58 protein-coding genes and 1 other RNA gene are annotated in these 54,432 nt (G+C 64.9%); 39 read left to right on the top strand and 20 right to left on the bottom strand.

Features of this window, described 5'->3' with window-relative positions:
- Nucleotides 1-401: SspB family protein (locus AC1VNY_RS32230; RefSeq protein ID WP_482408189.1), on the bottom strand; the 401-nt coding region annotated here is incomplete at its 3' end.
- A gap of 148 nt (nucleotides 402-549) precedes the next feature.
- Nucleotides 550-905, bottom strand: a transfer-messenger RNA (tmRNA) gene (gene ssrA, locus AC1VNY_RS32225).
- Between the two features lie 78 nt (nucleotides 906-983).
- Between ssrA and AC1VNY_RS32220 the strand changes: the two genes are divergently transcribed.
- The 12 genes from AC1VNY_RS32220 (at nucleotide 984) to AC1VNY_RS32165 (ending at nucleotide 11,628) form a co-directional block, all read left to right on the top strand.
- Nucleotides 984-1,595 (top strand): chromate transporter, encoded by a 612-nt coding sequence (locus AC1VNY_RS32220; RefSeq protein WP_482408188.1) that lies wholly within the window; start codon nucleotides 984-986, stop codon nucleotides 1,593-1,595.
- Nucleotides 1,592-2,125 (top strand): chromate transporter, encoded by a 534-nt coding sequence (locus AC1VNY_RS32215; protein ID WP_028342336.1) that lies wholly within the window; start codon nucleotides 1,592-1,594, stop codon nucleotides 2,123-2,125. The genes AC1VNY_RS32220 and AC1VNY_RS32215 overlap by 4 nt, the downstream gene beginning before the upstream one ends.
- A gap of 92 nt (nucleotides 2,126-2,217) precedes the next feature.
- Nucleotides 2,218-2,718, top strand: coding sequence for a tripartite tricarboxylate transporter TctB family protein (locus AC1VNY_RS32210; protein WP_482408187.1), 501 nt, complete (start codon nucleotides 2,218-2,220; stop codon nucleotides 2,716-2,718).
- Nucleotides 2,719-2,725: 7 nt separating this feature from the next.
- A complete protein-coding gene (locus AC1VNY_RS32205; protein ID WP_028342337.1) occupies nucleotides 2,726-4,240 on the top strand; it encodes a tripartite tricarboxylate transporter permease in 1,515 nt (504 codons plus the stop codon).
- A gap of 183 nt (nucleotides 4,241-4,423) precedes the next feature.
- Complete coding sequence (locus AC1VNY_RS32200; protein WP_304496392.1) at nucleotides 4,424-5,404, top strand: tripartite tricarboxylate transporter substrate binding protein BugD; 981 nt, start codon at nucleotides 4,424-4,426, stop codon at nucleotides 5,402-5,404.
- 174 nt (nucleotides 5,405-5,578) lie between these two features.
- The gene (locus AC1VNY_RS32195) at nucleotides 5,579-6,373 is read left to right on the top strand and encodes a thymidylate synthase (protein ID WP_482408186.1); all 795 of its coding nucleotides are present in this window, start codon (nucleotides 5,579-5,581) and stop codon (nucleotides 6,371-6,373) included.
- A 20-nt stretch (nucleotides 6,374-6,393) separates the two neighbouring features.
- On the top strand, nucleotides 6,394-6,879 hold the full coding sequence (locus tag AC1VNY_RS32190; protein ID WP_482408185.1) for a GNAT family N-acetyltransferase: 486 nt from the start codon (nucleotides 6,394-6,396) through the stop codon (nucleotides 6,877-6,879).
- A complete protein-coding gene (locus tag AC1VNY_RS32185) occupies nucleotides 6,879-7,391 on the top strand; it encodes a dihydrofolate reductase (RefSeq protein ID WP_304496390.1) in 513 nt (170 codons plus the stop codon). Before AC1VNY_RS32190 ends, AC1VNY_RS32185 begins: the two co-directional genes overlap by 1 nt.
- A gap of 144 nt (nucleotides 7,392-7,535) precedes the next feature.
- Nucleotides 7,536-8,675 carry an FtsH protease activity modulator HflK gene (gene hflK, locus AC1VNY_RS32180; RefSeq protein ID WP_028342342.1) on the top strand — a complete coding sequence of 380 codons (1,140 nt, stop codon included), beginning with the start codon at nucleotides 7,536-7,538 and terminating at the stop codon, nucleotides 8,673-8,675.
- A complete protein-coding gene (hflC, locus tag AC1VNY_RS32175; protein WP_028342343.1) occupies nucleotides 8,672-9,571 on the top strand; it encodes a protease modulator HflC in 900 nt (299 codons plus the stop codon). Before hflK ends, hflC begins: the two co-directional genes overlap by 4 nt.
- 94 nt (nucleotides 9,572-9,665) lie before the next feature.
- Complete coding sequence (locus AC1VNY_RS32170) at nucleotides 9,666-9,866, top strand: DUF2065 domain-containing protein (RefSeq protein WP_028332483.1); 201 nt, start codon at nucleotides 9,666-9,668, stop codon at nucleotides 9,864-9,866.
- A gap of 265 nt (nucleotides 9,867-10,131) precedes the next feature.
- Complete coding sequence (locus tag AC1VNY_RS32165) at nucleotides 10,132-11,628, top strand: Do family serine endopeptidase (protein WP_225162562.1); 1,497 nt, start codon at nucleotides 10,132-10,134, stop codon at nucleotides 11,626-11,628.
- Nucleotides 11,629-11,768: 140 nt separating this feature from the next.
- Here the strand turns inward: AC1VNY_RS32165 and serB are convergent, their stop codons facing one another.
- On the bottom strand, nucleotides 11,769-12,674 hold the full coding sequence (gene serB / locus AC1VNY_RS32160; RefSeq protein WP_482408184.1) for a phosphoserine phosphatase SerB: 906 nt from the start codon (nucleotides 12,672-12,674) through the stop codon (nucleotides 11,769-11,771).
- Here serB and miaA point away from each other — a divergent pair.
- From miaA to ilvC, 8 genes are all read left to right on the top strand, one after another.
- On the top strand, nucleotides 12,673-13,602 hold the full coding sequence (gene miaA, locus AC1VNY_RS32155) for a tRNA (adenosine(37)-N6)-dimethylallyltransferase MiaA (RefSeq protein ID WP_482408190.1): 930 nt from the start codon (nucleotides 12,673-12,675) through the stop codon (nucleotides 13,600-13,602). The two genes, serB and miaA, sit on opposite strands and share 2 nt — an antisense overlap.
- Before the next feature lie 359 nt (nucleotides 13,603-13,961).
- Entirely contained in the window at nucleotides 13,962-15,737 is a 1,776-nt protein-coding gene (locus tag AC1VNY_RS32150; protein WP_482408183.1) for an acetolactate synthase 3 large subunit, read from the top strand.
- A 9-nt stretch (nucleotides 15,738-15,746) separates the two neighbouring features.
- Nucleotides 15,747-16,733 (top strand): threonine dehydratase, encoded by a 987-nt coding sequence (locus AC1VNY_RS32145; protein ID WP_482408182.1) that lies wholly within the window; start codon nucleotides 15,747-15,749, stop codon nucleotides 16,731-16,733.
- 21 nt (nucleotides 16,734-16,754) lie between these two features.
- Nucleotides 16,755-17,297 carry an acetolactate synthase small subunit gene (ilvN, locus tag AC1VNY_RS32140; RefSeq protein WP_016841057.1) on the top strand — a complete coding sequence of 181 codons (543 nt, stop codon included), beginning with the start codon at nucleotides 16,755-16,757 and terminating at the stop codon, nucleotides 17,295-17,297.
- Nucleotides 17,298-17,300: 3 nt separating this feature from the next.
- On the top strand, nucleotides 17,301-17,996 hold the full coding sequence (locus tag AC1VNY_RS32135; protein ID WP_038383365.1) for a class I SAM-dependent methyltransferase: 696 nt from the start codon (nucleotides 17,301-17,303) through the stop codon (nucleotides 17,994-17,996).
- A 35-nt stretch (nucleotides 17,997-18,031) separates the two neighbouring features.
- A complete protein-coding gene (locus tag AC1VNY_RS32130) occupies nucleotides 18,032-18,907 on the top strand; it encodes an EamA family transporter (RefSeq protein WP_482408181.1) in 876 nt (291 codons plus the stop codon).
- 7 nt (nucleotides 18,908-18,914) lie between these two features.
- The gene (locus AC1VNY_RS32125) at nucleotides 18,915-19,523 is read left to right on the top strand and encodes a LysE family translocator (protein ID WP_482408180.1); all 609 of its coding nucleotides are present in this window, start codon (nucleotides 18,915-18,917) and stop codon (nucleotides 19,521-19,523) included.
- A gap of 150 nt (nucleotides 19,524-19,673) precedes the next feature.
- Nucleotides 19,674-20,693, top strand: a complete 1,020-nt coding sequence (ilvC, locus tag AC1VNY_RS32120) for a ketol-acid reductoisomerase (protein WP_018272993.1) — start codon at nucleotides 19,674-19,676, stop codon at nucleotides 20,691-20,693.
- Nucleotides 20,694-20,899: 206 nt separating this feature from the next.
- On the opposite strand, the gene AC1VNY_RS32115 is transcribed toward ilvC, so the two are convergent.
- Nucleotides 20,900-22,006, bottom strand: a complete 1,107-nt coding sequence (locus AC1VNY_RS32115) for a DUF2336 domain-containing protein (RefSeq protein WP_482408179.1) — start codon at nucleotides 22,004-22,006, stop codon at nucleotides 20,900-20,902.
- Nucleotides 22,007-22,199: 193 nt separating this feature from the next.
- Nucleotides 22,200-23,219, bottom strand: a complete 1,020-nt coding sequence (locus tag AC1VNY_RS32110; protein WP_482408178.1) for an adenylate/guanylate cyclase domain-containing protein — start codon at nucleotides 23,217-23,219, stop codon at nucleotides 22,200-22,202.
- 134 nt (nucleotides 23,220-23,353) lie between these two features.
- Here AC1VNY_RS32110 and AC1VNY_RS32105 point away from each other — a divergent pair, with 134 nt between their 5' ends.
- Complete coding sequence (locus tag AC1VNY_RS32105; RefSeq protein WP_482408177.1) at nucleotides 23,354-23,755, top strand: lysozyme inhibitor LprI family protein; 402 nt, start codon at nucleotides 23,354-23,356, stop codon at nucleotides 23,753-23,755.
- Between the two features lie 28 nt (nucleotides 23,756-23,783).
- Nucleotides 23,784-24,017 (top strand): hypothetical protein, encoded by a 234-nt coding sequence (locus AC1VNY_RS32100; RefSeq protein WP_028342354.1) that lies wholly within the window; start codon nucleotides 23,784-23,786, stop codon nucleotides 24,015-24,017.
- A gap of 12 nt (nucleotides 24,018-24,029) precedes the next feature.
- On the opposite strand, the gene AC1VNY_RS32095 is transcribed toward AC1VNY_RS32100, so the two are convergent.
- Nucleotides 24,030-24,650, bottom strand: a complete 621-nt coding sequence (locus AC1VNY_RS32095; protein WP_482408176.1) for a hypothetical protein — start codon at nucleotides 24,648-24,650, stop codon at nucleotides 24,030-24,032.
- 107 nt (nucleotides 24,651-24,757) lie between these two features.
- Here AC1VNY_RS32095 and AC1VNY_RS32090 point away from each other — a divergent pair, with 107 nt between their 5' ends.
- The 5 genes from AC1VNY_RS32090 to AC1VNY_RS32070 all read left to right on the top strand — a co-directional run bounded on the left by AC1VNY_RS32090 (nucleotide 24,758) and on the right by AC1VNY_RS32070 (nucleotide 30,762).
- Nucleotides 24,758-25,465 (top strand): TetR/AcrR family transcriptional regulator, encoded by a 708-nt coding sequence (locus tag AC1VNY_RS32090; RefSeq protein WP_482408175.1) that lies wholly within the window; start codon nucleotides 24,758-24,760, stop codon nucleotides 25,463-25,465.
- Between the two features lie 171 nt (nucleotides 25,466-25,636).
- Nucleotides 25,637-27,349, top strand: a complete 1,713-nt coding sequence (locus AC1VNY_RS32085) for a sulfatase-like hydrolase/transferase (protein ID WP_482408174.1) — start codon at nucleotides 25,637-25,639, stop codon at nucleotides 27,347-27,349.
- 299 nt (nucleotides 27,350-27,648) lie between these two features.
- On the top strand, nucleotides 27,649-28,827 hold the full coding sequence (locus AC1VNY_RS32080; RefSeq protein ID WP_482408173.1) for a COG1470 family protein: 1,179 nt from the start codon (nucleotides 27,649-27,651) through the stop codon (nucleotides 28,825-28,827).
- Nucleotides 28,824-29,810 (top strand): ABC transporter ATP-binding protein, encoded by a 987-nt coding sequence (locus AC1VNY_RS32075; RefSeq protein WP_482408172.1) that lies wholly within the window; start codon nucleotides 28,824-28,826, stop codon nucleotides 29,808-29,810. The genes AC1VNY_RS32080 and AC1VNY_RS32075 overlap by 4 nt, the downstream gene beginning before the upstream one ends.
- Entirely contained in the window at nucleotides 29,800-30,762 is a 963-nt protein-coding gene (locus AC1VNY_RS32070) for an ABC transporter permease (RefSeq protein WP_482408171.1), read from the top strand. Before AC1VNY_RS32075 ends, AC1VNY_RS32070 begins: the two co-directional genes overlap by 11 nt.
- Before the next feature lie 18 nt (nucleotides 30,763-30,780).
- Here AC1VNY_RS32070 and AC1VNY_RS32065 read toward each other — a convergent pair whose 3' ends face one another.
- The 3 genes from AC1VNY_RS32065 to AC1VNY_RS32055 all read right to left on the bottom strand — a co-directional run bounded on the left by AC1VNY_RS32065 (nucleotide 30,781) and on the right by AC1VNY_RS32055 (nucleotide 33,488).
- On the bottom strand, nucleotides 30,781-32,340 hold the full coding sequence (locus tag AC1VNY_RS32065; RefSeq protein WP_482408170.1) for a glycine betaine ABC transporter substrate-binding protein: 1,560 nt from the start codon (nucleotides 32,338-32,340) through the stop codon (nucleotides 30,781-30,783).
- Complete coding sequence (locus tag AC1VNY_RS32060) at nucleotides 32,337-33,125, bottom strand: ATP-binding cassette domain-containing protein (protein ID WP_411781639.1); 789 nt, start codon at nucleotides 33,123-33,125, stop codon at nucleotides 32,337-32,339. The genes AC1VNY_RS32065 and AC1VNY_RS32060 overlap by 4 nt, the downstream gene beginning before the upstream one ends.
- 147 nt (nucleotides 33,126-33,272) lie before the next feature.
- Complete coding sequence (locus AC1VNY_RS32055) at nucleotides 33,273-33,488, bottom strand: hypothetical protein (protein ID WP_016844293.1); 216 nt, start codon at nucleotides 33,486-33,488, stop codon at nucleotides 33,273-33,275.
- A 230-nt stretch (nucleotides 33,489-33,718) separates the two neighbouring features.
- Between AC1VNY_RS32055 and AC1VNY_RS32050 the strand changes: the two genes are divergently transcribed.
- The 4 genes from AC1VNY_RS32050 (at nucleotide 33,719) to AC1VNY_RS32035 (ending at nucleotide 36,071) form a co-directional block, all read left to right on the top strand.
- Nucleotides 33,719-34,555 (top strand): hypothetical protein, encoded by an 837-nt coding sequence (locus AC1VNY_RS32050; protein ID WP_028342360.1) that lies wholly within the window; start codon nucleotides 33,719-33,721, stop codon nucleotides 34,553-34,555.
- Nucleotides 34,556-34,706: 151 nt separating this feature from the next.
- A complete protein-coding gene (locus AC1VNY_RS32045; protein ID WP_482408169.1) occupies nucleotides 34,707-35,378 on the top strand; it encodes a hypothetical protein in 672 nt (223 codons plus the stop codon).
- A gap of 41 nt (nucleotides 35,379-35,419) precedes the next feature.
- Nucleotides 35,420-35,695 (top strand): DUF3551 domain-containing protein, encoded by a 276-nt coding sequence (locus AC1VNY_RS32040; RefSeq protein ID WP_482408168.1) that lies wholly within the window; start codon nucleotides 35,420-35,422, stop codon nucleotides 35,693-35,695.
- Nucleotides 35,696-35,801: 106 nt separating this feature from the next.
- Nucleotides 35,802-36,071, top strand: a complete 270-nt coding sequence (locus tag AC1VNY_RS32035; RefSeq protein ID WP_482408167.1) for a DUF3551 domain-containing protein — start codon at nucleotides 35,802-35,804, stop codon at nucleotides 36,069-36,071.
- Between the two features lie 33 nt (nucleotides 36,072-36,104).
- Here AC1VNY_RS32035 and AC1VNY_RS32030 read toward each other — a convergent pair whose 3' ends face one another.
- The 7 genes from AC1VNY_RS32030 to AC1VNY_RS32000 are packed head-to-tail and all read right to left on the bottom strand — an operon-like array spanning nucleotide 36,105 to nucleotide 42,040.
- On the bottom strand, nucleotides 36,105-37,304 hold the full coding sequence (locus tag AC1VNY_RS32030; protein WP_482408166.1) for an FAD-dependent monooxygenase: 1,200 nt from the start codon (nucleotides 37,302-37,304) through the stop codon (nucleotides 36,105-36,107).
- Between the two features lie 10 nt (nucleotides 37,305-37,314).
- The gene (locus tag AC1VNY_RS32025; protein WP_482408165.1) at nucleotides 37,315-37,710 is read right to left on the bottom strand and encodes a hypothetical protein; all 396 of its coding nucleotides are present in this window, start codon (nucleotides 37,708-37,710) and stop codon (nucleotides 37,315-37,317) included.
- Nucleotides 37,711-37,733: 23 nt separating this feature from the next.
- Nucleotides 37,734-37,928: an SH3 domain-containing protein gene (locus tag AC1VNY_RS32020; RefSeq protein ID WP_482408164.1), complete on the bottom strand. Its 195-nt coding sequence runs from the start codon at nucleotides 37,926-37,928 to the stop codon at nucleotides 37,734-37,736.
- 42 nt (nucleotides 37,929-37,970) lie between these two features.
- A complete protein-coding gene (locus tag AC1VNY_RS32015; protein WP_482408163.1) occupies nucleotides 37,971-38,564 on the bottom strand; it encodes a 3-phenylpropionate/cinnamic acid dioxygenase subunit beta in 594 nt (197 codons plus the stop codon).
- 31 nt (nucleotides 38,565-38,595) lie between these two features.
- Nucleotides 38,596-39,402, bottom strand: coding sequence for an SDR family NAD(P)-dependent oxidoreductase (locus tag AC1VNY_RS32010; RefSeq protein WP_482408162.1), 807 nt, complete (start codon nucleotides 39,400-39,402; stop codon nucleotides 38,596-38,598).
- Nucleotides 39,399-40,748: an aromatic ring-hydroxylating oxygenase subunit alpha gene (locus AC1VNY_RS32005; protein WP_482408161.1), complete on the bottom strand. Its 1,350-nt coding sequence runs from the start codon at nucleotides 40,746-40,748 to the stop codon at nucleotides 39,399-39,401. Before AC1VNY_RS32005 ends, AC1VNY_RS32010 begins: the two co-directional genes overlap by 4 nt.
- Before the next feature lie 56 nt (nucleotides 40,749-40,804).
- Entirely contained in the window at nucleotides 40,805-42,040 is a 1,236-nt protein-coding gene (locus AC1VNY_RS32000) for an ABC transporter substrate-binding protein (protein WP_482408160.1), read from the bottom strand.
- Between the two features lie 130 nt (nucleotides 42,041-42,170).
- On the opposite strand from AC1VNY_RS32000, the gene AC1VNY_RS31995 reads away from it, so the two are divergent.
- Nucleotides 42,171-42,968 carry an IclR family transcriptional regulator gene (locus tag AC1VNY_RS31995; RefSeq protein WP_482408159.1) on the top strand — a complete coding sequence of 266 codons (798 nt, stop codon included), beginning with the start codon at nucleotides 42,171-42,173 and terminating at the stop codon, nucleotides 42,966-42,968.
- Here AC1VNY_RS31995 and AC1VNY_RS31990 read toward each other — a convergent pair.
- A complete protein-coding gene (locus tag AC1VNY_RS31990) occupies nucleotides 42,944-43,867 on the bottom strand; it encodes a ketopantoate reductase family protein (RefSeq protein WP_482408158.1) in 924 nt (307 codons plus the stop codon). The genes AC1VNY_RS31995 and AC1VNY_RS31990 overlap by 25 nt on opposite strands.
- 199 nt (nucleotides 43,868-44,066) lie before the next feature.
- Here AC1VNY_RS31990 and AC1VNY_RS31985 point away from each other — a divergent pair, with 199 nt between their 5' ends.
- Entirely contained in the window at nucleotides 44,067-44,882 is an 816-nt protein-coding gene (locus AC1VNY_RS31985; protein ID WP_016844307.1) for an ABC transporter ATP-binding protein, read from the top strand.
- Complete coding sequence (locus AC1VNY_RS31980; RefSeq protein WP_482408157.1) at nucleotides 44,882-45,667, top strand: ABC transporter permease; 786 nt, start codon at nucleotides 44,882-44,884, stop codon at nucleotides 45,665-45,667. Before AC1VNY_RS31985 ends, AC1VNY_RS31980 begins: the two co-directional genes overlap by 1 nt.
- 460 nt (nucleotides 45,668-46,127) lie before the next feature.
- Here the strand turns inward: AC1VNY_RS31980 and AC1VNY_RS31975 are convergent, their stop codons facing one another.
- Nucleotides 46,128-46,967, bottom strand: coding sequence for a helix-turn-helix transcriptional regulator (locus AC1VNY_RS31975; RefSeq protein ID WP_482408156.1), 840 nt, complete (start codon nucleotides 46,965-46,967; stop codon nucleotides 46,128-46,130).
- 92 nt (nucleotides 46,968-47,059) lie between these two features.
- Between AC1VNY_RS31975 and AC1VNY_RS31970 the strand changes: the two genes are divergently transcribed.
- Entirely contained in the window at nucleotides 47,060-47,944 is an 885-nt protein-coding gene (locus tag AC1VNY_RS31970; RefSeq protein ID WP_482408155.1) for an SDR family oxidoreductase, read from the top strand.
- 148 nt (nucleotides 47,945-48,092) lie between these two features.
- On the opposite strand, the gene AC1VNY_RS31965 is transcribed toward AC1VNY_RS31970, so the two are convergent.
- Entirely contained in the window at nucleotides 48,093-49,418 is a 1,326-nt protein-coding gene (locus AC1VNY_RS31965; protein ID WP_482408154.1) for a 4Fe-4S binding protein, read from the bottom strand.
- 297 nt (nucleotides 49,419-49,715) lie between these two features.
- The gene (locus tag AC1VNY_RS31960) at nucleotides 49,716-50,165 is read right to left on the bottom strand and encodes a cupin domain-containing protein (protein WP_028332446.1); all 450 of its coding nucleotides are present in this window, start codon (nucleotides 50,163-50,165) and stop codon (nucleotides 49,716-49,718) included.
- A 181-nt stretch (nucleotides 50,166-50,346) separates the two neighbouring features.
- Here AC1VNY_RS31960 and AC1VNY_RS31955 point away from each other — a divergent pair, with 181 nt between their 5' ends.
- The 4 genes from AC1VNY_RS31955 to AC1VNY_RS31940 all read left to right on the top strand — a co-directional run bounded on the left by AC1VNY_RS31955 (nucleotide 50,347) and on the right by AC1VNY_RS31940 (nucleotide 54,352).
- Nucleotides 50,347-51,372: an ABC transporter substrate-binding protein gene (locus tag AC1VNY_RS31955; protein WP_482408153.1), complete on the top strand. Its 1,026-nt coding sequence runs from the start codon at nucleotides 50,347-50,349 to the stop codon at nucleotides 51,370-51,372.
- A 12-nt stretch (nucleotides 51,373-51,384) separates the two neighbouring features.
- Nucleotides 51,385-52,086 carry an NUDIX hydrolase gene (locus AC1VNY_RS31950; RefSeq protein ID WP_482408152.1) on the top strand — a complete coding sequence of 234 codons (702 nt, stop codon included), beginning with the start codon at nucleotides 51,385-51,387 and terminating at the stop codon, nucleotides 52,084-52,086.
- Nucleotides 52,087-52,100: 14 nt separating this feature from the next.
- Complete coding sequence (locus AC1VNY_RS31945; protein WP_482408151.1) at nucleotides 52,101-52,865, top strand: substrate-binding domain-containing protein; 765 nt, start codon at nucleotides 52,101-52,103, stop codon at nucleotides 52,863-52,865.
- A gap of 176 nt (nucleotides 52,866-53,041) precedes the next feature.
- Nucleotides 53,042-54,352: an ABC transporter substrate-binding protein gene (locus AC1VNY_RS31940; protein WP_482408150.1), complete on the top strand. Its 1,311-nt coding sequence runs from the start codon at nucleotides 53,042-53,044 to the stop codon at nucleotides 54,350-54,352.
- Nucleotides 54,353-54,432: the final 80 nt, after the last annotated feature.

Raw genomic sequence — 54,432 nt, 5'->3', positions numbered from 1 at the left:
GGAGAGGCCGGCGCCGTGGCGGGAGGGGCTTCTTCGGACAGTGCGTCCGAGACGTCGAAGCGCAAATCGAACGGCGCGGACGGATCGAGGAAGCGCGTCACCGCGGCGAACGGCACGGTCAGCCGCTCGGGAATCCCGCCGAACGACAGGCCGACCTCGAAGCGATCCTCGGTCACCACCAGATCCCAGAACTGGTGCTGCAGGATGATGGTCATCTCCTCCGGATATTGCGCGAGCAGCCGCGGCGACAGCTTCACGCCGTCGCCGTGCGACAGGAAGGTGATGTAGAAATGGTGCTCACCCGGCAGGCCGTGTTCGGCGGCGTCGGACAACACCCGGCGCAGCACCCCGCGCAGCGCATCGCGCGCCAGCACGTCATATCGGATGTGATCGGTCGCCATGGTGATCCTGTCGCTTCGAAAATGCCCGCCGGGGCGGCGCCGGACCGTCCGACTCGCCCTTTTGCCATGCTACCCCGCCGGGAGCCGGAAATCAGCAGGGCTGACAGCTGAAATGCGGGCCGACGCCCGATCGGGAAATGATGAATAAAGTGGAGGCTTCTGTTGCCAGGTGCCTCCGAACCCCGCCTAGCGGAGCTTAACCCGCTAGGACTTTAAGATGGTCTTTCAAACTGCGTTACGCAGCCTGAGCAACCGGAGCAAAGTTGTCGTTGGCAACTATTGCATTGGCCCGATGTCGGCGGAACCATACCGAGAAAAAACACGCCCTTTACGCCCTCGTCGATCCTATTTCGCCCCCGCCGAAAGCCACCGCGACGGATGGGTTTTGGTGGAGGCGCCGGGTACCGCCCCCGGGTCCGAATGGTTTATTGCGACGGTCATTTATTTCCATAGCCGGCGAACCGGCACCCCCAATATAGCGGCAAAGTCTTAGAAAAACAGAGCCGATTCAGACCCTTTCGGCTGTGAAAACCCACCGATTTGGGGTTGGCCGGCCTCCTTACGCCGTTCTAGGTTTTGTCCATGCCCCCGGAATCCCCGCCGGTTGCCGCCAAGGCGCCGGATGCCTCCAAACCATCGCCGCCCCACCAGCCCGGCCTGCTCGAGCTGTTCCTGGCCTTCGCCAAGATGTCGCTGGCCGGCTTTGGCGGAGTTCTGGTCTGGGCCCGGCGCGCGATCGTCGAGCAACACCGCTGGATGACCGCGGAGGAGTTCAACGAGACCTTCGCGCTGTGCCATTTCCTTCCAGGTCCGAACATCGTCAACCTGTCGGTCGTGTTCGGCTCGCGCTTTCGCGGCATAGCCGGCGGGCTCGCGGCCTTCGCCGGGCTGGTCGGGCCGCCGATGGTGATCGCGACCATCCTTGCCGCGCTCTATGCCCGTTACGGCGACATTGATGTGCTGCGCCGGACGCTCGCCGGCGTCGCCTGTGCCGCGGTCGGACTGCTGTTCGCCGTCGTCTTCAAGATGATGATGCCGCTCCTGAAGCGGCGCGATGTCACGGGCCTCGTCATTCTGGCTGCGGTTTTCGTCGCGATCGGACTGATCCGGTGGCCGCTCCAGATCGTGCTGCTGGTGGCGATCCCGCTCAGCATTGCGACGACGGTCCTGGCCCGCCGCATGGTGCGGGCATGAGCTCGGAGTCCAATCCGATCGCTGCGCTGGTCTGGACCTTCGGCCTGATGTCGCTGTTTGCGGTCGGCGGCGCCAATTCGGCGATTCCCGAAATGCACCGTGCCGCCGTCGACGTGCATCACTGGCTGACCGACAAGCAGTTCGCCGACGTATTCGCGATCTCGCAGCTCTCGCCGGGGCCGAACGTGCTGATCGTGACCTTGATAGGCTATTCTGTCGCAGGTGTCGCCGGGGCGTTGGCCGCGACGGTGGCGATGTGCGGACCGACCGCGCTGCTTGCCTATTATGTGAGCCGTTTCCTCGATCGCTCGCGCGACGCGCGCTGGCCGGCGATCATCCAGGCGGCACTGGTTCCGTTGTCGATCGGTCTGATGGCGGCGTCCGGCCTGATCGTGGCGCAGACCTCAGACCAAAGTTGGATCGCGGTCCTGATCACCATTGTCGCGGCGGCGCTTGCTTTTGCGACGCGGATCAACCCTTTGTGGATGTTGCTGGCCGGAGGCCTCTTGGGTTTCGCTGGCGTTATCTGACGAAAATCGCTAGCAAGGCTTTCGGTCAACGGACCACAAGCCAGCCATTCAATCAAAACGGGCGGGACAGCCCTGACGGGGGAAGCGAAGTCATGAGCGATACGCCGAGCGAGGCGCCGGTCAAATCGATCTTGCCGAAATGGGTGCGCGGTCCGCAGGACTTTGTCGGCGGGCTCGCCATGATGGCGGTTGCGCTGTTTGCCTTGTGGGCCTCGAGCGATTTGCAGGGCATGCACGGATTTTCGTTCGGCGCCGGAACCGCGCCGCGCATGTTCGCCGTGCTGCTGCTGTTGCTCGGCGGTGGTGTCGCGCTGATGGGAGTTCTGCAGGCCGGCCCGCATATCGCGGCCTATTCCTGGCGCGGCCCGTTGTTCGTATCCGCGGCAATCGTGCTCTTCGCATTGGCGATCCGGCCGCTCGGGCTTGTGGTCTCCGCCTTTGCCGCCTTCATGATCGCGGCAATGGGCTCGCAGGAGACGAAGTTGGTCGAGGCCGTCATTGTCGGCGCCTGTCTGACCGTCGGCTGCGCGCTGCTGTTCCCCTATGTGCTGGGACTTCCGATGCCGATGTTCCCGCGTTTCCTGACCCAGTGAGGGCGTGATGGAACTGTTCGCCAATCTCGCCCACGGTTTCGCGGTCGCATTCTCGCCGATCAACCTTCTGATGTGCCTGATCGGCGCGCTGGTCGGCACGCTGGTCGGTGTGCTGCCGGGCATCGGCACCATCGCCACCGTGGCCATGCTGCTGCCGATCACCTTCGGCCTGCCGCCGGTCGGTGCGCTGATCATGCTCGCCGGCATCTATTACGGTGCGCAATATGGCGGCTCGACCACCTCGATCCTGGTCAATATTCCAGGCGAGGCGACCTCCGTGGTCACCGCGCTTGACGGCCACCAGATGGCGAAACAGGGCCGCGCCGGTCCGGCTCTGGCGATCGCCGCGATCGGCTCGTTCTTCGCCGGCTGCGTCGCGACCGTGCTGATCGCCGTGCTCGGCGCGCCGCTGACCAAGCTCGCGCTGGCGTTCGGCCCGGCCGAATATTTCTCGCTGATGGTGCTCGGCCTGATCTTCGCGGTGGTGCTCGCCAAGGGCTCGGTGCTGAAGGCGATCGCGATGATCGTGTTCGGCCTGTTGCTGTCGATGGTCGGCTCCGACATCGAGACCGGCGCCTCGCGCATGGCCTTCAACATCCCCGAGCTCGCCGACGGTCTCGGCTTTGCCACCGTGGCAATGGGCGTGTTCGGCTTCGCGGAGATCATTCGCAACCTCGACCACGGCGCCGAGATGAACCGCAACCTGGTGCAGCAGAAGATCACCGGCCTGATGCCGACCAGGAAGGACCTCGCGGATTCCACGCCGGCCATCCTGCGTGGCACCGTGCTCGGCTCGATCCTCGGCATCCTGCCGGGCGGCGGCGCCGTGATCGCCTCGTTCGCGGCCTATACGCTGGAGAAGAAGCTGGCGAAGGATCCGAAGCGGTTCGGCCGCGGCGCGATCGAGGGCGTGGCGGCGCCGGAAAGCGCCAACAACGCCGCGGCGCAGACCTCGTTCATCCCGCTGCTCACGCTCGGCATCCCGCCGAACGCGGTGATGGCGCTGATGGTCGGTGCGATGACCATCCACGGCATCGTGCCGGGTCCGCAGGTGATGCAAAAGCAGCCCGATCTGGTCTGGGGCATGATCGCCTCGATGTGGATCGGCAATCTGATGCTGATCATCATCAACCTGCCGCTGGTGGGCATCTGGGTCCGTCTGCTGCGCGTGCCGTACCGGCTGATGTTCCCCTCAATCGTGGTGTTCTGCGCGATCGGAATCTACTCGGTGAACAACGCGCCGGTCGATGTCGTGCTCGCAGGCGTGTTCGGTCTCGTCGGTTATTGGCTGATCAAGCATGATTTCGAGCCGGCACCGCTGCTGCTCGGCATGGTGCTGGGCCCGCTGATGGAGGAGAACCTGCGTCGCGCGCTGTTGATCTCGCGCGGCGACTGGAGCGTGTTCGTCTCGCGGCCGCTGTCGGCGGTGCTGCTGGCGATCGCGGCCGGTCTCCTGGTGCTGGCCGTGCTGCCGACCTTGCGTGCCAAGCGCGACGAAGTGTTCGTGGAATCCGAGGGCTGAGCATGATCCGGAAAAGTGTGAAGCGGTTTTCCGGATAGATCATGCTCAAACAGGGAGCGCCGGCCCTGCGTCGGCGCGCCGCAGGCGGAAGTCGAATCGACACTCGATGTCGTCCCGTGAAATGAAAATGCCGGCCGATTTGGCCGGCATTTCTATTGGTCAAACGTTCCGGGAGGAATTGAGATGATGTCCATTCGCTCGCTTGCGGGCGCATGCCTTTCGGCATTTGTAGCGCTCGGCGCATTCGCCATGCCGGCGTCCGCGCAAAATTATCCGACCCGCACCATCACCATGATCGTGCCGTTCGCAGCCGGCGGCCCGACCGACGTTATCTCGCGCATCGTCACCGCGAACATGGCGCAGACGCTGGGACAGAGCATCGTGATCGAGAACGTGGTCGGCGCCGGCGGCACCACCGCCACGACGCGCGCCGCACGCGCCGCCAATGACGGCTATACGCTGATCACAGGGCATATGGGCACGCACGCCGCCTCCGTGCCGCTCTATCCGAAGCTTGCCTATCACCCGGAAAAGGATTTCGAGCCCGTCGCGCTGCTCGCCGGCACGCCGATCCTGATCCTTGCCCGCAAGGACTTTCCGCCGAAGGATCTCAAGGAATTCGTCACCTACGTGAAGGCCAATGCCGAGAAGGTCAACGCCGCGCATGCCGGCATCGGCTCGGTCTCGCACGCCTCCTGCGAGCTCCTGAATTCGATCCTCGGCATCAAGCCGGTCGGCGTGCCCTTCAACGGCACCGGCCCGGCCATGAATGCGCTGGTCGCCGGCCAGGTCGATTACATGTGCGACCAGATCGTCAACGCGGTGCCGCAGATCAACGCCGGCACCATCAAGGCCTATGCGGTCGCCACCCCCGAGCGCAACCCGTCGCTGCCCAATGTGCCGACCACGACGGAAGCCGGTTTGCCGGCATTCCAGGCCCAGGCCTGGAATGCGATTTTCGCGCCGAAGGGAACTTCGCCCGCCATCATCGCCACGTTGAATGCCGCGGCCATCAAGGCGCTCGACGACGAGAACGTCCGCAAGCGCCTGCTCGAGCTCGGCAGCGTGATCCCGGCGCCGGCCAACCGCACGCCGGAGGCGCTCGCGACCCTCGTCAAGAACGAGATCGCGAAGTGGACGCCGGTGCTCAAGCCGGCAACTTAATCCAGCACGATCAAGTGGATAGGACAGGGGCGGGACGCGAGTTCCGCCCCTTGTCGTTTGGCGCGGAGTGCTCACTTTTCAGGGTATAATCGGCGCGTTCAGCCGAATCAGCGTGCCGACCGGCGGCCTTGGCCGCTACATTGGCCGTTCTCTCGAAAGCCCGAAACAGACGCCATGAACCAGTATCACGACCTGCTCGAACGCATCCTCGCCGACGGTGCCGAGAAGCGCGACCGCACCGGCACCGGGACGCTGTCGATCTTCGGTCATCAGATGCGCTTCAACCTCGCGGCCGGCTTCCCGATGCTGACCACCAAGCGGCTGCCGCTGAAGGCGATCGTGCACGAGCTGCTGTGGTTCCTCGCCGGCGACACCAACATCAAATATCTCAACGACAACGGCGTCACGATCTGGGACGAATGGGCCGACGCCAACGGCGACCTCGGTCCGGTGTACGGCTCGCAATGGCGGTCGTGGCCCGCGCCGGATGGCCGCAGCATCGACCAGATCGCTGGCGTGGTCGAGATGATCAAGCGCAATCCGGACTCGCGGCGGCTGATCGTCAGCGCCTGGAATCCGGCCGAGGTCGACAAGATGGCGCTGCCGCCGTGCCATTGCCTGTTCCAGTTCTATGTCGCCAACGGCAAATTGTCCTGTCAGCTCTATCAGCGCTCGGGCGACGTCTTCCTCGGCGTGCCCTTCAATATCGCCTCCTATGCGCTGCTCACCATGATGGTCGCGCAGGTGACCGGGCTCAAGCCCGGTGATTTCGTGCACTCGCTCGGCGACGCGCACCTCTACTCGAACCATCTCGAGCAGGCGCGCCTGCAACTGACGCGGCCGACGAGGCCGTTGCCGACGATGGCGATCAATCCGGACGTGAAGGATATCTTCGCGTTTCGCTACGAGGACTTCAAACTCGAAGGTTACGACCCGCATCCGCACATCAAGGCCGAGGTGGCGGTATGAGTTGTGGTCCGAGGAATTGAATGTCGCTGACGATCCGCCGCGCGCGGCCCGATGAGGCCGGACTGGTGTTCTCGCTGGTCCGCGAACTTGCCGAATACGAAAAGCTTTTGCATGAGGTTCACGCCAGCGAGGCCGATATCGCTGACGCGCTGTTCGGCGCCAATCCGCGGCTTTATTGCGACATCGCGGAATGGAACGGCGAGCCTGCCGGCTTCGCGGTCTGGTTCGTCAACTTCTCGACCTTCGCCGGCCGTCACGGTATCTATCTCGAAGACCTCTTCGTGCGTCCGGCGCTGCGCGGCAAGGGCATCGGCAAGGCGCTGCTGGTGCATCTGGCGAAGCAATGCCTCGCCAATGGCTGGTCGCGCCTGCAGTGGGCGGTGCTCGACTGGAACGCGCCGTCGATTGCATTCTACAAGTCGCTCGGCGCCGAGATGATGGACGAATGGACGATTTGCCGGGTCTCCGGCGAGGCGCTGTCGACGCTCGCTGAAGGGACGCGCTGATGGAGATCGTGCTCGTCGTAGCGGTCGCCGAGAACGGCGTGATCGGGAGCGACAACGCTATTCCGTGGCGGCTGAAATCCGACCAGCAGCGCTTCAAGGCGATCACGCTGAACAAGCCCGTCGTGATGGGGCGCAAGACCTTTGAGTCCCTGCGCAGGCCGCTGCCGGGCCGCACCAATATCGTGGTGACGCGCGATGCCAACTACCGCGCGGGCGGCGCCATCGTCACGACGTCGTTTGAAAACGCCCGCGCCATTGCGCTTGGTGACGCGCTGCGGCGTTTCGCCACTGAGATTGCAATCATCGGTGGCGCGGAAATCTACGCGCAGTGGATCGGCACCGCCGATCGCCTTGAGATCACCGAGGTCCATGCCCGGCCGGACGGCGACACACGGTTCGACAAAATCGATGCGCAGCAATGGGACGAGGTGGCGCGCGTGCGAAATCCGGCAGGTCCGGACGACAGTGCCGACTTCTCCTATGTGACATATCGTCGGCGCGGCCGGGGTTAACCAATGTTTGCATTGACAATTATGCCCCGGCGCATAGCTCGTCCGGCGAGGAAGCTTGCGTTGTAAGGGCCCTAGCGGTCCCCTATAACCGGGCCGGACATTCGAGGCCGGGCGTCCCGTCCGGACTTGCCGAGGAGATGTTTGATGCCGTGGAAAAATCAAGGCGGGGGGCCCTGGGGCTCGGGTCCGAAAGGGCCATGGGGCACCGGTCCGCAGTCAGCCGGGCCAAGGCCGCCGGATCTTGAGGATCTGCTGCGGCGCGGCCAGGACCGCCTGCAGCAGTGGCTGCCCGGCGGGCATTTCAGCGGCATGGGCGTCGCGCTGGTGCTGGTCGCCGCGCTGGCGATCTGGTTCGCGACCGGCATCTTCCGCGTGCAGTCCGAAGAGCTCGGCGTCGTGCTGCGCTTCGGCAAGTATGTCCGCGATGCGCAGCCGGGCCTGCGCTATCACCTGCCATATCCGATTGAGACAGTGCTGCTGCCGAAAGCGCTGCGCGTCAACACGATCTCGATCGGCATGACCCTGATCGACGATCCCGCTCGCCGCGGCCGCACCATGCGCGACGTGCCGGAAGAGAGCCTGATGCTGACCGGCGACGAGAACATTGTCGACGTCGACTTCACGGTGCTGTGGCGCATCAAGCCGGGTGGGGCCGGCGCCTATCTGTTCAACATCCAGAATCCCGAAGGCACCGTGAAGGCGGTTGCCGAAAGCGCGATGCGTGAGGTGATTGGCCGCTCGCAGATCCAGCCGATCCTGACCGGGGCGCGCAACGTCACCGAGCAGAGCGTCCAGGAGCTGATGCAGAGGACGCTCGATACCTATAACGCGGGCATCCAGATCACGCAGGTGCAGATGCAGAAGGTCGATCCGCCAGCGCAGGTGATCGACGCCTTCCGCGACGTGCAGGCGGCGCGCGCCGACCTCGAGCGCAAGCAGAACGAGGCACAGACCTACGCCAACCGGATCGTACCGGAAGCGCGCGGTCGTTCCGCGCAGATCCTGCAGGCCGCCGAAGGCTACAAGGAGCAGGCGGTCGCCGACGCCAAGGGCCAGAGCGCACGCTTCCTGAAAGTCTACGAAGAGTACAAGAAGGCACCCGACGTGACGCGCGAGCGCATCTATCTGGAGACCATGGAAAAAGTGCTCGGCGGCTCCGAGAAGCTGGTTTATGACGGCGGCCCGGGCCAGAACATCGTGCCCTACCTTCCGCTCGGCGAACTGACGCCGCGGCGTCCGGCGGCACCGGCTACGACCGGCCAGCAGCAGGGAGCCACCCGATGAGGTCCCCCGTCACCGGCATTGTGTCCCTGATCATCCTCTTCATTGTGCTCGCCGTCGGCTACAGCTCGGTGTTCACCGTGCAGCAGACCGAGCAGACCATTGTCTTGCGGTTCGGCGAGCCGGTCGACATCGTCACCGAGCCCGGTCTGCACTTCAAGGCGCCGTGGAATTCGGTGATCAACGTCGACAAGCGCATCCTCGATCTGGAAAACCCGTCGCAGGAGGTGATCGCCTCCGACCAGAAGCGGCTCGTGGTCGACGCCTTCGCACGCTATCGCATCAAGAATGCGTTGCGCTACTACACCAGCGTCGGCTCGATCCAGGCCGCCAATCTGCAGCTGACCACGCTGCTGAACGCGGCGCTGCGCCGCGTGCTCGGCGAGGTCAACTTCATCACCGTGGTGCGTGACGATCGCGAGAAGCTGATGCAGCGGATTCGCGAGCAGCTCGACAGGGAAGCGGACGGATACGGCATCGAGGTCGTCGACGTCCGAATCCGCCGTGCCGACCTGCCGGAGCAGAACAGCCAGGCCGTCTACAACCGGATGAAGACCGAACGTGAGCGCGAGGCGGCCGAGTTCCGTGCCCAGGGCGACCAGAAGGCGCAGGAGATCCGCTCCAGGGCCGACCGCGAAGCGACCGTGATCGTCGCCGAGGCGAACTCGGCCGCGGACCAGACCCGCGGTGCGGGCGATGCCGAGCGCAACCGCCTGTTCGCCGAAGCCTATGGCAAGGACAAGGACTTCTTCGCGTTCTATCGCTCGATGACGGCCTATGAGAACGGCCTGCGATCCAGCGACACGCGTTTCCTGTTGCGGCCGGACTCGGAATTCTTCAGATACTTCGGCGGTGCAAATGGCAGGTTGCCTGAGGCGGCCGCCGCGCCGAAACAGTAACGTCACGACTTGAACATCAGGACTTGGCGGCGATGCGGATGACGCTTCGCCGCCGACCAAAAACAACAAGTATCGAGCGGGAGGCTGCCATCCGATGAAGTCCATAGCGTTCGGCGACTTCCTCATCGGGTTGGGAATCCTGTTCGTCCTCGAAGGCATCCTGTTCGCGGCAAGCCCCGCCTGGATGCGCCGGGCGATGAAGAGCGCGCTGGCGACGCCCGACAACATCCTGCGCATCGTCGGTATCGGCTCGGCGGTCGCCGGGCTTGTGCTGATCTGGGTGGTGCGAAGATAGTCGCCGTTCCGGAGCATCCGAAGCATGACCGCCAATGCGCGATAGCGCATCGGGGAACCTCGAGATTCCCCAAGGCGCAATTGCGCCTCTGGTGTTCAGCCCTGTCGGGCTGCCCCGGAATGACGAGCAAGACTGAACATAATCGTGAGCCTCTCGCCGCCGGTTTTTCGCCGAAATGCCGGGCTGAGATGCTTGCGCCGTATGCCCGTTCGGGCGCACTCTGTAACCAGCTCAATTGAACCCGTTTGCCTGGAGAAACTCCGACATGACCGCTGCCAGACCAGCCCTGAGCCGCCGCTTCCGCATGATGGGAGCCGCGATCTCGATCGGTGCTGCGAGCATGCTGAGCTCCGTGCCTGCGTTCGCACGCGGTCCTGAAGGCATCGCCGACATCGCCGAGAAGGTGATCGACGCCGTCGTCAACATCTCGACGTCGCAGACCGTCGAGGCCAAGGACCGGACGATGCCGCAGCTGCCGCCGGGCTCGCCGTTCGAGGAATTCTTCGACGACTTCTTCAAGAACCGCCGCGGGCCGCCTGGCAAGGGCGGCGACAAGAGCGGTGAGTTCCAGCCGCGCAAGACCAACTCGCTCGGCTCGGGTTTCATCGTCGACACCGCGGGCATCGTCGTCACCAACAACCACGTCATCGCCGACGCCGACGAGATCAACGTCATCCTCAACGACGGCACCAAGATCAAGGCTGAGCTGGTCGGCGTCGACAAGAAGACCGACCTCGCGGTCCTGAAATTCAAGCCGTCGAAGCCGCTCACCGCGGTCAAGTTCGGCGACAGCGACAAGATCCGGCTCGGCGACTGGGTGGTCGCGATCGGCAACCCGTTCAGCCTCGGCGGCACGGTGACCGCGGGCATCGTCTCGGCCAAGAACCGCGACATCAGCCAGGGCCCGTATGACAGCTACATCCAGACCGACGCCGCCATCAACCGCGGCAATTCCGGCGGTCCGCTGTTCAACCTCGATGGCGAGGTGATTGGCGTCAACACGCTGATCATCTCGCCGACCGGCGGTTCGATCGGCCTCGGCTTCGCCGTGCCGTCGAAGACCGTGGCCGGCGTCGTCGACCAGCTGCAGAAATTCGGCGAGCTGCGCCGCGGCTGGCTCGGCGTGCGCATCCAGCAGGTCACCGACGAGATCGCCGACAGCCTCAACATCAAGCCGGCGCGCGGCGCGCTGGTTGCCGGTGTCGACGACAAGGGGCCGGCCAAGCCGGCGGGCATCGAGCCCGGCGACGTCGTCGTCAAGTTCGACGGCAAGGACGTCAAGGATCCCAAGGATCTGTCGCGCATCGTTGCCGACACCGCGGTCGGCAAGGAAGTCGACGTCGTCGTCATCCGCAAGGGCAATGAGGAGACCCGCAAGGTCACGCTCGGCCGGCTCGAGGACAACGAGAAGGTTCAGCAGGTCAACGCCAAGTCGAAGGACGACACCGCCGAGAAGCCGGTGACCCAGAAGGCGCTCGGTCTCGACCTCGCCGCGCTGAGCAAGGACCTGCGCACCAAGTACAAGATCAAGGACAGCGTGAAGGGCGTCGTCGTCACCGGCGTCGACGGCAACTCCGATGCCGCCGAGAAGCGGCTGTCGGCGGGCGATGTCATCGTCGAGGTGGCGCAGGAGGCGGTGTCGAGCGCCGCCGACATCAAGAAGCGCGTCGATCAGCTCAAGAAGGACGGCAAGAAGTCGGTGCTGCTGCTGGTCTCGAACGGCGACGGCGAACTGCGGTTTGTGGCGCTCGGCGTGCAGTAAGGCGCGCCTGCGCGTCACCCTCACTGTCATCCCCCGCGAAAGCGGGGGATCCAGTACGCCGCAGCCTCTCCATCGTCCATCGACGTCTCTGGAATACTGGGTCCCCCGCTTTCGCGGAGGACGACAGGCTGCATGAGCCTTTACCCCGCCACGAACTCATCTCGCCGATAGCCCTGCGCGTACAGCAGCGCGGTGAGATCGCCGTGGTCGATCCGGACCGCGGCCGCGGCCGCGACCGCCGGCTTGGCGTGATAGGCAACGCCGAGGCCCGCAGCCTGGATCATGCCGAGATCGTTGGCGCCGTCGCCCACTACCAGCGTGTCGATCTCGTCGAGATCGAAGGATTCGGTGAGCTCGATCAGGGTGGCGAGCTTGGTGGCGCGGCCGAGGATCGGCTCGACCACCTCGCCGGTCAGCTTGCCGTCCGCGACCTGCAGCTGGTTGGCGCGGTTCTCCTGAAAGCCGACCTTCGCCGCGACAACCTTGGTGAACAAGGTGAAGCCGCCGGAGATCAGGCAGGTATAGGCGCCGTGCGTGCGCATGGTCATGACCAGTTCGCGGCCGCCCGGCGTCAGCGTGATGCGCTTGTCGAGCACTTCGTCGACCACGCTGACCGGCAGGCCCTTGAGCAGTGCCACCCGCTCGCGCAGCGCGGACTCGAACTCGATCTCGCCGCGCATCGCGCGCTCGGTGATCGCGGCGACATGGGCCTTGAGCCCGGCGAAGTCGGCGAGCTCGTCGATGCACTCCTGGCCGATCATGGTGGAATCCATGTCGGCCAGAAAAAGCTTCTTGCGCCGGGCGATCCGAGGCTGCACGACAATGTCGATCGGCAGGTCGCCGCGGGCCTGGCGAAGGCGTTCCTCGATCGCCTTGATAGCGTCCCTGCTGCTGTCCTCGCTTTCGAACGGAATGTCGGCGGCGACTTCGTTGAACAGCCACTGCGCCGGGCCGGGTGAGGGCAGCACGGCCCGCGCACCGTCGACGATGGTGGAGTCGAGCGCGGGGCTTGCAGGATTGCAGATCAGCGTGGCAACGAGGGACATGCAGGCGCATTCGGGATTGTTGAACAAGGCAGTGCTTATCGCAGGGCCGACCGCCAGCGGCAAGTCGGCGCTGGCGCTCGAGCTCGCGCAGCGGACCGGCGGGGTCGTGATCAACACCGACTCCATGCAGGTCTATCGTGACCTCCGGATCATCACCGCGCGGCCGACCGCAGGCGAAGAGGCGCTGGTTCCGCATCGGCTCTACGGCTATGTCGACGCCGGCGTGAATTTCTCCGCCGGCGCCTGGGTGACTGACGCGGCCAAGGTGCTCGACGAGGCGCGTGCGCAAGGACGGCTGCCGATCTTCATCGGCGGCTCGGGCCTCTATTTCAAGGCGCTGACGCGCGGCTTGTCGGCGGTGCCGCCGATCCCGGCTGATGTGCGCGACGGCGTGCGCGCACGGCTCGAGCAACGCGGCGTCGAGGCGCTGCATGCTGAGCTGGTCGAGCGCGATCCTGTGTCGGCCGAACGGCTGAAGCCGCGCGACCGCACCCGCATCGCGCGCGCGCTCGAGGTTGTCGAGGCCACCGGCCGGCCGCTGCCGGACTGGCATCGCGAGGGCCTGCCGCCACTGCTGCCGCCGGGCGATTTTCATGCGCTGTTTCTCGCGCCGGAGCGCGAGACCCTCTATGCACGGATCGACGCCCGGTTCGGTGTCATGCTCGATACCGGCGCGCTCGACGAGGTCGCGGCGCTGGCGGCTCGTGGGCTCGATCCGCTGCTGCCGGCGATGAAGGCCCATGGGGTGCCGGCGCTGATCCGGCACCTGAGGGGAGAGATCAGCCGCGAGGAGGCGGCCGAGATCGGCCGGGCCGACACCCGCCATTATGCCAAGCGCCAGTTCACCTGGTTTCGCCATCAGCTCCGGGAATTCGAATGGGTAGTGCCGGAAGCTGGCGGGGAATGGCTGGAGAGCCGGGTCCCGTAGCCCGGGCCGGCGCTCCCGCACGCCCGTCAGCCATGCGCGTTCGCCTGCGCAAAAACACTCGCCGAACGAGCGGAACCCCGGTAGAGTACGGAAATCGCGAAAGTGCTTGCCTTGCCTTGACATTCAGGCTTTGGCCGCTATGTTCGCGCAACCTTTGGGAAGACTGGGTCGTCTCGTGCGCAACATTATTACCAAACTGCTTATCGCCGTCGTACCCAGGCACACCGCCGGGGATGGCTAGCGGCCATCCAAATTCGGGCGGTGTGCATGGGGCCTCTGGGGCCCCTTTTTATTGCCCGAAGCCGAACTGACGAGAACTGACAAAAGCCGCGCAAAAACAAGCGCATCCGGAGCGAACCATGACCGACAAGAGCCACGATCCCAATCAGATGACCGGCGCCGCGATGATCGTGCGCGCGCTCATCGATCACGGCGTGCAGCATGTCTTCGGCTATCCCGGCGGTGCGGTGCTTCCGATCTACGACGAGATCTTCCAGCAGAGCGAGGTCGAGCACATCCTGGTCCGTCACGAGCAGGGCGCCGGCCATGCCGCCGAAGGCTATGCGCGCTCGACCGGCAAGCCCGGCGTGGTGCTGGTGACGTCGGGCCCCGGCGCCACCAACATGGTGACGCCGCTGACCGACGCGCTGATGGATTCGATCCCGCTGGTCTGCATCACCGGCCAGGTGCCGACCCATCTGATCGGCAACGACGCCTTCCAGGAGTGTGACACGGTCGGCATCACGCGGCCCGCCACCAAGCACAATTGGCTGGTCCGCGACGTCAACGACCTCGCCAGGGTGCTGCACGAGGCCTTCTATGTCGCCACGACCGGCCGGCCCGGCCCGGTCGTGGTTGACGTGCCGAAGGACGTGCAGTTCGCGACCGGCACCTATCATCCGCCGCGCAAGTCGGACGTGCACATCTCCTACACGCCGCGCGTCAAGGGCGATGCGACCCAGATCCGCAAGGCGGTGGCGCTGCTCGCCAATGCAAAGCGCCCGGTGATCTATTCCGGCGGCGGCGTGATCAATTCGGGTCCCGAGGCCTCGAAACTGCTGCGCCAGCTGGTGGAGGCGACCGGCTTCCCGATCACCTCGACCCTGATGGGGCTGGGCGCCTATCCCGCCTCGGGCCCGAACTGGCTCGGCATGCTGGGCATGCACGGCACCTACGAAGCCAACATGACGATGCATGATTGCGACGTCATGCTGTGCGTCGGCGCGCGCTTCGACGACCGCATCACGGGCCGTACCGACGCGTTCTCGCCGGGCTCGAAGAAGATCCACATCGACATCGACCCGTCCTCGATCAACAAGAACATCCGCGTCGACGTGCCGATCATCGGCGACGCCGGCAACGTGCTCGGCGATTTGCTGCAGGTGTTCAAGGCCGAAGCCAGGAAGCCGGACATCAAGTCGTGGTGGCAGCAGATCGCGCAATGGCGCGCGCGCAACTCGCTGTCCTACCGCAAGAACAACGATATCATCCTGCCGCAATACGCGATCCAGCGCCTGTTCGAGCTGACCCGCGGCAAGGATACCTACATCACGACCGAGGTCGGTCAGCACCAGATGTGGGCGGCGCAGTTCTTCGGCTTCGAGGAGCCTCACCGCTGGATGACTTCGGGCGGTCTCGGCACCATGGGCTACGGCCTGCCGGCCGCGGTCGGCGTGCAGGTGGCGCATCCGGACAGCTTGGTGATCGACATCGCCGGCGACGCCTCGGTGCAGATGACGATCCAGGAGATGTCGACGGCGGTCCAGTTCGAGCTGCCGATCAAGATCTTCATCCTGAACAACCAGTACATGGGCATGGTTCGGCAATGGCAGCAGCTGCTGCACGGCAACCGCCTGTCGCACTCGTACTCCGAGGCGCTGCCGGACTTCGTCAAGCTCGCCGACGCCTATGGTTGCGTCGGCCTGCAGGCGACCAAGCCGTCCGATCTCGACGGCGCGATCAAGGAGATGATCTCGATCAAGCGCCCGGTGCTGTTCGACTGCCGCGTCGCCGCGCTGGAGAACTGCTTCCCGATGATCCCGTCGGGCAAGGCGCACAACGAGATGCTGCTGCCGGAAGAGGCGACCGACGAGGCCACCGCGAAGGCCTTCTCCGGTGGCAAGGCGCTGGTGTGAGGACGGATCATGTTTGACCTCAACGAGCTCGAGCGCGCGCACCGGGTCGTCGGCACCGCAGTGCCGGCGACGCCGGCGCACGCCTGGCCGCTGCTCGCCGAGCGGCTCGGCACCGAGGTCGTGGTCAAGCATGAGAACCACACGCCGACCGGCGCCTTCAAGGTGCGCGGCGGCCTTGTCTATCTCGAGCGGCTGAAGCGCGAGCGGCCCGACGTGCCCGGCATCATCTCGGCGACGCGCGGCAATCACGGCCAGAGCCTGGCGTTCGCGGCAGGGCGTCATGGCGTGCCGGCGACGATCTACGTGCCGCGCGGCAACTCGGTCGAGAAGAACCGCGCCATGCACGCGTTCGGGGCCGAGCTCGTCGAGCACGGCGACGACTTCCAGGCCGCGCGGGAGGAGGCCGAGCGCCGCGCCCAATTCGTCGGCCTGCACATGGTGCCGTCGTTCCACGCGGACCTCGTGCTGGGTGTCGCGACCTACGCGCTCGAACTGTTCCGTACCGCGCCCGATCTCGACATTCTCTATGTGCCGATCGGGCAGGGCTCCGGCATCTGCGGCTGCATCATGGCGCGCGACCTGCTCGGACTGAAGACCGAGATCGTCGGCGTACAGTCGACCGAAGCGCCGTCTTACGCGCTGTCGTTTGCGGCCGGAAAGATCGTCACCACCGAGACCAGCAACACCCTTGCCGACGGCATGGCGACGCGGATTCCGGACGCGGATGCGTTCGCGCTGATCCGCAAGGGTGCATCCCGCATCGTGCAGGTCAGCGACGACGAGGTCGGGCAGGCGATCCGCGCCTACTGGACCGACACCCACAATCTCGCCGAGGGCGCGGGCGCTGCGGCGCTCGCGGCCGCGCTGCAGGAAAAGAGCAGGCTCGCCGGCAAGCGGGTCGGCCTGATCCTGAGCGGCGGCAATATCGATTTCGATCTGTTCCGGACCTGGATCGGAACGGATGCTGCGCCGGCCGCCGAGTGGGCGGTGGCGTGAACAGAATGTAAGGGGACGACCATGAACCAGCCCGCATCCGCCTACTTCCTCGAAGAGCGTCACGATCCCAACGAGACGCATACTTTGTCCGTGCTCGTGCAGAACGAGCCCGGCGTGCTCGCGCGCGTGATCGGCCTGTTCTCCGGCCGCGGCTACAACATCGAGAGTCTCACCGTCTCGGAGACCGAGAGCCAGAAACATCTCTCGCGGATCACGATCGTCACCACCGGCACGCCGATGGTGATCCAGCAGATCAAGCATCAGCTCGACCGCATGATCCCGGTCTACCGCGTCGTCGACATGACGCTGACCGGCAGCTCGATCGAGCGCGAGCTCGCGATGGTCAAGGTGCGGGGCGGTGGCGATCACCGCGTCGAGGCGCTGCGGCTGGCGGACGCATTCCGCGCCCGGGTGATCGACGCCACGACCGAGAGCTTTGTGTTCGAGATCACGGGCAATTCGTCCAAGATCAGTCAGTTCATCGACCTGATGCGTCCGCTGGGTCTGGTCGAGGTGTCACGAACCGGGGTGGCCGCGATCACGCGTGGGCCGGAAGGGATGTGAGTCATGTTGGCGCGCGACTGGTACTACACGCAACGGCGGCAGGTCGGTCTCGATACCGCGGTGGCCTCGATCTATGACGTCAGCGAGGACAGCGATGTCCGTGCCCGCCAGGCGCTGACCATGCTCGGCGTCAAGCCGGGCTGGCGGATCGCCGATATCGGCTGCGGCAACGGCGTGCTGGCCACCGAGGCGGCGCTGATGGGTGCCGAGGTCGATGCCATCGACATCTCGCCGGCGATGATCGGGCTTGCCGAAATCTATGCGCGCGACCGCAAGGCGAAGATCCGGACCCAGCCGGCCGGCCTGTTGTCGTTCGCCTACCAACCGAATTCCTACGACCTCATCGTCAGCGAGTTCACGCTGCACCATCTTCCGGACTTCTGGAAGGCGGTGGCGCTGTCGCGAATCTTCAACGCGTTGAAGCCGGGCGCGAACTTCTACCTGCGCGACATGGTGTTCGTCGGTATGCCCGACGGTGTCGATCGCGATGTCGAAGGATGGGCCGACTTCTCGATCAAGAATCACGGTTTCGAGCGCGAAAGCGTGATCACCCATATGCGCGACGAATACTCGACCTTCGGCTGGGTGATGGAGCGCATGCTGACCGAGACCGGTTTCACGCTGGTCTCCGTTGATTACCACGCGCCGCTGCACGGCACCTATCTGCTGCGCAAACCGAAGCCCGACGACCAGATCTAGATCCCGACCGAAACGGAAGCAAAAGAAGAACAACAATGAAGCCGGCCGATGTTGGCATCGCCGTCATGGTCGCGGTGATCTGGGGGCTTGCGTTCGTCGCAAGCCGGATCGCGCTCGATGAGTTCTCGCCGGAGCTGATGACGACGCTGCGCTTCGCCATCGCCGCGCTGCCGTGCCTGTTCCTGCGCAAGCCCGGCGTTTCCTGGCCGCTTCTGATCGCGATCAGCGCGACACTGTTCCTCGGCCAGTTCCTCGCACAGGCCTTTGCGATCGCGCATGGCGTTCCGGTCGGGCTTTCCAGCGTGATCGTGCAGAGCCAGGCGCTGTTCACCATCGCCTTTGCTGCCCTGGCCTTCGGTGAAATCCCGACGCGGACCCAGGCGATCGGCATCGCGATCGCCGCGCTCGGCCTGCTGATGATCTGCGGGACGGTCGGCTACGACTTCAGCATCGCCGCGTTTGCGATCATCATGATCTGTCCGATCAGCTTCGCGATCGGCAATCTTCTGCTGCGGCAGGCGAACGGCGCGCCGATGTTCGATCTGTTCGCCTGGCTGTGCCTGTCCGCCGCGGTGCCGCTTGCGGTGCTGACCTTGATCACCAACGGCCCGCAGCCGACCTGGCATGCGCTGACCCATATGTCGCTGACCGGGCTCGTCTGCATGCTCTGTCTCGGCAGCATCTCGACCAGCATCGCCTACTGGCTGTGGGGCCGGCTGCTGCGGGATTATCCGGCGGCGCAGGTGGTGCCGTTCGCGCTGCTGGTGCCGTTCGTCGGCTCCGCCGCCTCGAGCATCGTGTTCGGCGAGACATTCGGGCCGCTGCGCCTAGCCGGCATGGTCACCGTGATCGCCGGCATCGCCGTGATGCTGCTGTCGAAACGTCCAAAAGCTCTGCCGAAAGTCGCGTGAGGGCGCCATGTCGAATTCGCTGCTGTTCGCCTTTGTCGTGTTCGCCGTCGTGATGTTCTTCACGCCGGGCCCCAACAACATCATGCTGCTGTCGTCGGGGCTGACCTACGGCTTCCGCCGCACGGTGCCCCACATCGCCGGCATCACGGTCGGCTTCGCCTTCATGGTCGGCGCGGTCGGCGTCGGGTTAGGGGCCGTCTTCATCGCCTATCCGGTGCTGCAGACGATCCTGAAATATGGCGGCGTCGTCTACCTGATCTATCTCGCCGCCATCATCGCCATGGCCGAGCCGCCCTCGGCGGACAAGGACGACAGGGGCGGCCGCGGCCCGATGACGTTCTGGGGCGCCGCCATGTTCCAGTGGATCAATGCCAAGGGCTGGGTGATGGTGATCGGCACCATCACGGCCTATGCGGCGATTGCCGCCTTTCCCTGGAACATCGCGATCCAGGTCGGCCTGAGCCTGATCCTGGGCACGGTGTCCTGCGTCGTCTGGGCGCTGTTCGGGACCGCCTTGCGGCCGATCCTGACCTCGCCCCGGGCGATCCGCGCCTTCAATGTAGCGATGGCCATCCTGCTGCTGGCCTCGCTCTACCCGGTCTTCATGGACGCATGATGCCGCACCGCGCCATGCGAGATGAGGGTTTCCCCTGAGGGGGAAAATGCTCTAGACAACGCCGGAAATTCGCGGGCGCCCGGCGGTTCTGACCTTCCGAAAGCCTGATTCATCGGCCGATTTTGGCCCCCTTCAAACGAGGAAACCACGATGCGAGTTTACTACGATCGCGATGCCGACCTGAACCTGATCAAGGGCAAAAAGGTCGCCATCGTCGGCTACGGCAGCCAGGGCCACGCCCATGCGCTGAACCTGAAGGATTCAGGCGTCAAGGAAGTGGCGATCGCGCTGCGCAAGGGTTCGGCCTCGGCCAAGAAGGCCGAGAACGCCGGCTTCAAGGTGATGGAAGTCGCCGAAGCTGCCAAGTGGGCCGACCTCGTGATGATGCTGACCCCGGACGAGCTGCAGGGCGACATCTATCGCGAGCACCTGCACGACAACATGAAGAAGGGCGCTGCGCTCGTGTTCGCCCACGGCCTCAACGTGCACTTCAACCTGCTCGATCCGCGCGCCGACCTCGACGTGCTGATGATCGCGCCGAAGGGGCCCGGCCACACCGTGCGCTCGGAATATCAGCGCGGCGGCGGCGTGCCTTGCCTGATCGCGATCGCCAAGGATTCGTCGGGCAACGCCCATGACCTCGGCCTCAGCTATGCCTCGGCGATCGGCGGCGGCCGCGCCGGCATCATCGAGACCACCTTCAAGGAAGAGTGCGAGACCGACCTGTTCGGCGAGCAGGTGGTGCTCTGCGGCGGCCTGGTCGAGCTGATCAAGGGCGGCTACGAGACGCTGGTCGAGGCCGGCTACGCGCCCGAGATGGCTTATTTCGAGTGCCTGCACGAAGTGAAGCTGATCGTCGACCTGATCTATGAAGGCGGCATCGCCAACATGAACTACTCGATCTCCAACACCGCCGAATACGGCGAGTACGTCACCGGTCCGCGCATCGTCACGGCCGAGACCAAGGCCGAGATGAAGCGCGTGCTCGCCGACATCCAGGGCGGCAAGTTCGCCCGCGACTGGATGCTGGAGAACAAGGTCAACCAGACCTCGTTCAAGGCCACCCGCGCCAAGCTCGCTGCGCACCCGATCGAGGAAGTCGGTGCCAAGCTGCGCGACATGATGCCCTGGATCAAGAAGGGCGCGCTGGTCGACAAGAGCAAGAACTAAGGCGGAAATTGCAGGGCGAGCGCGGTTCGCTTGCCCTGCACGCCAAAAGCAAAAAGGGTGGGCGTGTTGCCCACCCTTTTTCTTTGTCGCGGAGGCGCGGAGGCCTAGAGCGTTTTCGAGCGAAGTGGATACCGGTTCGCGTGAAGAAAACGCGTCAAAACAAGAATCTAGAGCCCCGTTCCGATTCCATCGGAACGGGAAAAGCTCTAGCCGGCCGCCATCGGCTGCTTCTCGATCCTGTTGTGCAGCTGCCAGAACCGCACCGTGCGCTGCGCGGTCTCGAGCGAGAGCCGGCGGTAGTCGCGCTGCGCGATCTCGAGCGTCGCGTTGTCGAGCGGCAGCGGCAGCGGCCGCTTGCGCAGGATGGCTTCGACCGTCGGCCAGTTGAGCCGCGCCGAACGGCACGGGATCAGGATCAGGTCGGAGCGAAGGCCGAGCATCAGGCGTTCGATCATCGCGATCGGCATGTCGTTGAGCACGGCAAGCGCGACCGTGACCTCGTCGAGCTTGCCCTCTTCGGCGAACTTGTAGACGGCCGCATCGTCGAGCTCGTTCAGCTGCTTCATCAGCTTGACCAGCTCTTCGGCGATGCCGTAGTTGCGGCGCGGCGCCGCGGCCTCTTCCTGGGCGATGTCGTTCAGCACCTGGCTGATCTCTTCGCGCGCCCTGGGCGAGGCGATCGAAAGCAGACGGGCGCGCACCGTATCCTTGGCGCGCTGCAGCAGGTCGCGCAGCAGCTTGGCCGGAATGTCGATGCGCAGCCCGAGGATCTCGACCAGCTCGTCGTCGCCTTCGGCGCGGGCGACGATGCTGGAATAGCCGTTGTCGGAGAACTGCGCTCCGGCATTCTTGGCGAGACGCCGGATCACCTTGTCCTCGCCGCGGTCGATGATCACGTCGGTGACGGAAGGCGGCAGGTTTTCCCGCGCGGAGATCGCGAACAGGTGGTCCTGGCCCTTGCTGCTCGCGATCTCGCGCAGGGCGTCGTTCGAGAGGCGGCTGGAGTGGGTCAGCACGTCGCCGGCGACGCTGATGTCGTCGTCCCAGGCGAGGTGCTGAATCACCTCGAACGGCGCATAGTCGAGCGGCGCGAGCCGCTTGCTGAGCTCGGCCCGCGCGCGGGTCTCGACGCGCGCGACCAAGAGGCAGAGCACGTCGTCGAACACCTTGACCTGTTCATCGTTGAGGCGGTCGCCGTCGTTCAGGAACAGATCGGTGACCTGCCGCAGCGTCTGCACACGCTTGGCTGATGTCCCGTCCCGGACCGCATCCTCGAGTTCGGCAATAATCGATTGTGACGCCTGTTGCGCCATCGATGGGCAACCTTGTTCTTGTTGAATGACACCTGTCTGCGCACCATGCGGGGCGCGGTCTTACACCTGCGTTAAGGTGGAACCCGGTGCAAATACGGTGTGCGTCGCATCCTTAACAGGCTGCGACCGGACTCGATTCAATGCGCGCTTTCGGCTCAGCGGAAGCTGATGCCGGTGCATTTTAAGAGATCGTTTAGGACGATACGCGCCGCGCGACGGAAAAGATGTCGATCGACGCTGCACGTCCGCGCAATTGCGTCGAGCCGAGCGGCTCGACGACTAAATCCCGGTCCGGCGGCAGCAGGCGGAGCAGGTCGCCCGATACCAGCAGCGGACGGCCGGCCTCCTTGCAATGTGCCTGCAGCCGCGCCGTGACGTTCACGGTGTCGCCGAAATAGGCGATCTGTCGCCGCGAGTCCCCGCATTCCGCGATGACGACCGGACCGGCATGCATCCCGGCCCTAAACGCGGGCACCACGCCGAACTCCTTGCGATATTGATCGGCCCGCTTGGCGAGGCGATCCTCGATCGCGAACACGCAATCGAGATACCGCCGCGATCGCCCGCCGGCATTGCCCGGCCAGGTCACGATCACTTCGTCGCCGACATAGGCGTGGACTTCGCCGCCGTGCGACACGATCGGCTCGTCGATGTCGAAGAAGAAGCGCGTCAGCAATTCCTGCACGCGCAGCTCGCCCATCGACTCCGCCAGCGTCGTCGAGCCGACCAGGTCGAGAAACAGCAGCACGCGCTCCTCGCGCACCGGCTGCCGATAGCGTCCGAGCACGATGCCGAGCAGCGTATGTCCGCCGATCATCCGGACCAGCTCGTAGATCGTCGTGATCGGGATCGACAGCAGCAGGCCGACGCCGATGATCTTCAGGAAGGTTTCGCGCATCCACTTGGCTTCGAGCCCATGCCCGTAGAGCACGATTTCCAGCACGATCGCGGCCGCCGCAACGGTGACGGCGAGGATCACAGAGCGGCCGATCAGCTCGACGATGAGTGATTGCCGTCGCAGCCAGCCACCACGTGCGGCCAGATAGAGATGCGTCGCCCAGACGATCACCGTGAGGGCTGCGCCGTCGAGGGCGCTGCGCACATAATTCGAGACGGAGGCCTCGTCGGACTCATCGAAGGCATAGCGAAACAGCCCACCGACGAGCAGGCCGAACACCGCCAAGACGATCACAGGCGTCACGGCGCGCCGCATGGTCCCTCCATGCATATGAAATATCCTGCGCGGACCGGGAAGGCCAGCCGCAGCGCAGCCGGCGGTGACGGGATGCATCGCGGCAGCACTCATGTATGCTGCGACGAGAGGATCGATCCAACAAGGAAAGTGGCATGACATCGGCTGTCACGACAGGCGTGTGCAGGCTCATGGCCGTTCTGGCGGCCGTCTCCATCGCCTTCACCGCGCCGGTTGCCCGCGCCGGTGATCAGACCGTTGGCGAGCCGTCCTGCGACGGCGGCACCTACCAGATGGTCGAATGCCTCAAGGCCAAGACCGCGCAGTGGGACAAGCGGATGAACGTCGCCTATCAGAAGGCGTTGAAGGATGTCGCCGACGACAAGCAGCGCGAACAGCTGCGCACCGCGCAACGGCTGTGGATCCAGTACCGTGACGCCAACTGCCTGTATTACGACCTCGGCGAGGGCACCATCGCCCGGCTCGATGCCGGCGAATGCATGCGCAGCATGACCGAAGCCCGCGCTAAGGAACTGGAGAATCTTGGCCATCAGTGAGCCATCTTCCGGAGTCAGGACCGAGGTCATGACTGACGGAAAGAGCCAGGACGAATTGACCCAGCTTGCCGATGAGGCGCTGCGCGCCCAGCCCGGCTGCGAGACCGCGCGTGTGCCGGCGGTCGCAGCGCTGCCCGATGCGCAGATCGGGCGCAACTGGGAAATTCCGAACGTCGTGCTCGGTGACAGCCTGATCAGCGACGTCGACCGCGCGGTGCTGTCGGTTCATCGCCAGCTCGGCCGCAAGTTTCACCTGGTGTGAGGTGGCTCGATCTCAGCTCGCTTGCGCCTGACGCGGCGCAGGCCGCGCGGCCATGCTGATCATCCTGAGCGCGAACACGGCGGCGAGTGGCACGAGGAACAGCGCGTAGAGCGGCATCTCGGGAATTCGCTTGCCGAACGAGACCATGAACTGCAGCAGCAGATAGTAGCCGCCGATGAGATGCAGCCGGCGCCAGGCGCGCGGGCCCAGCATCGCAGCGGTGCGATCGAATGAGGTCGCGGTCAGCGCGATGATGAAGGCATAGCCGATGCCGCCGAAGATATACGAGACCGCCGAGGTCGCGGCAGCGAAACCGGGCGGATCGAGGATCGCGAAGCCTGTGATCGCGACCGCATGGATGGCGTGCGAGGCCGCGAAGGTGACGCCCAGGTAACGGCGGTTGCGGCGCTGCCAGTGCGTCCAGGCGTTCGGCCACAGCCGCGCCAGCGCCGCCGCCGAGAAAGCGAGGCAGAAGAACAACAGCGAGGTCCGCGCCGTGAAGCGGATCACCATCCGCACGCCCTCGACCTCGAACTGCCGCATCGCGGCGATCCAGATCGAAAGCCCGATCAGGGTGAGCGTGAGCAGGCCAAACAGCCGCCAGCCCTCGAACCAGTTGCGACGCGTCGCCATATCCCGCCTCCCGTCTATGTAATCACCAGTTACATTTCGCGCCGGCACGCGGTCAATCCGTGTAATCATCGCTTACATTCACAAGCGGGTGATGCTAGTGGTGCGCCATGCGCCGCCCCGCCAAAAGCCCGCCCACCGGCCGCCGGCCCGCCAAGCCGCGTCCGGTCGCGACGCGGGCGCGGGCGGCGAGGCCGTATCACCACGGCGACCTCCGCCGGGTCCTGATCGATGCCGCCATGCAACTGGTCGGCGAGGGCGGGCCGGAGGCGGTCAGCGTCCGCGAGGCCGCGCGCCGCGCCGGGGTCTCGCCGGGTGCGCCGTTCCGGCATTTCCCGAGCCGGGACGCCCTGATGAATGCGGTCGCGGAGGAGGCGCAACGCCGCTTTCGCGCCGAGATCGAGGCGGCGTTGGCCGAGGCGCCGTCAGGCGATCCGCTCGGCCGCTTCCGCCATCTCGGGATCGCCTATCTGCGCTGGGCGATGAAGAACCCGACCCATTTCGAGATCATCTCCAGCCGCCGCTTCTTCGACCACGACCGCTCGGCCGCCGTCTCCAGCGACAATGCCGAGTTGATCGGCCTGACCGAGCGCGCGCTGGCGGAGGCATTTTCAGCTGGCCAACTCGGGACGCGCGACCTCAGGCAGGTCCAGATCGCCGGCCGCGCGCTGGTCTATGGCTTCGCGCGGATGCACATCGACGGCCATTTGCCGCGCTGGGGTGTCGGCGATGCGGAGGTCGAGCAGATGGCTGCCGACATCGTCGATCTCTTCATCGCGGGCATCGCGAGCCACGCCGCGCCGGCCGCCAAAGTTTAAGGCACGCGCGCTGCCTGCCGCGGCCAGGCTGGGCGCGGCAAATTCATTGCGCGTTCATGACGATTCAATTACGGTTTTGTGACGCGGCCCAGACACCGGCTGTGCCGCATGCCTCCTGGCCGTTGCCAGTCAAGGCGGTGGCATTGCGCCGGGTTGTATTGCGTCCCGCCCATGGCGCCCGCGCCTCAGCAAAACTCCTCCGTTGCCGCACTGGCCGGCGGTCTTGCCGCGCTCGGCATCTGGCGGTTGATGGCGGTCGCGGCACCGCATTTCGGCGCGCTGATCCTGATGCTGCGCACCGAGACCGATTTCGGATCGCGGCTTTGCTTCCTGCTCACCTGGGGAATCCTGAACTTTCTGTTCATCGCGCTGCTGCGCCGGCCGGCGCTGTCGGGTGCGCTGTCGCTGACGCTGGTCGTCGTGTTGGTGCTGCTGTCGCGCTTCAAGCACGACGTGGTGCAGATGACCGCGAATTTCGTCGACCTGATGGTGATCGACCGCGACACCGCGGCGTTCCTGCTGACGATCTTCCCGAGCCTGCGCTGGTCGATCATCGGCGCCGGCCTCGTCACACTGCCCTTGATGTACGCTCTGTGGTGGCTCGATCCGTTCCGTATCCGCCGCCTGCCGGCTGCGGCCGCCTGCCTCGCCTGCACCGCGGCCCTTTCGGGTTATGCCTTCGCCTGGCCGGACGAAGCCTGGCGCGGCTATTACGACGACGGCTATCTCTCGAAGTTCGCGCGCTCCGGCGTCACGGCCGTGTCCGATTTCGTCGCCTACGGTTTCATGGAGTCGGATCCGACCGCGAGCGACCAGCTCAAGATGCCCCTGGTCGATGCCTGCCATCCTGCCGGGCGGCGGCCGAACATCATCATGATCCATGATGAATCGAGTTTCGACATCCGCGCGGCCTCGGGCGTCAAGGTGCCGCCGGGCTATGGCAGCCAGTTCAAGTCCTATGACGGCGTCGAGCGCAAATTCCTCGCCGAGAGCAATGGCGGGCCGAGCTGGTTCACGGAGTACAACGTGCTTGCGGGATTGTCCTCGCGCTCGTTCGGCCGGTTCTCCTATTTCGTCACCCGCATCGCATCGGGACGCGTGGAGCGCGGCCTGCCGTTGGCCCTGCGCCGCTGCGGCTACGACACGCTCTCGCTCTATCCCGCATTCGGCGCCTTCATGAGCGCGCGCAACTTCCAGACCACGACCGGCATCCAGCGCTTCTACGACGCGCATGACCTGCATGCGAAGGACGTCGAGCCCGACAGCTTCTTCTACGACAAGGCGCTGAAGCTGATGGCCGAGCAGAAGACGTCAGGCACGCCGCTGTTCGCCTTCGTCTATCTCGCCGCCAATCATTTCCCCTGGGAAACCAAATTCCATCCCGAGTTGCTGCCGTCGTGGAAGCGGCCGGGCAACACGCCCGCCGTCGACGAATATCTGCGCCGGCAGGCGATGAGCGCTGGCGACTATGCCGGCTTCGTCGCGGCGCTGAAGAAGAAGTTTCCGGCGCAGCCTTTCCTGATCGTGCGTTACGGCGATCATCAGCCGGAATTCTCGCCGCAGCTGCTAGATCCCGATCTCGACGAGGCCGGCATCGGCAAGAAGCTGATGGATTACGATCCGCGTTACTACGCGACCTACTATGCGATCGACGCCGTCAACTTCGAACCGGTGAAGAGCCCGGCGGTGATGGACACGATCGACGCCGCCTATCTGCCGCTGGTGATTCAGGAAGCCGCGGGCATTCCGCTCGACCCGTCGTTCGAGGAGCAGAAGGCGATCATGCTTCGCTGCAACGGCGCGTTCTATTCCTGCAAGGACGGCGCAGAAGCACGCCGATTCAACCGCCTGTTGATCGACGCGGGGATCATCAAGGGACTTTGAGCACGCTTCGCCCGCCTTCGGCCAAGGCGGAGCAATCGATTGTCGCCAATCGCAACTGTGATTTCGTCGCGAGCTCCCTGCGACGACCGCTCCGCACATCACAGCGATCGCATCGCGAACTAGACTAACGTCGGTAGACGAAGGTCGTCGCGCGAAACCTCGCGCATTACTCATTTGTAATTACGTTGCCGAGATTTCGTCACGATTGTTGCGATGATCTGTCGCGTCGCTGCCACGGTGTTCATCAGCGCGCAGCATCAAGTCAGCCAATCCCGCCCTTCTTGCAGGAGTGTTTGCCCATGCGAGCGCTCGATGTTGCGCGCCTTGTCGCCGCCTTCGGACTTGCTATCCCCCTTGCCGTTCCCTCAGCCTCTGCCGCGGAGCCGCCTCACGACATCAAGGGGCTCTACCTGATGACGGACTATCCGGCCGTCACCATCAGGCCCGGCACCACCTCCAACATCTCGCTGCGTCTGCAGAATTACGATCTCGGCCCGCAGCGCTACAAGCTATCGGTCGAGGGCGTGCCGAGCGGCTGGACCGCGACGCTGCTCGGCGGCGGCCAGCCGGTCGCAGCCGCGATGCCGGCGCCCGACTCCAGCGTGCCGCTGCAGCTTCGGCTCGACGTGCCCGCCAACGCCTCGCTCGCCGAGCAGACCTTGACGGTGAAGGCCGAAGGGCAGGGCAGCCAGGCGACGTTGCCGATCGTGGTTGCGCTCGCCAAGGAACTGCCGGCAAAGCTGACGGTGACGTCGAAGCTTCCCGAATTGCGCGGCAGCCCGAAATCGAATTTCGAATACACCCTGACCGTCAAGAACGACAGCGGCCGCAACCTGGTCGCAAGCTTCGCCGCGGCGGCGCCGCAAAACTTCGAGACCTCGTTCACCGAGGCCTATGGCACACAGGAATTGTCGTCGATCCCGATCGATGCCGGGCAGTCCAAGGACATCAAGCTCAAGGTGCGGCCGCCAAGCGCGATCGATGCCGGGCATTTCCCGGTCAAGGTCACCGTCAACGCCGAGGATGCGTCGGCGCAGACCGAGATCGCACTCGATGTCGCAGGCCAGCCGCAGCTTCAGCTCTCCGGCCGTGACGGGCTGCTGAGCGCGCGTGCGGTCGCCGCCGAGCAGAGCACGATCCCGGTCGTCGTCACCAACAGCGGCACCGCGCCGGCCGACAACATCGAGCTCGCCGCGACGGCGCCGAGCGGCTGGAAGGTTACGTTCCAGCCCGCCAAGATCGAGCGTCTGGTGCCCGGCAAGGACACCGAGGTTCAGGCGCTGGTGACGCCGAGCGACAAGTCGCTCGCCGGCGACTACCAGCTCGCGGTGCGCGCCACCTCGCGCGGCGAGACGGCGTCGAGCCAGTTCCGCGTCACGGTGAGCACATCCACCGTCTGGGGCATGGCCGGAGCCGGCGTGATCGGCGTCGCGCTGCTGCTGATGCTGGGTGCGGTTGCGAGGTTCGGACGGCGATGAGCGAACAGCAGAACAACAGTGCTGCACCACGGCCGGAGGCCGTCATCGCGGCTCGCGATCTCACCAAGCGCTACGGCAAGACCAGCGTCGTCGACGCCATCAATTTCGACATCGCCAAGGGCGAGGTGTTCGGGCTGCTCGGCCCGAACGGCGCCGGCAAGACCACGACCATCCTGATGATGCTCGGCCTCACCGAGATCTCGGCCGGCCGGGTCAGCGTGCTCGGCTTCGATCCGGCGCGGCAGCCGTTGCAGGTCAAGCGGCGGGTCGGCTACCTGCCCGACGCCGTCGGCTTCTACGATCACCTGACCGCGGTGGAGAACCTCGCTTACGCCGCCAAGTTGATGGGCCTTTCGATGGCCGAACGCTCGCGGCGGATCGCGGCGGCGCTCACCCGCGTGCGTCTGCTCGACGTCGCCGACAAGCGGGTTGCGACCTTCTCGCGCGGCATGCGGCAGCGGCTTGGGCTTGCCGAGATCATCGTCAAGCGGGCCGAGATCGCCATCCTCGACGAGCCGACCTCGGGTCTCGACCCGCAGGCGACGATTGAATTCCTCGACCTGATCAGGGAGTTGAAGGCCGAGGGCGTTACCGTGCTGCTGTCGTCGCATATGCTCGACCAGGTGCAGCGGGTTTGCGATCGCGTCGCGCTGTTCCGGGCCGGAAAGATCGCGATGATGGGTTCGGTGGCCGAGCTCTCGGTGCAGGTGCTGGGTGCGGGCTTCGTCGTCGAGGTCGAGGCCGATGGCGCGGGGATAGCCCGACGGCTTGCCGCGATCCCGGGCGTCGGCAATGTCGAGACGCTTGCCGATGACCGCTTCCGCATGACCGCCGACCGCGACGTCCGGGCCGATGCCGCGCGCGCGGTGGTCGCGGCCAACGGCGCGTTGCGGCGGCTCTCGGTCGACGAGCCGAGCCTCGAGGCGATCTACGCCCATTATTTCCAGGCCACCCCGTCAGGAGGCGTGCGCGATGCGGCGTGAGGGTTCAGCATTCCAGGGCGTCGGTGCCGTCTTCGTCAAGGAGCTGTCGGACAACATCTCGAGCGTCCGCATGCTGATGCTCGAGCTTCTGATCGTGCTGACCGCGATGGCGGCGCTCTATGAAGCGATCACCGCACTTCGCCAGAACACCGCGGAGGATCCATTCCTGCTGTTGCGGCTGTTCACGGTGAGCCAGGCGCCGCTGCCGTCCTTTGTCGCCATCCTCGGCTTCCTGATCCCGCTGATGGCGATCGGGCTCGGCTTCGACCTGATCAACAGCGAGCACAACCGGCGTACGCTGTCGCGGATCCTGGCGCAGCCGATCTATCGCGACGCGCTGCTGCTCGGCAAATATCTCGCCGGGCTCACGACGATCGCGATCAGCCTCACCGCGTTGTGGCTGCTGGTGATCGGCCTCGGCCTGATCTTCCTCGGCGTGCCGCCGGGCGGCGAGGAGATTGCGCGCTCGCTCGCCTTCCTGGTCATTGCGATCGTCTATGCCGGGGTATGGCTGTCGCTCGCCATGCTGCTCTCGATCGTGTTCCGCTCGCCGGCGACCGCGGCATTGGTGGCGCTCGGCGTCTGGTTGTTCCTGACCGTGCTGTGGCCGATGCTGGCGCCGGCGATCGCGCAGGCCATCGTGCCGCCCGATCCGCGCTTTGCCGCGCTCGGCCTCGATACGCCGGGCACTGCGATCTGGACCCAGCTGCTGCAGCGCTTCTCACCGAATGATCTGTTCGGCGAGGCGATGCTGGCGGTGCTGTCGCCGACCACGCGCACGCTCGGCCCGGTGTTCCTCGACCAGATCCGCGGCGCGGTGATGGGCGCCCCATTGCCGTTCGGCCAGAGCGTGATGATCGCCTGGCCGCAGACGGTCGGCCTGATCGCCTGCACCATTGTGCTGTTCGTCGCCGGCTACGTCCTGTTCCAGCGCCAGGAGGTCAGGGCCTGAGGCGGAGAGCGTGGCCGCTCAATGCGGCCCGATCTTCTGCCACAGCCAGCGCGCCACGGCGTCGGGCGACGATGATGCGTCATTGCCCGACGCGCGCAAATTCGCCTCGCGCATCTCGGCGATATCGATCTTGCCGAGTAGTGGCCGCAGCGCCGCCTTGAGCGTCTCGTCGTCGCGTCGCCTTGGCGACAGCAGCACGATGGCGTCATAGGGCGGGATGGCGTGCCTGTTGTCCTCGAGCGTGACAAGATCGTATTTCGCGATCAGTCCGTCGCTGGTGTAGCCCGCGATCACGTCGACCTCGCCGGAGGCGACCGCCGCATACATGAAATCCGGCTGCATCTGACGCTGGGCGCGGAACGCCAGCCCATAGGCCTTCTGGATGCCGGCCCATTCCGGCCGCGAGAAGAATTCATAGTCGCCGGCGATCGACATCGTGGCGGCGCGTGAGGCGAGGTCGGCGATCGAATGGATGCCGAGCTCTTCGGCGCGCTTCCTCGGCATCACCAGCGTATAGGCATTCTCGAAGCCGAGCTCGCCGAGCAGCGTGATGTCTTGCTTCGCCAGCGTCGTCTGCAACTCGCCCAATAGCTCGGCGCGGGGTTTGATGTCGGTGTGGTGGAACTGGTTGGCCCACAGCGTGCCGGAATAGTCGACATAGACATCGATATCGCCGGCCGTGAGCGCGTCGAAGATCACGTTGGAGCCGAGGCCGGCGCGGGTCGTGGCCGGAAGGCCGGCCGCTTGCAGCCGCTGCGTGATCAACGCCGACAGCACATATTGCTCGGTGAACGTCTTGGCGCCGACGACGATGCCCGCATGCGGGCGCGCGATCGCGGGCACCAGCGTCGCCGCGATCAGGGCGGCAATACCAAGCCCGCCGAGCGCCGTCCGGACGCGGCTGCGATTGCGCAGGCCGTTCTCGATCAGCGCCAGCAATTGGTCGACCACAAGCGCGAGCACGGCCGCTGCGAAGCAGCCGAACAGCACGAACACCCAGTTCTGGGTCTGCAATCCCGCGAAGATATAGTTGCCGAGGCTGGTCTGGCCGATCGGCGTCGACAAGGTGGCGGTGCCGATCACCCATACCGCCGCGGTGCGGATTCCGGCCATCATCACCGGCAGCGCCAGCGGAAGCTCGACCATGGTGAGCGATTGCCGTGGCGTCATGCCGACGCCCTGGGCGGCTTCCAGCACCGCCGGATCGACTCCCGACAGGCCGGTGATGGTGTTGCGCAACACCGGCAGCATCGAATAGAGCGCGAGCGCCAGCACCGCCGGCAGGAAGCCGAACGCGGAGAAGCTGAAGCCGAGCCACGCCGCGGTCAACGCGGCGAGCGCCAGCAGCAGGGGATAGAACAACGCGAGCAGCGCGAGACCGGGCACGGTCTGCACGATGCTGGCAAGCCCGAGCAACGTCGTGCGCAGCACCGGCCGGTTACGAGCGATGATCGCAAGCGGCAGGCTGATCAGAAGCCCGAGCGCCAGCGCGGCGACGCTGACCCGCACATGATTGCCGAGATAGTCGGGCAGATGCGCGAGCGCCTCGCTCCAGCGCGGATCGGCTGATAGATTCATGCGGTGTCGCCCCGCGGCAGCAAAGCGCCCAGGCGTTCCGCCTGCCGTCGCGGCGTGCGCATCAGTTCGCCGACATAGCCATCGGTGCTGGCCGAGAGCTCCGCCGGCGTGCCCTGGGCCAGCAGCCTGCCGCCACGCATCACCGCGACACGATCGGCCAGCAGCAACGCCTCGGTCATGTCGTGGGTGATCATGACCGTGGTCAGGCCGAGCTCGCGGTGCAGCGTTCGATAATCGTCGCCGAGCGCGTCGCGGGTGAGGGGATCGAGCGCGCCGAACGGCTCGTCCATCAGCACGATGCGCGGCTTCGCAGCCAGCGCACGCGCGACGCCGACGCGTTGACGCTGGCCGCCGGAGAGTTCGTGCGGCATACGCTCGCGATATTGTGAGGGGTCGAGCCGCACAAGGTCGAGCAGTTCGTCGACCCGCGCCGAGATCTCCGCCTGCGTCCAGCCGAGAAGCTTCGACGTGATGCCGATGTTGCCGGCGACGGACAGATGCGGAAACAGCCCACCGCTCTGGAAGACATAGCCGATGCGGCGCCGCAGCAGGATGGGATCGACGCGGCTGACATCTTCACCCTCGACGGCGATCCGGCCGTGGTCGGCTTCGATCAGGCGATTGGCGAGCCTCAGCAGCGTTGTCTTGCCGGAGCCTGAGCCGCCGACGATCGCCAGGAATTCACCCTCGGCCACGTCAAGCGAGACGTCGTCGACCGCCACCACGCGACCACTGTCAAAACTCTTGCCGACATGCGCATAGGCAATCAGCGGCGTTACGGGCATTCCAGGGCGACCTCATGTCTCACCGTCGTGAACGACAGTGATAGCCCATAAAATGGACTTTGACTTGAGGCGCGCGCCTGCGCCGTGTGGTTTCGCAGGCTGTTCCGGTCGAAGCGGATCAGCCCCGTCCGGGGCTGTGAGCACACATCACACTTCGTTCTTGGGTACGTACTTGCCCATGATGCATTTATAGCTCTGCAGGTGCCATTCGTGATACGGCCCCTTGGCGAGCCAATCGGCGATGCCGATCTGCGCATTCACTGCGCAGGCGCCCATGGTGATGCCGGATTGGTCACTCGTGGTGACGACCTTTTCCATGCAGAGTTGAGCATTGCAGAGGATGGCGACGAGCGTAACGAGCATGACGGCCTTTATCAGTGGGATTAACCCGGTCTGACCCGAATCATGCAGGGTTCATGCCACTATCAGCAGCTTTGGCGCCGCAGCGGGCAAGACCGGGAAAGTACGGCCGGAGCGAATCGTCACGCCCGTCAGCGCGTAGCCGCACGCCCGTAGATACGCTATAGTCGGTGCCCAACTACGACGTGAGATCGGGGCGAGCGAGGAACGTTGCGCGGTCGGGGGCTGCATCGATGATGACGTTACCTGAGTTGGCGGCAGGTGCTTTGGAGAAGTTTCTCGCCACGCATGTCAGCCGCACCTTCGGCGCTTCGCAGGCGCGCTTCGGCGAACTCCTGCCAGCCGCCGCGCGCATCGCGCTGGAATGCATCGGCAACAGCGACGCGCTCTACCACAATGTCGAGCACACGATGCTGGTCACGCTCGCCGGGCATGACATCATCCGCGGCCGCGCGCTGCACACCCACGTCACCGCCGAGGATTACACCCACACCATCATCGCCTGCCTGACTCACGACATCGGCTATGTGCGCGGACTTTTGAAAGGCGATGGACCCGATGGCTACGTCATCGATGCCTCCGGCAAGAAGGTGGTGCTGCCGCGTGGCTCGTCGGATGCCGGCCTGATGCCGTATCATGTCGACCGCTCGAAGCTGTATGTCCTCGACAGGCTCGAGGCCGTCCTTCCGCTCGATCGCGAGCGCGTCGCGCGCAACATCGAGGGCACGCGGTTTCCGGCGCCCGAGGGCCAGGAATATGACGATGAGGCGTCGATCGTCCGGGCGGCCGATTTCATCGGTCAGCTCGGCGATCCCAACTACATCAGGAAGGCCAACGCGCTCTATCACGAGTTCGAGGAGGTCGGCATCAACCGCCAGCTCGGCTATGAGTCGCCGGCCGATATCGTCGACCGTTATCCGCAATTCTACTGGAACATGGTTGCGCCGCACATTCAGGGCGCCATCAACTGCCTGAACATGACGGCAAGCGGCCGCCAGTGGATCGCGAACCTCTATAGCAACGTGTTCCGCGCCGAGCGCGAGGTGACGTTGTCCGGCCCGCAAATCTGACGCCGCGGCCTTTCAGCACGGATTGCGCTGCGTTCCCCAGCCGTTCGCGGAGTGTCCACATTTAGGCCTGCTTCGTCGTTGCACAGTCCGTGGAAATCAGCGACCTTGCGCCATGGATCCCTCCAGCGACCGTGTTTTCGACCGTTTCAGCATGATCTCCCGTTTCGCTCAATTGATTGCGGCTGCCATCCTCTGCTGGCCGGCGCTCGCCGTTGCCGCCGGTCCGGTCTACGACGTCGACCTGTACGCGTTGATGTCCGGCACTTGCCGCAATGTCACCGTTGCGGGCCGCAGCTACACCTGCAAGGCAGTCGCCTATTTCCACACGCTGCGCGGCCGTTCCGAATTCACCGTGGTGCTCGACGATCCCGCCGACAAGAGCCACATCATCTCGTTTTCCGGCGAGAGCACCGAGCGCACCCAGGACAATCTGTTCGAGCTCGCGGTCGACCGCATGTTGCTGAAGTCCAGCGACCGCCCGCGGGTGGATGGCCTGCCGGTGCCGCTGGTCGAGATGTCGACCGGCTCATGCCGTCAGGTCGGAAGCTTCATCACGCGGCAGGTGTCCACCATCTCCTGCGCCGCCACCGACCAGAACGGCAAGAAATACGAGCTGAGCTTCGAATCTGACGGCTCGCCGATGACGTTGCGCCGGTTGCGGCAATCGACGCTGCCGTCCGAACGGCAGCGGGCGCGCCAGATCGCGCAGCTCGAATGCCGTCTCAAGGCGCGCGCCGCGCAAGTGCTGCCGCGGGACACGACGGCCTTCATGATCCGCTGCCTCGGCGAGGGCGATGGTAAGCCGGCCGACGAACAGCGATAGCCACGCGCCCGGCGATCCGGACCAGGCTTGAGGAGAATTCGATGCGCTTGAAATTCACCATCATCATCGCCGCCCTCGGCGCTGGTCTCGCCGGGCCCGCCAACGCACAAATGTACGATCCGAATTATCCGGTCTGCATGGAAGTCTATGAAGGCAGGCTGACACCCGAGTACGTCGATTGCAGCTTCACGTCGCTTCCGCAATGCCAGGCGACGGCCTCGGGGCGGTCCGCATCGTGCTCGGTCAATCCATTCTACAAGGGTGCAAAAAAGCCGACCAAGGAGCGGGGTCAACGATACCGCCAACCCGGTAACTAGCGCTTGGACTGACCGTCAATCATGCCCGCATGGCCGTCGCGCCGCTGATGTGGTTGACTAACTCCGGCAGCTGTGGGGAAACCGTCCGAGCAACTAGGAGGGACCGATGCGCCTGAAGCCGTTCGCGATCGCCGCATTCGCAGTCGTCTTGGCCGGACCTGCAGCCGGGCAGGCTTACGATCCGAACTATCCGGTGTGCATGCATGTCTATGGCGGCCGGTTCGGCGGCGGAAACTATATCGATTGCAGCTTCACCTCGATCCCGCAGTGCCAGGCGAGCGCGTCGGGCCGTGGCGCGATGTGCTCGGTGAATCCGTTTTTTGCTCCGCCACCGCCTCCGAAGCGCCGGACGCATCGCCGCCATCACGCTTACTGATGCAGGGGTACCTGGTCCGTCGAACGCCGGCCGTCAGACCGGCAGGTTCAACGCATCGTAAGTGAACAGCCAGTCATAGCGCTCGCGCACCCGGTCCGGCTGCCATTCGCGCGAGACATAGGCGTCGGCGCCTTCGGCGTCGGCGAGCGCGGGATTATGGAAGCGCCTGGCATTCTCGGCCGACTTCACCACGATCGCGTTGGTCCGCGTCAGCCGCGCGGCCTGGTAGCGCTGTAGCGCCTCCTCGGGTGGAAAGCGTTCAAGACAGCGCGCCAGCACCATGCCGTCCTCGATCGCCATATTGGCGCCCTGGGCCAGGAACGGCAGCGTCGGATGCGCGGCGTCGCCGAGCAGGCAGGCGCGCCCGACGACGAAACGATCGAGCGGGTCGCGGCCGAGCAGCGCCCATTTGTAGGGAATATCGAGGTTTGCGATGATGGCGTGAATCTCTGGATTCCATCCAGCAAAGGCACCGCTGCAGGCCTCGCGCGTGCCGCGTTCGGTCCACGACTCGACCGACCAATTCTCGCCCTCAAAGATGCCGACGAAGTTCAACAGCGCGCCACGGCGCACCGGATAGGTGATGACGTGGCCGCCCGGGCCGACCCAGTTGGTGCCGACGTCGCGCCTGAGGGGTGGCGGTAGCTGTTGCATCGGTACCAGGCCGCGCCAGGCGGCCACGCCCGCGAAGAAGGGTTTGGTGTCGCCGCCGATCTGGCGGCGAATTTCGGAGTGCACGCCGTCGGCGCCGACCACGACGTCGCCGCGCCGACGCTCGCCATCGGCAAGGTGCAGCCAAATGCCATCGCCGTCCTGCTCAAACCCGATGCAGCGGCTGCCGAGATGCAGCCGCCCCGGTGCTCGAGCCTTGAATGCGTCGACCAGCACGCGGTGAAAGTCGCCGCGATGCACCATCCAGTAGGGCGCGCCATAGATCGCGCGCGAGGAGGCGCCGAGGTCGAACAATTTCCAGGTCCGCCCGGTGCTGAACAGCCTGATCTCCTTGCCCGAGGGCTCGCAGGCGATCGCCTGCATCTCTTGCTCGAGCCCGAGCGCGATCAGGACACGTGTGCCGTTGGCGCTGAGCTGGACACCGGCGCCGAGCTCGCGCAGCTCGGACGCCTGCTCGAAGATCTCGACCTCGATGCCACGCTGCAGCAGCGACAGCCCCGCGACGAGGCCGCCGATCCCGGCGCCGGCAATCAGCACTTTTGGCTTGCGGTGTGTATTCACGCGAACACCGCTATCTGCGCGTGATCAGGAAGTCGTCGGTGAATTCGCCGCGCGACAGCTTGACCGGGATCTCGCCGTCGCTGCCGATCTCGACGATCTCCGAGCCGGACTTGTTATCCTCGGGGGTCAACAGCTCGATGCGCTCGGCGATCCGCCCCGCCTGCCAATCGGTCAGCTTCCAGGCAAACCGGCCGCCGAGATCGCGCATGCCGAATTCGTCGTCGGCGGGCGCCAGCACCAGCGCGTCGCGCGAGACGGCGCCGGGAATCCGCTCCGCCACGGCAACGGTCTGCGGGTTCTCGGCAAAGCGCCGCAGCAGCTTTGCCAGGGCGGCGAGATCGGCGGCTTCACCGAGGAACAGGAACAGCGGATGAAAATCGCTCGGCATGTATTCAAATCGCAGCATGATCGTCGGTCCGTTGACTGGGACTACTCGCTGAGCACCTTGATGACGTCCTGGGCGTGGCACAGCTCCACCGTGCCGACGTCGGTGGGCCGTGCAGGGCACTCCAGGTAGCGCACCTGCAGCCACTGGCCATCGTCCATGTTCTCTACCACCTCGGCGACGACGCCGGCCTCCAGTTTCAGCCGCGTCCCCACCTTGATCGCCATCACGTCAATCATCGCTACCCTTGCTACCCTGACCTCGCCCGGAGTTGGCCTCGCTTAGAAGAACGTGGTGAGATTTTTGGCCAGCAGGATATTCTGTTCAAGCAATATCTCGCGCCGCGCGATCTTCCAGGCAGTGTCGGTCAGGCGCAGCGTGTCGTTGCGGCGGCCGACGAAGATGTAGGTCTCGTACTCGACGCGGTTCTGGTAGACGAGGAAGCGGCTGGTGACGTCCAGCTCGCGCGCCGCCTCGATATCCGGCCGCGCGCCCTTGATCTGCACATTGCTGACCATATGCGTGATGCGCGACAGCGGCTCCTCGGCATAGTGCACGCCGGTCAGGATCTGCTCGACCCGCTTGGTCAATGTCCACTTGTCCTCGTCGAACCAGCTGATGCCTTCGCCCCGTTTGGTGTTCTCGCGCGCGGCCTGCTGGCCGAACTTCACATTGCGGCGGATCGGCATGAAATAGCTGATGTCGTCGGTGAGTAGCTCGAGCCAGTCGCGGAAGCGCCGATCGTCGAGCAAATCGGCCTCGTGATAGTAGAAATCCTCGATATCGGCCTTCAGCCGGTAGTAGGCTGCGGATCGCTCGACCGCCGCGTTGCCGGCGTGTTGTTGCTTGTCCTGATCCTGAACGGTCGTCATCATCGCTATCTCCTCATCAGGCATCACAGGGTTGTCAGAGCGCCGGCTTGGGCGGGATCGGTCCGCCCTGCTGGGCGAAGCAGCCGACATCGATCACGGTGCCGGACAGCGTTTCCGCTTCCGGCGAAAGCAGGAAGGCGACCACATTGGCGATGTCGTCACCGGCGGCGACCCGGCCCGCGGCGGTGCCCGGCGCGCCCTTGCCGAAACGTGCCGCGTCGCCGCCGACACGGCCGAGGCTCATGCCGCTGACGATGCCGCCACCGCCGGGGATCACGGTGTTGACGCGGATGCGCTGGTAAAAGAAGTCGTAGGCCATCGCCGCGCTCAGCGCGACAACGCCGCCCTTGCTCGCGCTGTAGACCGCCATGTTCGGCTTGCCCCAGCCGGCGCCGGATCCGATGTTGACGATCGAGCCGCCGCCTTGCGCGATCATGTGCGGGATCGCGGCGCGGCTGGTCAAATACGGTCCCTTCAGATTGACGGCGATGATCCGGTCGAACAGCGCCTCGTCGGTGTCGAGCACGGTGCCGAGCGGGCCGATCGCGGCGTTGTTGACGACGCCGTCGATGCGCCCGAACCGCGCCATTGCGTGCGCGACCACCCTGGCGACGTCGCTCGCTTGCGACACATCGGCTTCCATCAGTTCGGCGGAGAGCCCTTCGCGATCAAGCTCTTCGCGCAAGGCCGGAATGGCGTTCTCTGCGGTACTCGAGACCTGCGGCGCTTCGAGGCCGAACGCCACCACCGCGTGGCCGCGCCTGATGAGGCCGAGCGTGATCGCGCGGCCGATCCCGAAGGTGCCTCCGCTGACGAGGACGGTTTTTGCGGGCGCGGTCATTCTGCGGCCTGCCGGTTGCCTGCGGGCGATCCGAGCAACTCGTGCCAATCGCCGCCCTGCATGTAGGTGGTCCAGCGGCGATAGAAGCCGCGCGCGATCTGCTCGGTGACCTGGGTCGAGACATCGCCGCCGAGCGGATGATCGGTCACGTAGGTGCCCATCGACTGCTGATAGTTGAAGGGATAGCGCCGCGCCACCGTGCCGGTGCTCGCCGCGGTCGCATAGAGCCAGTTCTCCATGTCGTCCTGCTCGGTCATGCCGGCCGGGCCGGAGTAGCGCATGTAGTAGCGGCGCAGATATTCCTTTGCTTCCTTCGGCGCGTCCTTGTCGACCAGGAAGAAGCGCCAGCCTTCGGTCGAGGTCGGGCTGTGCGGATGCCAGGCACAAAGTCCGCGCGGCTGGCGGCCGTGATAGGAGGTGTTGGGGAAGATCGTGCCGACGAACGGCAGCAACCGCGCCCCTTCGCCGAGCCGCCGCTTGCGCTCCTCGAAACAGTGCCGGAAGTATTTTTCGAGGATCGGGTTGTCGAGGAAGGACTCGATGTACTCGTTGGCCTCCGGCTGAATCGCGCTGTGCACGCCATGGCCTTCCGGAAAGCTGATCCAGACGTGCTGTGCCTTTTCCAGCTCGTCGTCGCGGCGGCCCTTCTTGCCGGCGGCAGCGCTCGGCCCGATGCCGATCAGGTCGACCGAGCGATGGCTTGGGTTGTGATAGGTGTCGCCGAGGAAATTCTCGGCCGCGAATTTCCAGTTGGCGGGGAACACCCATTTGTGGACCCCGATCACCTCGGAGCCGCCCTCGCGGCCGTCGCGGCAGTCGAGCGCCTGGTCGAGATGGATCTTGGCATCGCCGAGATAGGTGATGAAGTCGGGCGCGTCCTTGTCCCAGGTCGCCCAGATCGAGCCCTTGTAGTTGCAGAGCTTCGCCACCGAGACCAGCGAGTTGGCGTCGCGGTCGAGCACCCCGTCGTACAGCGTCCGGTGCAGCGGAACGCCCTGCAGCTTGCCGTCGGTGGTATAGGTCCAGCTGTGATAGGGGCAGGTGAACAACGACGTGTTGCCCTGCTCGTAGCGGCACACCTTCATGCCGCGGTGCCGGCACGAATTGAGGAAGACGTGGATCTCGCCCTTCTTGTCGCGGCACAGGATCACGGATTCCTCACCCATCCGCGAGGTGTAGAAGTCGCCGGGATTGGGCACCAGGCTTTCGTGGCCGACCAGCAGCCAGGCGCGGGTGAAGACCTTGTCGAGCTCCTGCCGGTAGATATCGGCGTCCACGAAGATCTCGCGGCTGATGAAGCCACCCTTGACGTCAACAAGCTGATCGAAATCGTTGCGAAGCGGCATCGGCTCCTCCTTGTCTGGCCTGCGCGACGGTCAGTCGCGGCGAATGATGGTGCGTCCTACTTGTCGAGCTTGCAGCCGCCGGTTCCCTCGGGGCGGAACGCCTTGTCGCCGGGGATGGCCGCGATCTTCTGGTAGTAGTCCCAGGGATATTTGCTCTCGTCCGGCTTCTTCACGCGGTAGAGCGAGAGGTCGTAGACGACGCGGCCGTCTTTCCGGATGTGCGCGGGACGGCCGAAGAAATCGACCGGCAGCTTGCGCATCTCGGCATTGACCGCCTTCGCCTCGTCGCTGCCGCCGGCTTCGATCGCCTTCAGATAATGGCGCACGGCGGCGTAGGTCGCGGCCTGCAATTTGGTCGGCGCGCGCTTCTCGATCTCGATGAAGCGCTTGGCGAAGGCGCGGGTGCCGTCGTCGTCATCCCAGTAATACTGGGATGCGATGTACATGCCCTGCGCGTCGCGCAGGCCGATCGAATGGACGTCGGAGATGAAGGTCAGCATGCCGACGATGGTCTGCCCGCCCTGTTGCAGGCCGAATTCATGGGTCTGCTTGACCGCGTTGACGGTGTCGGCGCCGGTGCCGGCCAGCGCCACCACCTTGGCGCCGGAGCTCTGCGCGGCGAGCAAAAAAGATGAGAAATCGGTGGTGTTGAAGGGATAGCGCACCGCGCCGAGCACCTTGCCGCCGGCATCGGTGACGGCGCGCGAGGCGTCCTTCACCATCGCGCTGCCGAACGAATAGTCGACCGCGACAAAGAACCATTCCTTGCCGACGCGGCGGCCCAGCTCGCCGACCAGGCCGGCCGACAGCGCGTAGGTGTCGTCGGCCCAATGCGTGACGACGGGCGAGCATTTGTCGCCGGTGAGGTCCGATGTCGCTGCGCCCGAGACCAGCGCGGTGCGGTTGCTCTGCGTCGCAAGCCCGGCAACCGCGAGACCGACCGAACTCACGGCGAGATCGGTCACCGCGTCGACATGTTCGACGTCGAACCATTGCCGGGCGATCCCGACCGCGACGTCGGGCTTGTTCTGGTGATCCGCCGAGATGATCTCGATCGGCTTGCCCAGCACCTTGTTGTGAAAATCCTCAGCGGCAAGCTTGGCGGCGGTCACCGAGCCCGGCCCGCCGAGATCGCGGCCGCTGCCGTAGTCGCCCAGCACTGCAATCCGCACCACGCCGTCCGAAATGCCCGAGCCGTCGGGTGCGGCGTGCGCCAGCGGCGTCGAGAGCATTAGCGTGGCGATCGCGGCGGCGGCCCATCTGCGCGAGGCGTCTGTCTGCAGCAAATCCAATCCTCCCGTCGATTTTCATATGTCCATCTAGTGGACATTATTCTCATAATTTGCGATACTATCCGCGCGGGCCGATTGGTCAAGCGCGCTGGATGCAGCGCGCCCCTGCCGAATCTGCGGATGTGGACGGATGGCAAAGAAACCGAAGGCGGAAGTTCAGGACGCGGAGCAGGGGGCGTCAGGCGTGCGGGCGGTCGACCGCGCCATCGCGATCCTGCAATGCTTCACGCCGGATCAGCCGGCGATGAGCGTGATCGAGATCCAGAAGCGGGTCGGGCTGAGCCGGCCGACGCTTTATCGCCTGCTGCAGACGCTGGCGCAGCGCGACCTGATCCAGGCCGAAGGCGACCCGCAGCGCTTCCGGCTGTCGCACGGCGTGATGAAGCTGGCCCATGTCTGGCTGAACGGTCTCGAGGTGGTCGCGATCGCGCGCCCGATCGTCGAGGGCCTGCGCGAGGCGACCGGCGAGACCGCAGCGCTGTTCCGTGAACAGGATGATCGCGGCATCTGCATCCTCGAATGCGAGAGCCGTCACGTGCTCTCGATCAGCCGCGGCGTCGGCCACAGTCTGAGCCTGATCCAGGGATCGACCGGCAAGGCGATGCTGGCCTTCATGGACCCGAAGCGGCAGGCCGCGCTTCTTGCCAGCATTGCAAAGAGCGCGGATCGCGCGCGGCTCGAGGACGCGCTGACCTTTGCGCGGCGCAACGGCTATGCGACCAGCCATGGCGAGATCTTCGCCGGCGCGGTCGCCGCCTCCGCGCCGTGTTTCGATCACCGCGGCGAGGTCGTCGGTTCGGTCGGCCTCTACGGACCGAGCGCGCGCATCGACGAGCGGAAGCTATTGGAATACTCAAAGCTGGTGCGCGAGGCGGGCCGGCAGATTTCGGTTCTGCTGGGCTATCAGGACGGCGCGCCCATCGCGTAGGGTTTCAACACCGCATAGAGCATGTCGTGCGTCGGCGTCGGGACACCGAGCTTGCGGCCGAGTTCGACCACCTTGCCGTTCAGCCACGGCAGTTCGAGCCGGTTGCCACGCTCGAGATCGAGCGCCATCGAGGCCTTCATCGCCGGCGGCGCGTGTCCGATGAAGTCGAGCACTTTCGTCAGTGCATCCGGCGGCAGCTTGATGCCGGTTGCGTGCGCGATCGCGATGATCTCCTCGCAGGCTGACACGAAGAGCGGGCGCAAGTCGGGATCGTCGCGCAGCTTGCCGATCGGCAGCCTGGTGACCGCGGTCATGCCGGCATTGGTGGCGAGGCCGACGAACTTCATCCAGAGCTCGGTATTGATCTGCTCGCTCAAGGTCGCATCGAACCCGGCTTTCAGGCAGAGATCGAGCAGCGCCTTGCCGCGCCGCGTGATGCGGCCGTCGAGCTCACCGAAGATCATGCGCATGAAGGTGCCGACCTGGTTGATGACGCCAGGCTTGATGATCGAGGCCGAGATCTGCGCCACGCCGCCCATCACGGCGTCGCGTCCGAGGATCGGGACCAGCCTGTCGGGCGCGTCGATGCCGTTCTGCAGCGGGATCACGGCGGTGTCGGGGCCGACCATCGGCCTGATGTGCTGACCGGCGCTTTCGACGTCCCACAGCTTGACGCAGAACAGCACGATATCGACCGGGCCGACACTTGCCGGATCGTCGGTCGCCTGGGTCGGGACCAGATGGGTTTCGCCGCGGCCGCCCTGAACCTTCAGCCCCTCGCTGCGCATGGCGGCCAAATGAGCGCCGCGCGCGATAAAGGTGACGTCGGCGCCGGCATGCGCGAGCGCCGCACCAAAGCCGCCCCCGACGCCTCCGGCGCCCACCACTGCGATCCGCATGATTGTCTCCTTGTCCGTCGCTTTGGGTCGCAGCCTCGACGATGTCGGCGCAATGCGCAACCCGGTTGCGCAATTGCGCAACCCGGCCTGTCTGAAAATCACGTGACCGCAGCCTTGTTTGCTACGCCATCTTCCTGCGTTGACTTGCCCGCCCGAACCGCTAAGCCATTTCGGAAAGCTCGGGAGGGAATGCGTGGCGATGACGGAGCCGACGGCGGTCGCGCTTGACAATGCGACGGTGGCGTTTCGGTTGGCGGATGGACGCGTCTATACCGCGGTCGAGCAGGCCAATCTTTCGGTTGATCATGGCGAGTTCGTCGCCATCGTCGGCCCGACCGGATGCGGGAAGTCGACGCTGCTGAACGTCACGGCCGGGCTGCTCAAGCCCGCGGCCGGAACGGCAAGGATCTTCGACAAGCCGCTGAGCGGCCTCAACCGTGATGCCGGCTACCTGTTCCAGGCCGATGCACTATTCCCCTGGAAGACCGCGATCGACAATGTCGCGATCGGGCTCGAGATATCAGGCACACCGCGCGCCGAGGCGCTTGCGCGCGCGCAGAAATGGCTGACCTCGGTCGGGCTCGGCGCCTTCGCCAATCGCTATCCGCACATGCTCTCGGGCGGCCAGCGCAAGCGCGTTGCGCTGGCGCAGGTCCTGATCCGCGATCCGAAGATCCTCCTGATGGACGAGCCGTTCGGTCCGCTCGACGCCCAGACCCGGCAAATCATGGGCAATCTGCTGCTGGAATTGTGGAGCGCCGACCGCAAGGCGGTGCTGTTCGTCACCCACGATCTCGAGGAAGCGATCGCGCTGGCCGATCGTGTCGTGATCATGTCGGCCGGCCCCAGCGCGCGCATCATCGGCGACTGGCGCATCACGCTGCCGCGGCCTCGCGACATCGCCGAGATCCGGATGGAGAAGGATTTCCATGCCCTGCACCGCGAGATCTGGGGCGTGCTGAAGGACGAGGTGATGAAGGGCTATGTGCAGTCGACGCAGGCGGGAGCCGCCTGATGCCGCGCGTCACGTTGCTGTCCCTGCAGGTTCTGGTCGCCGTCGTCACACTGGTACTGTGGCAGCTCTTCTCCACCGTGCCGGTGTTCGGCAAGGTGCTGTTGCCGCCGTTCTTCTTCTCCAATCCGCTCGACGTCTTCAGCCAGATCGTGAAATGGTTCTCGACCGGGGTGATCTGGAAGCATCTTGCGATCACGCTGTGGGAATCCATCCTCGCCTTCGTGATCGGCTCGGCCGGTGGCATTCTGGTCGGCTTCTGGTTCGCGCGGCAACCGCGCGTCGCCGCGGTGTTCGATCCCTATGTGAAGATGGTCAACGCGCTGCCGCGCGTGGTGCTGGCGCCGATCTTCGCGCTGTGGTTCGGGCTCGGCGTCTGGTCCAAGGTCGCGCTCGGCGTGACCCTGGTGTTCTTCATCGTGTTCTTCAACGTCTATCAGGGCGTCAAGGAAGTGCCGACCACGGTGCTCGACAATGGCCGCATGCTCGGCATGAACGAGCGGCAGCTGATGCGCCACGTCTACTGGCCCTCGGCGCTGTCCTGGATGTTCTCCTCGCTGCACACCTCGGTCGGCTTTGCCGTGGTCGGCGCGGTGGTCGGCGAATATCTCGGCTCCGCCGCCGGCCTCGGCTACCTGATCCAGCAGGCCGAAGGCGTGTTCGACGTCGCCGGCGTGTTCGCCGGCATGTTCGTGCTGTCGGCCTTCGTCATCCTGATCGACATGGGCGTGACGATGGTCGAGAATCGGCTGCTGGTGTGGCGGCCGACGGCGGTGACGCGGGACTAACCGTCATTGCAATCAAGGAGGCCGCCTCCGTTGGCGGCCTCGACGCGTTCTGAGCGCGAAACCGTCAGGTCTTGTATCCCTGGCTGTGGCACCACCACGAAATGCCATTGGTATCGTGGCCAAACTTGAGCAGGGATTCCCTGCATTCGTTGAAGTTGTGGAAACGTTTGACGCCCTCTGGCCAGCAAACCACCGGCGTAGGATTGGGCCAGCTGCTGGAGACGGAGCAGGGTGCTCCCGAGGCTGCCTGCTTAGCGAGTGCGGGTTTATTCTCAGCATTTGCGGGGGCGATCGACAAGATCGCGACAGCTAGGCCCGCGAGGAGTGACGTGGCTTTCATGGCTATCTTCTCCCTAATCCCACCGTTGGGTCGGTGGTGGGGTACTATACCATAGGTCGCATCAAAGGAGCGCTTCAATTCGCGTTTCGTTTCGTGAACGGCGCCGACGATCACGTCCGTTCATTGCGCCGGTGCGGCGTTCATCAACCCGCGAATCTTCTGCGTCACCTCGGGGTCGATCGGATTGTAGACGATCATGCTGAGGTCGGGTCGGCCGTCGACCGCGAACGCCGAATATTCGAACCTGACCGGGCCCAGGATCGGATGCCGGAGCTGCTTGACGCCTTCGCCGTGCGTTCGCACGTCGTTGTCGCGCCACAGCGCGGCGAATTCCGGACTGAGCCGGCAGAGCTCGTCGACGAACGGTTGCACCTCGGCAGCGGCGCCGGCGCGTGCCGCGTCCACCCTGAAGGCGCCGACCACGAAGCGCGCCACGCTGGCCCAGTCATGTTGTGCGGCGCGGACGCGCGGATCGAGGAACATGAAGCGCAGCACGTTGCGCTCGCGCGGCGGCAGCGATCCGTAGTCCGTCAGCATCACGGTCGCGGCCCGGTTCCAGGCGACGATATCCCAGGTCGCGGTGCGTATCACGGCGGGGCGCGGCTCCAGCGCGTCGAGCACGCGCTGCAGCCGGGGCGTGACGCCTTCGCTCTTCTGGTAGCGCACCTCGGGCGTGCGGCCGAGACCGAGCAGGAACAGATGCTCGCGCTCGACATCGGTCAGCATCAGCGCACGCGCGATGCGGTCGAGCACATCGGCCGAGGGCGCGCCGCCGCGGCCCTGTTCGAGCCAGGTGTACCAGGTCGCGCTGATGTTGGCGCGCTGCGCCACCTCTTCGCGGCGCAGGCCCGGCGTGCGCCGCCGCTCCGGCGGAAAGCCGAACACGGCCGGATCGAGCTTGCTGCGGCGGTCCTTCAGGTAGGCGCCGAGCAGGTTCTCTTGCGCGAGCGGTTCGCTCATCCTGTTAGCTATTATACCATGATAAGGTCACTACTTTAACAGGATAGCGCGCAGGGCCAGATTTGTCTCCAGCGAAACCTGGAGACTTCCTCATGCGTGTGTTCGTCACTGGTGCCACCGGATTCATCGGCACTCCCGTCGTCAAGGACCTGATCGCCGCCGGACATCAGGTTCTTGGCATGGCCCGTTCGGACGAGGGGGCGAACGCGATCTCTGCCGTTGGTGCGGAGGCTCTTCGCGGCTCGCTCGAGGATCTTGATAGCCTGCGCAAGGGGGCAAGAGCTTCGGATGCTGTCATTCACCTGGGCTTCGTTCACGACTGGTCCAATTTCGCGAAGAGTTGCGAGATCGACCGCCGCGCCATCGAAGCCCTGGGTTCTGTTCTGGCTGGATCGGACAGGCCATTGATCGTAACCGGGGGCTTGGCGGGATTGGCCAAGCCCGGCCAGATCGCGACCGAGAACCAAACGATATCGCCGGATTTCCCATTTCCCCGCGTGTCGGAACAGACGGCCCTGTCGCTGAAGGGCGTCCGCGCGTCGGCCATGCGTCTTCCCCAGGTCCACGATCCTGTCAGGCAGGGTCTCATCACCCCCTTGATCGCGGTGTACCGCGAAAAGGGCGTGTGCGCCTATCTCGGCGACGGGCAAAATCGTTGGCCGGCGGCGCATGTTCTCGACGTGGCGCGTCTCTACCGGCTGGCCATCGAAAAGGCTGAGCCGAACGCAAGGTATCACGCCGTCGCCGAAGAGGGGGTCTCGATGCGCGATATTGCCGAAACGATCGGACGGCGGCTGAAGCTGCCGGTCAAATCCATCGCCCCGCAAGAGGCGCAAGCCTTCTTTGGCTGGCTCGGCACGTTCGCGGCCTACGACATGGCGGCCTCCAGCGAGCAGACGCGCAGGAAGCTTGGATGGCAACCGACCGGGCCGGGGTTGATTGCCGATCTCGAACAGCTGGTCTACTCCGCCCAGTAAGAAGCAGCGCAGCAGGATGCGTAGAATGGGTTAGCCGACTGCGTCCGCCGTAGCTCAACGAGCGAAGGCGGAAGGCGTAACCCACCATTTCTCCGCGGGTGAGCAGAGTTGGCGGGTTACGCTTCGCTAACCCGCCCTACGCAGCCGATTACAGCGGGAAGCAGCGCATGTAGGCCGCAAACAGCTTCTCATCGCTGTAGCTCACCAGCTTTGCGTCGATCGCGTCCGCAAGTTCGAGGTCACGATTCTGAATGCGCAGCCATGCCTGCGAGTCAGCGGTGATGGTCAGAGCCGCCTCTCCGACATGCCGTCCCGGCACGACCTGGAGATCCTTGCCCTTGATCGCAACGGTGATATCCAGCGCACTCGCGCCGGTGAAGCGCAGATGCGTCGCGAAATCGAGACCTCGCGCCCGGCCGCGCTGAAATCCGAGCGAGAGCGAGAAGATATAGGCCTGCAGGCTGCCGGTATGGCGGCCGGACGTGACATGATGAAGCTTCTTGTGCGGAAAGCGCCGCGTCACCGTGTCCTCGGCGTCGGTATCCGGGATCACGTAGACGAACTCGTCCTTGTCGATCAGCGGCTGCACCACATCGGCGAAATGGGCGTCGCGATCGTGCAGGAAGGGGCCGATCACGTCTTCGCCGGCCGGGCAGGCCGAGATGCAATAGGCCGCCTTGTAGCCCGGCTTGAACGACAGCGATTGCCAGATGTTCAGCGTCTCGGTGCGGGGAACGCGGGCGCGATAATCTCTGGCGTCCTTTGAATCCGCGACCTTCTCCACCCACTGCGAGAAGTTGCCGAGAAAGTCGTGATAATTGTGGGTGTGGCAGGACAGGAAGTCGAAGCCGCCGTCCGGCTTGATGGCGCCGACCGGGCAGGCGGCGACGCATAATTTGCACTCCAGGCACGGATTGTAGTCGATCGGGTGGTCATGGGCGTCGACCTCGCATCCGAGCAGGATGGTGCCGAGCAGGACGAAGCTGCCGAATTTCGGATGGATCACGCTGCGATGGATTCCCATGCGGCCGAGACCGGCTTCCACCGCGATCGGTTTGTGCTGGACCATCATGATCCTGGGCAGGTCCATCTCCATCGGGAACGCGGCAACCGAGTTGCAGGCCGGGATGCCGTGCTCGTCGAGCGCGCGAACGATGGCGCGCGCGGTTTCGTTGACGTGATCGTAGGTGCTGTGGAATTCCTCGTTGGCGACCGAACGCGAGGGCGAGCGCACCGGCTCGCGGTTCATGTGGCAGACGATCGCGAGCAGGGAGCGCGTCCGGCCATAGACCTTGCGAATGAAGTCCCGCTGCGGCGCGATGGCGGCCCGTTCGAACTCGATGATGCCGACATCGTCGGCTCCGCATCTGCGCGCGATGTCCTTGATCAGTTCCGATGAAACCGGGACGTCGCGGACCGGTTCGCTGCTGCGCGCGCGCACGGCCCTGACCGTGGGGTGATCGTCCAGGCTCATGTTGCAGCCTTTTTGAAATGACGGTCGTCATATTATGGACCGGCCGGACGCGAGGCAAGTGAATTATCTGTCAAGCGTCATGTAATGGAACCCGGCAGTTGTGCGCCTGACAAATGTGCTATGCGTCGATTGAGCCCTGCAAGCTCCGTCATCCTGAGGTGCGAGCGGAGCGAGCCTCGAAGGATGAATCGGCCCGGCTGGTGGCCGTCGACCCTTCGAGGGCCGCTGAAGAAGCGGCCACCTCAGGGTGACGGTGCTTGTATGACCCTTCTCGCGAAGACGGCGAACGGGCCGTAATCAATCCAGCAGCTTGGTATCATCCGGCGCCTGCGGCGGCGTCTTGATCGCGATGGCCTTGATGGCGCGGCCGTTCGGCTTGGTGCCGCCATGCGGCGTGCCTTTCGGGATCACGATCAGGTCGCCCGGCTTCACCGTCACTTCCTTGTCGCCGAGCCAGACCGTGCCGGTGCCTTCGAGGACGAACTGCATCTCGTTGGTGTTGGGATGCATGTGCTTCGGCACATTGCCGTCCTGGATCGAGACGGTGGCGCCATCGGCGGAGACGAACATCTTGGAACGGAAGCCGACCTTGTTGGCGTCGCCGAGCTTGTCGCCCTCCATCTCGCCGGTGTGGATGACCTGCGCCGTGATGTTCTCGGCGGCGAGCGCCGGCCGCAGCAAATGGGTGACGCCACAGCCCGCGGCAAAGGCGGCAGCGATCGACAGCGCGGTTGCAATACGATTCATGAAGACCTCCCTTGATGTTTCCCCTGAAGTATTCTTGGTGCTTCTAGCTTTGGCGCTTCTTCGGCGTTTTCTGTGTCCACGATGCTATGCCGCAGCCGCAGGCTTGACCAGCTGTCGGAAAGTCGCCTTCTCAAGGCCTCCCGGCTCCTCTATCTTGCCGGGCAGTCGAACGGAGGACGTCATGAACAAACTGCTCGGCAAGCTTGCCGGAATGCTGCTGGCGCTGACCCTGTCCACGGGTCTTGCCGCGGCGCAAAGCAAGATCACCATCGCGGTCGGGGGCGGCGCCTGCCTGTGCTATCTGCCCACCGTGCTGGCCAAGCAGCTTGGCGAATATGACAAGGCCGGGCTTGCGGTCGAACTGGTCGACCTCAAGGGCGGCTCGGACGCGCTCAAGGCCGTGCTCGGCGGCAGCGCCAACGTCGTCTCCGGCTATTTCGACCACTGCGTCAATCTCGCGGCCAAGAAGCAGGAGCTGCAGGCCTTCGTGGTCTATGACCGCTATCCCGGCCTCGTGCTGGTGGTCTCGCCGAAGCACACCGGCGAGATCAACTCGATCAAGGATCTCGCCGGCAAGAAGGTCGGCGTCAGCGCGCCGGGCTCCTCGACCGACTTTTTCCTGAAGTATCTGCTCAAGAAGAACGGCCTCGATCCGGCCGGCACCGCCGTGATCGGGGTCGGCCTCGGCGCCACTGCGGTGGCGGCGATGGAGCAGGGCCAGATCGACGCTGCCGTGATGCTCGATCCTGCCGTCACCGTGCTGCAGGGCAGCCACAAGGATCTCAAGATCCTCAGCGACACCCGCACCCAGCACGACACGCTCGCGGTGTTCGGCGGTGAGTATCCGGGCGGCGCGCTGTATTCGACCGCGGCCTGGGTCAACGGCCACGAGAAGGAGGTGCAGGCGCTGACCAACGCAATCATGGCAACGCTGGCCTGGATCCATTCGCATTCGCCCGAAGACATCATGGCCAAGATGCCGGACGAGATCGTCGGCAAGGACAGGGCGCAGTATCTCGCGGCGCTGAAGAACACGATCCCGATGTATTCCGAGACCGGCAAGATGGACCCCAAGGGTGCGGAAGCCGTGCTCGCGGTGTTCAGCGAAGGGTCACCCGATGTGGCGAAGGCCGGCATCGACGTCACCAAGACCTACACCAACAAGTTCGTCGATCAGGTCAAGAAGACCACCGGAAACGCGAAGTAAACACGTTCAGATATGCAGTCTCCGCTCATTTGTCGGGTCACCGCGCTCGACCTTGCCTTGCAGCAGCGTCCCTGGTCGTTCGCCGATCAGCGGCGCGCCGAGATCGACGCGCATTTCACCGAGCAGCAGCGGCTGAACCCGAACCTGTGGAACGGCCGCGTCCTGCTCGGGCGCGATCCGGTCTTCGCCGGCGAACGGCTCAGCGCGAGCTATTTCGAGACCGATTTCGCCAGCTTCCTCGCCTGGCGCGACTGGGGTTTTCCGGATAGCGAGGTGTTCAACGGTTTTGGCATGGGCGCGCTGCTCGCCAGCGACGGCGCCTTCGTGTGCGGGGTGATGGGCGAGCAGACCGCGAATGCCGGACGTATCTATTTTCCTTCCGGCACGCCCGATCTCGACGACATCAGGGGCGAAACGGTGGATATCGCCGGCAGCGTGATGCGCGAACTCGAGGAGGAGACGGGACTGTTGCCGTCGGATTGCCGCGGGGACGCCGACTGGCACTGCATCTACACCGGGCCTGCGCTTGCGATGATGCAGATCCTGCGCGTCGATATGCCCGGTGACGCGCTGCGTGCGCGGATCGAGGCCAATCTCGCACGCCAGGCAAATCCCGAGCTTGCCGGCATCCATCTGGTGCGCAGCCGCGCCGATCTCACTCCCGCAATGCCGCGCTTCGTCACCGCGTTCATCGAGACGCAGCTGCCGGCCTAGGCAAAGGAATGCGCATGACCGAGCAAGCCACCGCTGCCGCTGCATTGACACCGGCAATCGCCGATGGCGCCAAAACGATCAAGGTCATCATTTCGGGTGGTTTCGCCGCGGTCTACCGCGACGTGCTGCCTGAATTCGAGCGAAGCACGGGCATCAGGGTGGAGACTGGATCTGGCGCGTCGGAGGGCTCCGGTCCGAAGACGATCCGGCACCAGCTTGCGCACGGCACCAAAGCGGACGTGGTTATCCTTTCGCGCGAGGGACTTCGAAGTCTGACCGAAGACGGCCGAATTCGTGCGGGATCGGAAGCCGGACTGGCGACGGCACCTTTGGCCGCGGCGGTTCGAGCAGGCTCTCGCAAGCCGGACATCGGCAATGATGTCGCGCTCAGGAAAGCCTTGATCGACGCCGGCCAGGTGGTGGCGCCGAGCAGCACGAGCGGACAGTACGTCCGCGACAAGGTTTTCCCCAAACTGAACTTGCCGGACACGGTCAGGCTCACCCTCGAGGCGCGCGGAACCGAGGCGGCCGAAGCGCTGAGAGGCGGCAAGGCAAATCTCTCGATCGGCCCGACCAGCGAACTGGTTCAGGAGAGCGGCATCGAAGTTGTCGGTCTGCTGCCGCCAGATCTCCAGCTGGTCCAGACCTTCACGGCCGCGATCGTCAGCGACGCGCAAGCGCCGGAAGCAGCCAAGCGCCTGATCGATTTTCTTGTCTCGGACAGCGATATTTTGCTCGCGGCCATCAAACGAGCCGGCATGGAACGGCCCCGCGGATAAATTGCCGTCGCCAACCGCACGCCCCAGCATCGCGCGTCGGCACCATTCCGCCGAAACTTTGCGCAAGCCTGCGCGGTGCGGACGCAGCCATCGCGCTTGACATCATCGGCCGCTCCCCCTGTGATAGGGCGGCACGACAACAAAAAATGCAGTGCACAATCTCTGGGGAGGGATTCATGCCGGTCAGGAGGGCTGCCCGCTGGCTTGCGGGTCTATCTGTCGCGCTTGCGGCGCTTGGTGTGGCCAATGCAACGCATGCGCAGGACAAGAAGATCAAGATCGGCGTGATCTTCGATTTGACCGGACCGCTGGCCGGCGGCGGCTCCGAGCTGCAATACACCGGCGTCAAGATCATGCTCGACCATTACGCCAAGACCGGCGTCGAGGGTTACAAGGTCGAAGCCGTCTATGCCGACGCGCAGAGCAAGCCCGACATCGCGATCAACGAGGCCGTCCGCCTGCTCGAGCAGGAAAAGGTCGACATGGTGATGGGCTTCTTCTCCTCGGCGCAATGCGTGCCGGTGTCGGCGCGGGTCGAGCAGATGAAGAAGTTCATGTGGATCACGACCTGCATTTCCTCCGGTGTGTTCGACGGCAAGAACTACAAATACGTGTTCCGTCCGCAGGCCGCCGGCAACCAGTACGGCATGATGACGACCGACTTCATCGCGCAATACTCCATGTCCAAGTTCGGCAAGGAGCCGAAGGACCTCCGCGTCGCCATCATCCATGAGGACGGCGCCTATGGCGTCGACGTCTCCAAGGGCAATGAGGCCGGCGCCAAGAAGGCCGGCTTCAACATCGTGCTCAAGGAGGGCTATTCGGCGACCGCGCCCGATTTGTCGGCGCTGGTCACGAAGCTGAAGCGCGCCAAGCCCGACGTGATCTTCCACACCGGCTACAATCCGGACATTACCCTGTTGTTCCGCCAGGCCCGCGAGCAGGGGCTGAAGTTCGGCGCCATCGTCGGCCACGGCGCGGGCTACGGCGTCTACGAGAAGCTGAAGGAAGGCCTCGGCGCCGACGCCAACTATCTGTTCAACACCGACCCGATCTCGATCTGGCTTGCCAACCAGAAGAGCATGGATCCCAAGTTGCCGCCGGTCATCAAGATGGTCGGCGAGGAGTTTGACCGGCTGAAGCCCGGCGTGCCGATCCGTTCCGCCCATGTCGGCATCGGCGCGGCCAATGCCTACGTCTTCCTCGACGACGTCTTGCCGCGCGCGATCAAGAAGTATGGCGGCGTCGATCCGGATGCGCTGCGCAAGGCCGCGCTCGACACCGACATACCCGAGGGCGGCACCATGCTCGGCTATGGCGTGAAGTTCTACGGCGAGGGGGAGCAGTATGCCGGGCAGAACGCGCGCTCGTTCCCGGTGGTGCTGCAATATATCGACGACAAGTCCTATGTGGTGTGGCCGAAGAGCCAGATGCAGCGCGAGACCGAGCTGCCGCTGCCGGCCGGCACCACCTACAGCTACAAATAGCTCGCGCAAGATGAGGTTAGATCGAATAGTTGCCGCGAAAAAACTGCGCTCCCTCTCCCGCTTGCGGGGGAGGGCTGGGG

The organism is Bradyrhizobium ferriligni, assembly GCF_056837965.1.
This window is presented reverse-complemented; position numbering and strand designations above follow the sequence as displayed.

Coding starts and splice junctions, on each gene's coding strand:
- AC1VNY_RS32220 (WP_482408188.1), top strand. CDS start 984: ATGCCCCCGGAATCCCCGCCGGTTGCCGCCAAGGCGCCGGATGCCTCC.
- AC1VNY_RS32215 (WP_028342336.1), top strand. CDS start 1,592: ATGAGCTCGGAGTCCAATCCGATCGCTGCGCTGGTCTGGACCTTCGGC.
- AC1VNY_RS32210 (WP_482408187.1), top strand. CDS start 2,218: ATGAGCGATACGCCGAGCGAGGCGCCGGTCAAATCGATCTTGCCGAAA.
- AC1VNY_RS32205 (WP_028342337.1), top strand. CDS start 2,726: ATGGAACTGTTCGCCAATCTCGCCCACGGTTTCGCGGTCGCATTCTCG.
- AC1VNY_RS32200 (WP_304496392.1), top strand. CDS start 4,424: ATGATGTCCATTCGCTCGCTTGCGGGCGCATGCCTTTCGGCATTTGTA.
- AC1VNY_RS32195 (WP_482408186.1), top strand. CDS start 5,579: ATGAACCAGTATCACGACCTGCTCGAACGCATCCTCGCCGACGGTGCC.
- AC1VNY_RS32190 (WP_482408185.1), top strand. CDS start 6,394: ATGTCGCTGACGATCCGCCGCGCGCGGCCCGATGAGGCCGGACTGGTG.
- AC1VNY_RS32185 (WP_304496390.1), top strand. CDS start 6,879: ATGGAGATCGTGCTCGTCGTAGCGGTCGCCGAGAACGGCGTGATCGGG.
- hflK (WP_028342342.1), top strand. CDS start 7,536: ATGCCGTGGAAAAATCAAGGCGGGGGGCCCTGGGGCTCGGGTCCGAAA.
- hflC (WP_028342343.1), top strand. CDS start 8,672: ATGAGGTCCCCCGTCACCGGCATTGTGTCCCTGATCATCCTCTTCATT.
- AC1VNY_RS32170 (WP_028332483.1), top strand. CDS start 9,666: ATGAAGTCCATAGCGTTCGGCGACTTCCTCATCGGGTTGGGAATCCTG.
- AC1VNY_RS32165 (WP_225162562.1), top strand. CDS start 10,132: ATGACCGCTGCCAGACCAGCCCTGAGCCGCCGCTTCCGCATGATGGGA.
- miaA (WP_482408190.1), top strand. CDS start 12,673: ATGCAGGCGCATTCGGGATTGTTGAACAAGGCAGTGCTTATCGCAGGG.
- serB (WP_482408184.1), bottom strand. CDS start 12,674: ATGTCCCTCGTTGCCACGCTGATCTGCAATCCTGCAAGCCCCGCGCTC.
- AC1VNY_RS32150 (WP_482408183.1), top strand. CDS start 13,962: ATGACCGACAAGAGCCACGATCCCAATCAGATGACCGGCGCCGCGATG.
- AC1VNY_RS32145 (WP_482408182.1), top strand. CDS start 15,747: ATGTTTGACCTCAACGAGCTCGAGCGCGCGCACCGGGTCGTCGGCACC.
- ilvN (WP_016841057.1), top strand. CDS start 16,755: ATGAACCAGCCCGCATCCGCCTACTTCCTCGAAGAGCGTCACGATCCC.
- AC1VNY_RS32135 (WP_038383365.1), top strand. CDS start 17,301: ATGTTGGCGCGCGACTGGTACTACACGCAACGGCGGCAGGTCGGTCTC.
- AC1VNY_RS32130 (WP_482408181.1), top strand. CDS start 18,032: ATGAAGCCGGCCGATGTTGGCATCGCCGTCATGGTCGCGGTGATCTGG.
- AC1VNY_RS32125 (WP_482408180.1), top strand. CDS start 18,915: ATGTCGAATTCGCTGCTGTTCGCCTTTGTCGTGTTCGCCGTCGTGATG.
- ilvC (WP_018272993.1), top strand. CDS start 19,674: ATGCGAGTTTACTACGATCGCGATGCCGACCTGAACCTGATCAAGGGC.
- AC1VNY_RS32115 (WP_482408179.1), bottom strand. CDS start 22,006: ATGGCGCAACAGGCGTCACAATCGATTATTGCCGAACTCGAGGATGCG.
- AC1VNY_RS32110 (WP_482408178.1), bottom strand. CDS start 23,219: ATGCGGCGCGCCGTGACGCCTGTGATCGTCTTGGCGGTGTTCGGCCTG.
- AC1VNY_RS32105 (WP_482408177.1), top strand. CDS start 23,354: ATGACATCGGCTGTCACGACAGGCGTGTGCAGGCTCATGGCCGTTCTG.
- AC1VNY_RS32100 (WP_028342354.1), top strand. CDS start 23,784: ATGACTGACGGAAAGAGCCAGGACGAATTGACCCAGCTTGCCGATGAG.
- AC1VNY_RS32095 (WP_482408176.1), bottom strand. CDS start 24,650: ATGGCGACGCGTCGCAACTGGTTCGAGGGCTGGCGGCTGTTTGGCCTG.
- AC1VNY_RS32090 (WP_482408175.1), top strand. CDS start 24,758: ATGCGCCGCCCCGCCAAAAGCCCGCCCACCGGCCGCCGGCCCGCCAAG.
- AC1VNY_RS32085 (WP_482408174.1), top strand. CDS start 25,637: ATGGCGCCCGCGCCTCAGCAAAACTCCTCCGTTGCCGCACTGGCCGGC.
- AC1VNY_RS32080 (WP_482408173.1), top strand. CDS start 27,649: ATGCGAGCGCTCGATGTTGCGCGCCTTGTCGCCGCCTTCGGACTTGCT.
- AC1VNY_RS32075 (WP_482408172.1), top strand. CDS start 28,824: ATGAGCGAACAGCAGAACAACAGTGCTGCACCACGGCCGGAGGCCGTC.
- AC1VNY_RS32070 (WP_482408171.1), top strand. CDS start 29,800: ATGCGGCGTGAGGGTTCAGCATTCCAGGGCGTCGGTGCCGTCTTCGTC.
- AC1VNY_RS32065 (WP_482408170.1), bottom strand. CDS start 32,340: ATGAATCTATCAGCCGATCCGCGCTGGAGCGAGGCGCTCGCGCATCTG.
- AC1VNY_RS32060 (WP_411781639.1), bottom strand. CDS start 33,125: ATGCCCGTAACGCCGCTGATTGCCTATGCGCATGTCGGCAAGAGTTTT.
- AC1VNY_RS32055 (WP_016844293.1), bottom strand. CDS start 33,488: ATGCTCGTTACGCTCGTCGCCATCCTCTGCAATGCTCAACTCTGCATG.
- AC1VNY_RS32050 (WP_028342360.1), top strand. CDS start 33,719: ATGATGACGTTACCTGAGTTGGCGGCAGGTGCTTTGGAGAAGTTTCTC.
- AC1VNY_RS32045 (WP_482408169.1), top strand. CDS start 34,707: ATGATCTCCCGTTTCGCTCAATTGATTGCGGCTGCCATCCTCTGCTGG.
- AC1VNY_RS32040 (WP_482408168.1), top strand. CDS start 35,420: ATGCGCTTGAAATTCACCATCATCATCGCCGCCCTCGGCGCTGGTCTC.
- AC1VNY_RS32035 (WP_482408167.1), top strand. CDS start 35,802: ATGCGCCTGAAGCCGTTCGCGATCGCCGCATTCGCAGTCGTCTTGGCC.
- AC1VNY_RS32025 (WP_482408165.1), bottom strand. CDS start 37,710: ATGCTGCGATTTGAATACATGCCGAGCGATTTTCATCCGCTGTTCCTG.
- AC1VNY_RS32020 (WP_482408164.1), bottom strand. CDS start 37,928: ATGATTGACGTGATGGCGATCAAGGTGGGGACGCGGCTGAAACTGGAG.
- AC1VNY_RS32015 (WP_482408163.1), bottom strand. CDS start 38,564: ATGATGACGACCGTTCAGGATCAGGACAAGCAACAACACGCCGGCAAC.
- AC1VNY_RS32010 (WP_482408162.1), bottom strand. CDS start 39,402: ATGACCGCGCCCGCAAAAACCGTCCTCGTCAGCGGAGGCACCTTCGGG.
- AC1VNY_RS32005 (WP_482408161.1), bottom strand. CDS start 40,748: ATGCCGCTTCGCAACGATTTCGATCAGCTTGTTGACGTCAAGGGTGGC.
- AC1VNY_RS31995 (WP_482408159.1), top strand. CDS start 42,171: ATGGCAAAGAAACCGAAGGCGGAAGTTCAGGACGCGGAGCAGGGGGCG.
- AC1VNY_RS31990 (WP_482408158.1), bottom strand. CDS start 43,867: ATGCGGATCGCAGTGGTGGGCGCCGGAGGCGTCGGGGGCGGCTTTGGT.
- AC1VNY_RS31985 (WP_016844307.1), top strand. CDS start 44,067: ATGACGGAGCCGACGGCGGTCGCGCTTGACAATGCGACGGTGGCGTTT.
- AC1VNY_RS31980 (WP_482408157.1), top strand. CDS start 44,882: ATGCCGCGCGTCACGTTGCTGTCCCTGCAGGTTCTGGTCGCCGTCGTC.
- AC1VNY_RS31975 (WP_482408156.1), bottom strand. CDS start 46,967: ATGAGCGAACCGCTCGCGCAAGAGAACCTGCTCGGCGCCTACCTGAAG.
- AC1VNY_RS31970 (WP_482408155.1), top strand. CDS start 47,060: ATGCGTGTGTTCGTCACTGGTGCCACCGGATTCATCGGCACTCCCGTC.
- AC1VNY_RS31965 (WP_482408154.1), bottom strand. CDS start 49,418: ATGAGCCTGGACGATCACCCCACGGTCAGGGCCGTGCGCGCGCGCAGC.
- AC1VNY_RS31960 (WP_028332446.1), bottom strand. CDS start 50,165: ATGAATCGTATTGCAACCGCGCTGTCGATCGCTGCCGCCTTTGCCGCG.
- AC1VNY_RS31955 (WP_482408153.1), top strand. CDS start 50,347: ATGAACAAACTGCTCGGCAAGCTTGCCGGAATGCTGCTGGCGCTGACC.
- AC1VNY_RS31950 (WP_482408152.1), top strand. CDS start 51,385: ATGCAGTCTCCGCTCATTTGTCGGGTCACCGCGCTCGACCTTGCCTTG.
- AC1VNY_RS31945 (WP_482408151.1), top strand. CDS start 52,101: ATGACCGAGCAAGCCACCGCTGCCGCTGCATTGACACCGGCAATCGCC.
- AC1VNY_RS31940 (WP_482408150.1), top strand. CDS start 53,042: ATGCCGGTCAGGAGGGCTGCCCGCTGGCTTGCGGGTCTATCTGTCGCG.